This is a genomic window from Paraburkholderia fungorum, assembly GCF_046027605.1.
Lineage (GTDB): Bacteria > Pseudomonadota > Gammaproteobacteria > Burkholderiales > Burkholderiaceae > Paraburkholderia > Paraburkholderia fungorum_F.
The window spans coordinates 57,672-112,913 of sequence record NZ_JAQQEF010000010.1; the positions used below are offsets into that span (position 1 = coordinate 57,672).

53 protein-coding genes (2 of these 53 running past the window's edge) are annotated in these 55,242 nt (G+C 65.0%); 19 read left to right on the forward strand and 34 right to left on the reverse strand.

Annotated elements, in window-relative coordinates; all coding sequences use genetic code 11:
• Both PQR53_RS18105 and PQR53_RS18110 read right to left on the reverse strand, forming a co-directional pair.
• On the reverse strand, window positions 1–434 hold the 5' end (the start) of the coding sequence (locus tag PQR53_RS18105; protein WP_408456399.1) for an efflux RND transporter periplasmic adaptor subunit. It extends 844 nt beyond the left edge of the window; the window shows 434 of its 1,278 coding nt (coding positions 1–434); it begins with the start codon at window positions 432–434; its stop codon lies beyond the left edge, outside the window.
• A complete protein-coding gene (locus PQR53_RS18110) occupies window positions 431–3,601 on the reverse strand; it encodes an efflux RND transporter permease subunit (RefSeq protein ID WP_408456402.1) in 3,171 nt (1,056 codons plus the stop codon). Before PQR53_RS18110 ends, PQR53_RS18105 begins: the two co-directional genes overlap by 4 nt.
• Before the next feature lie 372 nt (window positions 3,602–3,973).
• Between PQR53_RS18110 and PQR53_RS18115 the strand changes: the two genes are divergently transcribed.
• Both PQR53_RS18115 and PQR53_RS18120 read left to right on the forward strand, forming a co-directional pair.
• A complete protein-coding gene (locus PQR53_RS18115; protein ID WP_408456405.1) occupies window positions 3,974–4,633 on the forward strand; it encodes a response regulator in 660 nt (219 codons plus the stop codon).
• 157 nt (window positions 4,634–4,790) lie between these two features.
• Window positions 4,791–5,837, forward strand: coding sequence for a LysR family transcriptional regulator (locus tag PQR53_RS18120; protein WP_408456408.1), 1,047 nt, complete (start codon window positions 4,791–4,793; stop codon window positions 5,835–5,837).
• Between the two features lie 69 nt (window positions 5,838–5,906).
• Here the strand turns inward: PQR53_RS18120 and PQR53_RS18125 are convergent, their stop codons facing one another.
• On the reverse strand, window positions 5,907–6,194 hold the full coding sequence (locus tag PQR53_RS18125; RefSeq protein WP_408456411.1) for a DUF4148 domain-containing protein: 288 nt from the start codon (window positions 6,192–6,194) through the stop codon (window positions 5,907–5,909).
• 601 nt (window positions 6,195–6,795) lie between these two features.
• Between PQR53_RS18125 and PQR53_RS18130 the strand changes: the two genes are divergently transcribed.
• From PQR53_RS18130 to PQR53_RS18140, 3 genes are read left to right on the forward strand one after another with little or no spacing between them, the layout of a single operon-like run.
• Window positions 6,796–8,529, forward strand: coding sequence for a pyrroloquinoline quinone-dependent dehydrogenase (locus PQR53_RS18130; protein ID WP_408456413.1), 1,734 nt, complete (start codon window positions 6,796–6,798; stop codon window positions 8,527–8,529).
• Window positions 8,526–9,146 (forward strand): c-type cytochrome, encoded by a 621-nt coding sequence (locus PQR53_RS18135; RefSeq protein WP_408456415.1) that lies wholly within the window; start codon window positions 8,526–8,528, stop codon window positions 9,144–9,146. Before PQR53_RS18130 ends, PQR53_RS18135 begins: the two co-directional genes overlap by 4 nt.
• Window positions 9,147–9,161: 15 nt before the next feature.
• The gene (locus PQR53_RS18140; protein ID WP_408456418.1) at window positions 9,162–9,824 is read left to right on the forward strand and encodes an ankyrin repeat domain-containing protein; all 663 of its coding nucleotides are present in this window, start codon (window positions 9,162–9,164) and stop codon (window positions 9,822–9,824) included.
• 47 nt (window positions 9,825–9,871) lie between these two features.
• On the opposite strand, the gene gph is transcribed toward PQR53_RS18140, so the two are convergent.
• The 4 genes from gph to PQR53_RS18160 form a co-directional block, all read right to left on the reverse strand.
• Window positions 9,872–10,567 carry a phosphoglycolate phosphatase gene (gene gph / locus PQR53_RS18145; protein ID WP_408456421.1) on the reverse strand — a complete coding sequence of 232 codons (696 nt, stop codon included), beginning with the start codon at window positions 10,565–10,567 and terminating at the stop codon, window positions 9,872–9,874.
• Between the two features lie 208 nt (window positions 10,568–10,775).
• The gene (locus PQR53_RS18150) at window positions 10,776–11,198 is read right to left on the reverse strand and encodes an ExbD/TolR family protein (protein WP_408456424.1); all 423 of its coding nucleotides are present in this window, start codon (window positions 11,196–11,198) and stop codon (window positions 10,776–10,778) included.
• The gene (locus PQR53_RS18155; protein WP_408456426.1) at window positions 11,189–11,950 is read right to left on the reverse strand and encodes a MotA/TolQ/ExbB proton channel family protein; all 762 of its coding nucleotides are present in this window, start codon (window positions 11,948–11,950) and stop codon (window positions 11,189–11,191) included. Before PQR53_RS18155 ends, PQR53_RS18150 begins: the two co-directional genes overlap by 10 nt.
• A gap of 35 nt (window positions 11,951–11,985) precedes the next feature.
• Complete coding sequence (locus PQR53_RS18160; protein ID WP_408456429.1) at window positions 11,986–12,732, reverse strand: energy transducer TonB; 747 nt, start codon at window positions 12,730–12,732, stop codon at window positions 11,986–11,988.
• Window positions 12,733–12,930: 198 nt separating this feature from the next.
• Between PQR53_RS18160 and PQR53_RS18165 the strand changes: the two genes are divergently transcribed.
• Window positions 12,931–14,031, forward strand: a complete 1,101-nt coding sequence (locus PQR53_RS18165; protein WP_408456432.1) for a YVTN family beta-propeller repeat protein — start codon at window positions 12,931–12,933, stop codon at window positions 14,029–14,031.
• Window positions 14,032–14,055: 24 nt separating this feature from the next.
• On the opposite strand, the gene PQR53_RS18170 is transcribed toward PQR53_RS18165, so the two are convergent.
• Complete coding sequence (locus PQR53_RS18170; protein ID WP_408456435.1) at window positions 14,056–16,410, reverse strand: TonB-dependent receptor; 2,355 nt, start codon at window positions 16,408–16,410, stop codon at window positions 14,056–14,058.
• 179 nt (window positions 16,411–16,589) lie between these two features.
• Between PQR53_RS18170 and PQR53_RS18175 the strand changes: the two genes are divergently transcribed.
• Window positions 16,590–17,603 (forward strand): histidine kinase, encoded by a 1,014-nt coding sequence (locus PQR53_RS18175; protein ID WP_408456438.1) that lies wholly within the window; start codon window positions 16,590–16,592, stop codon window positions 17,601–17,603.
• Here the strand turns inward: PQR53_RS18175 and PQR53_RS18180 are convergent.
• The 12 genes from PQR53_RS18180 to PQR53_RS18235 form a co-directional block, all read right to left on the reverse strand.
• Window positions 17,573–18,235, reverse strand: coding sequence for a response regulator (locus PQR53_RS18180; protein WP_408456441.1), 663 nt, complete (start codon window positions 18,233–18,235; stop codon window positions 17,573–17,575). The two genes, PQR53_RS18175 and PQR53_RS18180, sit on opposite strands and share 31 nt — an antisense overlap.
• A complete protein-coding gene (pqqE, locus tag PQR53_RS18185; RefSeq protein ID WP_408456444.1) occupies window positions 18,232–19,449 on the reverse strand; it encodes a pyrroloquinoline quinone biosynthesis protein PqqE in 1,218 nt (405 codons plus the stop codon). The genes PQR53_RS18180 and pqqE overlap by 4 nt, the downstream gene beginning before the upstream one ends.
• Before the next feature lie 4 nt (window positions 19,450–19,453).
• Window positions 19,454–19,744 carry a pyrroloquinoline quinone biosynthesis peptide chaperone PqqD gene (gene pqqD, locus PQR53_RS18190; RefSeq protein ID WP_179738845.1) on the reverse strand — a complete coding sequence of 97 codons (291 nt, stop codon included), beginning with the start codon at window positions 19,742–19,744 and terminating at the stop codon, window positions 19,454–19,456.
• Entirely contained in the window at window positions 19,741–20,511 is a 771-nt protein-coding gene (gene pqqC, locus PQR53_RS18195; RefSeq protein ID WP_408456448.1) for a pyrroloquinoline-quinone synthase PqqC, read from the reverse strand. Before pqqC ends, pqqD begins: the two co-directional genes overlap by 4 nt.
• Window positions 20,512–20,577: 66 nt before the next feature.
• Window positions 20,578–21,516: a pyrroloquinoline quinone biosynthesis protein PqqB gene (gene pqqB / locus PQR53_RS18200; protein ID WP_408456451.1), complete on the reverse strand. Its 939-nt coding sequence runs from the start codon at window positions 21,514–21,516 to the stop codon at window positions 20,578–20,580.
• Entirely contained in the window at window positions 21,513–22,529 is a 1,017-nt protein-coding gene (locus PQR53_RS18205) for an alpha/beta fold hydrolase (RefSeq protein ID WP_408456454.1), read from the reverse strand. Before PQR53_RS18205 ends, pqqB begins: the two co-directional genes overlap by 4 nt.
• A complete protein-coding gene (locus PQR53_RS18210; RefSeq protein ID WP_408456457.1) occupies window positions 22,526–23,092 on the reverse strand; it encodes a cytochrome b in 567 nt (188 codons plus the stop codon). Before PQR53_RS18210 ends, PQR53_RS18205 begins: the two co-directional genes overlap by 4 nt.
• A 74-nt stretch (window positions 23,093–23,166) precedes the next feature.
• On the reverse strand, window positions 23,167–24,012 hold the full coding sequence (locus tag PQR53_RS18215; protein ID WP_408456460.1) for a formylmethanofuran dehydrogenase subunit C: 846 nt from the start codon (window positions 24,010–24,012) through the stop codon (window positions 23,167–23,169).
• Complete coding sequence (gene fhcD, locus PQR53_RS18220) at window positions 24,009–24,968, reverse strand: formylmethanofuran--tetrahydromethanopterin N-formyltransferase (RefSeq protein ID WP_408456463.1); 960 nt, start codon at window positions 24,966–24,968, stop codon at window positions 24,009–24,011. The genes PQR53_RS18215 and fhcD overlap by 4 nt, the downstream gene beginning before the upstream one ends.
• A gap of 31 nt (window positions 24,969–24,999) precedes the next feature.
• The gene (locus PQR53_RS18225; RefSeq protein ID WP_408456466.1) at window positions 25,000–26,700 is read right to left on the reverse strand and encodes a formylmethanofuran dehydrogenase subunit A; all 1,701 of its coding nucleotides are present in this window, start codon (window positions 26,698–26,700) and stop codon (window positions 25,000–25,002) included.
• The gene (locus PQR53_RS18230; RefSeq protein ID WP_408456469.1) at window positions 26,697–28,103 is read right to left on the reverse strand and encodes a molybdopterin-binding domain-containing protein; all 1,407 of its coding nucleotides are present in this window, start codon (window positions 28,101–28,103) and stop codon (window positions 26,697–26,699) included. Before PQR53_RS18230 ends, PQR53_RS18225 begins: the two co-directional genes overlap by 4 nt.
• Before the next feature lie 288 nt (window positions 28,104–28,391).
• On the reverse strand, window positions 28,392–29,138 hold the full coding sequence (locus PQR53_RS18235; RefSeq protein ID WP_408456472.1) for a HisA/HisF-related TIM barrel protein: 747 nt from the start codon (window positions 29,136–29,138) through the stop codon (window positions 28,392–28,394).
• A 14-nt stretch (window positions 29,139–29,152) separates the two neighbouring features.
• On the opposite strand from PQR53_RS18235, the gene PQR53_RS18240 reads away from it, so the two are divergent.
• From PQR53_RS18240 to PQR53_RS18250, 3 genes are read left to right on the forward strand one after another with little or no spacing between them, the layout of a single operon-like run.
• A complete protein-coding gene (locus PQR53_RS18240; protein ID WP_408456474.1) occupies window positions 29,153–30,202 on the forward strand; it encodes an ATP-grasp domain-containing protein in 1,050 nt (349 codons plus the stop codon).
• Window positions 30,199–31,353: a hydantoinase/oxoprolinase family protein gene (locus PQR53_RS18245; protein WP_408456477.1), complete on the forward strand. Its 1,155-nt coding sequence runs from the start codon at window positions 30,199–30,201 to the stop codon at window positions 31,351–31,353. Before PQR53_RS18240 ends, PQR53_RS18245 begins: the two co-directional genes overlap by 4 nt.
• Complete coding sequence (locus tag PQR53_RS18250; protein ID WP_408456480.1) at window positions 31,323–31,913, forward strand: amino acid kinase family protein; 591 nt, start codon at window positions 31,323–31,325, stop codon at window positions 31,911–31,913. Before PQR53_RS18245 ends, PQR53_RS18250 begins: the two co-directional genes overlap by 31 nt.
• 11 nt (window positions 31,914–31,924) lie before the next feature.
• Here PQR53_RS18250 and PQR53_RS18255 read toward each other — a convergent pair whose 3' ends face one another.
• From PQR53_RS18255 to pqqA, 3 genes are all read right to left on the reverse strand, one after another.
• Entirely contained in the window at window positions 31,925–32,668 is a 744-nt protein-coding gene (locus PQR53_RS18255) for a (5-formylfuran-3-yl)methyl phosphate synthase (RefSeq protein ID WP_408456483.1), read from the reverse strand.
• 18 nt (window positions 32,669–32,686) lie between these two features.
• Window positions 32,687–33,286, reverse strand: a complete 600-nt coding sequence (locus PQR53_RS18260; protein ID WP_408456486.1) for a DUF447 domain-containing protein — start codon at window positions 33,284–33,286, stop codon at window positions 32,687–32,689.
• Window positions 33,287–33,386: 100 nt separating this feature from the next.
• Window positions 33,387–33,563 carry a pyrroloquinoline quinone precursor peptide PqqA gene (gene pqqA / locus PQR53_RS18265; RefSeq protein WP_218903663.1) on the reverse strand — a complete coding sequence of 59 codons (177 nt, stop codon included), beginning with the start codon at window positions 33,561–33,563 and terminating at the stop codon, window positions 33,387–33,389.
• Window positions 33,564–33,928: 365 nt separating this feature from the next.
• On the opposite strand from pqqA, the gene PQR53_RS18270 reads away from it, so the two are divergent.
• From PQR53_RS18270 to rpe, 8 genes are all read left to right on the forward strand, one after another.
• Window positions 33,929–35,410 carry a ribulose-bisphosphate carboxylase large subunit gene (locus tag PQR53_RS18270; protein WP_179738820.1) on the forward strand — a complete coding sequence of 494 codons (1,482 nt, stop codon included), beginning with the start codon at window positions 33,929–33,931 and terminating at the stop codon, window positions 35,408–35,410.
• A gap of 144 nt (window positions 35,411–35,554) precedes the next feature.
• Window positions 35,555–35,983 (forward strand): ribulose bisphosphate carboxylase small subunit, encoded by a 429-nt coding sequence (locus PQR53_RS18275; protein WP_408456489.1) that lies wholly within the window; start codon window positions 35,555–35,557, stop codon window positions 35,981–35,983.
• The gene (gene cbbX / locus PQR53_RS18280) at window positions 35,983–36,948 is read left to right on the forward strand and encodes a CbbX protein (RefSeq protein ID WP_408456492.1); all 966 of its coding nucleotides are present in this window, start codon (window positions 35,983–35,985) and stop codon (window positions 36,946–36,948) included. The genes PQR53_RS18275 and cbbX overlap by 1 nt, the downstream gene beginning before the upstream one ends.
• 27 nt (window positions 36,949–36,975) lie before the next feature.
• Window positions 36,976–38,079 carry a class 1 fructose-bisphosphatase gene (locus PQR53_RS18285; RefSeq protein WP_408456495.1) on the forward strand — a complete coding sequence of 368 codons (1,104 nt, stop codon included), beginning with the start codon at window positions 36,976–36,978 and terminating at the stop codon, window positions 38,077–38,079.
• A gap of 82 nt (window positions 38,080–38,161) precedes the next feature.
• Complete coding sequence (locus tag PQR53_RS18290) at window positions 38,162–39,034, forward strand: phosphoribulokinase (RefSeq protein ID WP_408456498.1); 873 nt, start codon at window positions 38,162–38,164, stop codon at window positions 39,032–39,034.
• 58 nt (window positions 39,035–39,092) lie between these two features.
• Complete coding sequence (tkt, locus tag PQR53_RS18295) at window positions 39,093–41,144, forward strand: transketolase (RefSeq protein WP_408456501.1); 2,052 nt, start codon at window positions 39,093–39,095, stop codon at window positions 41,142–41,144.
• A 52-nt stretch (window positions 41,145–41,196) separates the two neighbouring features.
• Window positions 41,197–42,234, forward strand: a complete 1,038-nt coding sequence (fba, locus tag PQR53_RS18300) for a class II fructose-bisphosphate aldolase (protein ID WP_408456504.1) — start codon at window positions 41,197–41,199, stop codon at window positions 42,232–42,234.
• 55 nt (window positions 42,235–42,289) lie between these two features.
• A complete protein-coding gene (gene rpe / locus PQR53_RS18305; protein WP_408456507.1) occupies window positions 42,290–43,000 on the forward strand; it encodes a ribulose-phosphate 3-epimerase in 711 nt (236 codons plus the stop codon).
• A 20-nt stretch (window positions 43,001–43,020) separates the two neighbouring features.
• Here the strand turns inward: rpe and PQR53_RS18310 are convergent, their stop codons facing one another.
• The 3 genes from PQR53_RS18310 to PQR53_RS18320 are packed head-to-tail and all read right to left on the reverse strand — an operon-like array spanning window position 43,021 to window position 47,020.
• Window positions 43,021–44,403, reverse strand: coding sequence for a DUF6513 domain-containing protein (locus tag PQR53_RS18310; protein WP_408456510.1), 1,383 nt, complete (start codon window positions 44,401–44,403; stop codon window positions 43,021–43,023).
• On the reverse strand, window positions 44,382–44,978 hold the full coding sequence (locus PQR53_RS18315) for a flavoprotein (protein WP_408456513.1): 597 nt from the start codon (window positions 44,976–44,978) through the stop codon (window positions 44,382–44,384). The genes PQR53_RS18310 and PQR53_RS18315 overlap by 22 nt, the downstream gene beginning before the upstream one ends.
• A complete protein-coding gene (locus PQR53_RS18320) occupies window positions 44,975–47,020 on the reverse strand; it encodes a sigma-54-dependent Fis family transcriptional regulator (RefSeq protein WP_408456515.1) in 2,046 nt (681 codons plus the stop codon). Before PQR53_RS18320 ends, PQR53_RS18315 begins: the two co-directional genes overlap by 4 nt.
• Before the next feature lie 363 nt (window positions 47,021–47,383).
• Here PQR53_RS18320 and PQR53_RS18325 point away from each other — a divergent pair, with 363 nt between their 5' ends.
• Complete coding sequence (locus tag PQR53_RS18325) at window positions 47,384–47,878, forward strand: dihydroneopterin aldolase (RefSeq protein ID WP_408456517.1); 495 nt, start codon at window positions 47,384–47,386, stop codon at window positions 47,876–47,878.
• A 99-nt stretch (window positions 47,879–47,977) separates the two neighbouring features.
• On the opposite strand, the gene PQR53_RS18330 is transcribed toward PQR53_RS18325, so the two are convergent.
• The 8 genes from PQR53_RS18330 to PQR53_RS18365 form a co-directional block, all read right to left on the reverse strand.
• Window positions 47,978–48,403, reverse strand: coding sequence for a hypothetical protein (locus tag PQR53_RS18330; protein ID WP_408456520.1), 426 nt, complete (start codon window positions 48,401–48,403; stop codon window positions 47,978–47,980).
• A 123-nt stretch (window positions 48,404–48,526) separates the two neighbouring features.
• Complete coding sequence (fae, locus tag PQR53_RS18335; RefSeq protein WP_408456523.1) at window positions 48,527–49,036, reverse strand: formaldehyde-activating enzyme; 510 nt, start codon at window positions 49,034–49,036, stop codon at window positions 48,527–48,529.
• A gap of 153 nt (window positions 49,037–49,189) precedes the next feature.
• Complete coding sequence (locus PQR53_RS18340) at window positions 49,190–50,062, reverse strand: triphosphoribosyl-dephospho-CoA synthase (RefSeq protein ID WP_408456525.1); 873 nt, start codon at window positions 50,060–50,062, stop codon at window positions 49,190–49,192.
• On the reverse strand, window positions 50,055–51,008 hold the full coding sequence (locus PQR53_RS18345) for an ATP-grasp domain-containing protein (protein ID WP_408456932.1): 954 nt from the start codon (window positions 51,006–51,008) through the stop codon (window positions 50,055–50,057). The genes PQR53_RS18340 and PQR53_RS18345 overlap by 8 nt, the downstream gene beginning before the upstream one ends.
• Window positions 51,009–51,091: 83 nt before the next feature.
• Complete coding sequence (mch, locus tag PQR53_RS18350) at window positions 51,092–52,132, reverse strand: methenyltetrahydromethanopterin cyclohydrolase (RefSeq protein ID WP_408456527.1); 1,041 nt, start codon at window positions 52,130–52,132, stop codon at window positions 51,092–51,094.
• Window positions 52,095–53,312 carry an ATP-grasp domain-containing protein gene (locus PQR53_RS18355; protein ID WP_408456530.1) on the reverse strand — a complete coding sequence of 406 codons (1,218 nt, stop codon included), beginning with the start codon at window positions 53,310–53,312 and terminating at the stop codon, window positions 52,095–52,097. The genes mch and PQR53_RS18355 overlap by 38 nt, the downstream gene beginning before the upstream one ends.
• Window positions 53,313–53,322: 10 nt before the next feature.
• On the reverse strand, window positions 53,323–54,249 hold the full coding sequence (locus PQR53_RS18360; protein ID WP_408456532.1) for an NAD(P)-dependent methylenetetrahydromethanopterin dehydrogenase: 927 nt from the start codon (window positions 54,247–54,249) through the stop codon (window positions 53,323–53,325).
• Between the two features lie 118 nt (window positions 54,250–54,367).
• On the reverse strand, window positions 54,368–55,242 hold the 3' portion of the coding sequence (locus tag PQR53_RS18365; RefSeq protein WP_408456534.1) for a beta-ribofuranosylaminobenzene 5'-phosphate synthase family protein. Its footprint extends 151 nt past the window's final position; 875 of the gene's 1,026 nt are visible here — the last part of the coding sequence; the start codon falls outside the window, past its right edge; the stop codon is at window positions 54,368–54,370.

Sequence of the window (55,242 nt, forward strand, 5' to 3'; positions counted from 1 at the left end):
CAGCGTTTCGCCGTCACATCGGCAAGCGTGCCGTTGGTTTTCGCCACGTCGAGATTCGCGACCGCCGTCTGGTACTGCTCGTCGACGGTAGGCGCGTCAATTGTGGCGAGTAACGTACCGGCCTTGACGGACGCGCCGTAATCCACGTACCACTTGTGCACGTAGCCGGAAACCTGCGCATAGATCGGGGCGGTGTACCAGGCCTTGATGTTGCCGGGCAGCGTGACCGTTCGCGTGGCGGGCCCTGACATAGGCGCCATCACCTGAACCTGCGGTACGGACTCCTCGTCGGCGACCGATTCAAGATCGGTGACATTGGCGTGGCGCTCGACGATGCCGTGGACAACAAGCCCGGCAAGCACAAGGGCGGCGATCGCGGCGGTCCATTTGGGTCGAATTCGGCTCGGGGCCGCAACTTCGCGATTTACGTTCATACATGAGACTCCGTGGCATTTTTGTCGTTGCGATGCATCATCGCGAACACGCAGGGAACAAAGAGCAAAGTGGCGAACGTCGCGACGAGCAGCCCGCCAATGACCGCGCGTCCGAGCGGTGCGTTTTGAGTATTGCTCATGGACATCGGGAGCATGCCGATGATCATGGCGAGGGCAGTCATCAGAACCGGCCGGATACGGGCGTAGCCGGCTTCGATAGCCGCGGCGATCGCATCACCGTGTTCCGCGAGGCGCTCACGGGCGTACGACACGACAAGGATCGAGTTGGCCGTCGCCGTGCCCATGCACATGATGGCGCCCGTCAACGCAGGCACTGAACCGGTCGTATGGGTGAGAAAGAGGCTCCAGACAATGCCGGCGAGCGCCCCTGGCAATGCCGTGATGATGATGAAAGGGTCGAGCCATGACTGGAAATTGACGACGATCACGAGATAAACCAGCAGCACGGAAAGCGCCAGGCCCCCCAGAAGTTGCACGTACGCGCTGTTCATCGTCGTAGCCTCGCCGCGCACGTGCACGCTCGCGCCATGCGGTACCTGCGAATTCATCTCCTTCACGACCTGTTCGACCTGATCGTAGACAGCGCCGAGGTCGCGCCCCTGGTTGCTGACGTAGATATCAATCGACGGGAGGATGCTGTAGTGAGAGACCAGCAGCGGCGTGCCCGTTTGCGTGACGGTGCCGAGTGCGCCCAGCAATTGCGGCTGCGGTCCACCTGCCTTGCCGCCGTTGCCTCCATCGATCGGAATCGTCTCAAGGTCGTTCATTGATGTGAGCTGGTCTTGCGGCGTCTCCATGTTGACGAGGTGCGAGACGCCGTTGGTCGTGTCGAGCCAGTACGTCGGCGCCGTCTGTCCGCTGCCGGACAGCGTCGCAAGCGCGTTGTTCGCGATGTTGGCTTCGGACAGGTTCATACCGGAGGCAAGCGAACGATCCGCGGTAACCTTGATCGTCGGTTCGTTGAACGCCTGTTGAATGTTGACGTCGGCGGCGCCTGGAATCTTGCGGATGCGTGCAGCAAGCGTCTGCGCGAAGGCCATGTTCTGCGTTTGTCCGCGGCCCGAGATCTGCACATCGATTGGCGCGGGCAGGCCGAAGTTCAGGATCTTGGCCGTGATGTCGCCGGGCAGGAAGCTAAACGTCGTGCCGGGAAACAGCTTTGGCAGTTCGCGGCGCAGCTTGAACCGATAGTCGTCCACAGGCGACTGTTCGTTCTTCAGCGTGATCGTTATGTCGCAATCCTGCGGACCGATCGTGCCGTCAGAGGTATAGGCCAGGTTGAGGCTGCTGGAGGGCAGGCCGCAGTTATCGACCAGATTGGAGACCTGGCCCGGCAGAATCTTCCGGATTTCGCCATTGGCGAGCACCGCGATCTTCGATGCATCTTCAAGCCGCGTACCGATCGGTGCACGCATGTGCATATCGATTTCGCCCGACTTGATGCTTGGGAAAAAGTCACGGCCGAGGAAAGCGAGCAGACTCATCGACGCGACCGCAAAGGTAACGAAGCATAGGATGAAGCGCTTGCGATGCAGCACGGCGGAGGTCAGCACATTCCGGTATTGCTCGCGAAAGTGCATGAAACCCTGCTCGAAGCGGCGCTGAAACCGGGTGAAGAAACCTGCATTGGCGCCGTGTTCATGCCCGTGCCCGTGAGATTTCACCTGGCCGCGCAGCAGCCATGCGGCCATCGTCGGCACCAGCGTGCGCGAGAGGATGAACGAAGCGATCATCGCGAAGATGATGGCTTCGGCAAGTGGACGGAACAGATACCCCGAGATGCCGTCCAACTGGAATAGCGGCAGCCAGACGATACAGATGCACAGCGTCGCGACGAACGTCGGCACAACGATCTGGTTGGCCGCCGTAATGATTCCCTGCTCCAGCTCGGCACCCCCTTCGAGGTGGGAATCGATGTTTTCGATCATCACGGTCGCGTCGTCGACCAGAATACCGACCGCGAGCGCCAATCCGCCAAGCGTCATGACATTGATCGTCTGCCCGGTGTAGTGCAGTACCAGGATCGAGGACAGGATCGCGAGCGGAATCGATGTCGCGACGATCAACGTCGAACGCCAACTGCCGAGAAAGAGCAGCACAGTCAGCCCTGTCAGGATCGCTGCCGTGATCATCTCCTGAACCACCTCTTGCACCGAATCGCGCACGAAGCCCGAGGCGTCGTTGAGCGGCGTGATCTTCACGCCCGCCGGCAGCGTCCGGATAATGCCCGGCAGCGCCTGCTTGATGCCTGCCACCACGGCGAGTGTCGAAGCGTTGCCGCTCTTGAAGATCTGGATCAGCACCGACTGTTTGCCTTTCACCAGCACCGCGTTCGTTTGCGGTGGCGCCCCGCGATGCACGTAGGCGACGTCGCGCAGATAGACCGTCGCGCCGTTGACCGTCTTGATCGGCATGTTGTTGAACGTCGGCACATTGAGAGGCGTCGAATTTGTTTCAACCATGAAGTCGAGTCCGCCGATCTTCTGATCGCCCGCAGGAAGGACCACGTTCTGCGCGCTGAGCGCCGCCGCTACGTCCGAAGCCGAGAGGCCGTGCGCCAGCAGCTTGGTCTGGTCCAGATCGATTTCGACGTTCAATGCCGCGCCGCCATACGGATTCGGAATCGAGACGCCCGGCACGCCTACCAGTTGTGGGCGCACCAGGTTGGACGCCATGTCGTACACCTGCGCGGCCGTCATGTTCGGTGCGGAGACCTGAAGGTCCAGCACCGGGACCGAGGACGCGTTGTAGACCAGTACTTGAGGCGGCGTGATGCCCGCCGGCATTTGCTTCAGCACGGTCTGCGAGATGGATGCGACCTGGGCCTGGGCGGCAGCGATGTCGGTGCCCGGCTGAAAGAAGATCTTCACGATGCCGGCACCGTACAGGGACTGGCTCTCGATATGCTCGACATTGGCCACCGTCGCGGTCAAGGCGCGCTCGTAGTAGTAGACCACGCGGCCGGACATATCCTGCGGGGACAGTCCGTTGTAGTTCCACACGACCGCGATCACCGGGATGCGGATGGCGGGAAAGATGTCCGTCGGCGTTTTCAATACGGCCATCGCGCCGAACAGGATGATGAGGATACTCATCACCACGAAGGTGAGGGGGCGGCGCAAGGCAACCAGGACAATGGCGTTCATGTAAAAGGCGTCTGTGTCGGATGAGCATTGCGTCGGCGCCCTGATCCTGCGAGAACCGACGAGGTGTGTAAGCAGAGGCCATGATCGCGGGCTCGGCATAATCGAACAACACCACTCAGATTAATTTTTATTTAGTTAGTGTTTTTGCGCAGTGTCGCTGGCCGGTCTGGTTTGTGAATCGCCCTATTGGCAACACCGTATTTGCAGTCGCGTAGATGACGAAAAAGTAATCTTGCCGTCAGCGTATGGCCACGCATTGCCTGCGCACAATCTTTACGTGACACAGGAAGCGGTTGAAGACCAGGAGCATCCAGCTCTTTCATTTCTACTCCCGCCGCTTTGTTCTTCCCTCGTTGATGCAGGTGGCCGGTCGTGCGGGTTCTTATTGTTGAGTCAGTCGAGCAGATTGCATGGCGGCTGGCGTCGGCTCTGCGTCATCAAGGTTATACCGTCGATCGGGTGAAGGACGATCGTGAGGCGCAGCTTGCGTTAGCGACTCCACGCTATGCACTTGTCGTGGCCGACGTTCTGCCGCCGCGCCGCTCTGGTTTCGATTTCCTCGTCCACTTGCGTCGCTTGAACCGCGACGTACCGGTCCTGACCTTCAACGAAGACGCCAGCTCCGCGGATTGCGTGCAAGCTCTCGAAGCCGGCGCGGACGATCATCTGAGTGCCCCTTTCGACACACGTGAACTGATTGCGCGATGTCGTGCGTTGATACGTCGCTCGCAGGGTCGAAGCACGAATCAGATCAAGCATCGGAAACTGTATATCGACACCGCGTCGCGAACTGTGATGCGCGCAGGCATTCCAGTCACGATATCGGCTCGCGAATGGGCCATCCTCCTTCGGCTCTTTGCATATCGGGGCATTCCTCAGTCGGTGGCAACGCTCGAAGATTGCATCTACGGGTGGAAGGAAGAAGTGGAAAGCAACACGATTCAGGTTCACATCTCGAAGCTTCGAAAGAAGCTCGGCGCCGATACGATCGAAACGGTTCGGCGGGTGGGCTATGTCATCCGCGACGCGTAGTTTGAAGACGGCACCGTTCAGAATCAGACCTTAAAAGAACCTCGGGTTGGTCTTCCGGCATACATAACGATTCCGTAATCTTTTAGACGGTTTCAGGTAACCACGCCGCCGCTATGCTGACACCTAACCCCTTACCCGGTGCGTGCCGGAGAATACGATGAACCTGGTGGCATCGATACGAATCTTCGTCAAAGTTGCGGAGTGTCTGAATTTCGCCGAAGCCGCGAAGCAACTGGGTATATCCAGCTCGGTTGTCACGCGTAGTCTCGCCGCGCTTGAAGAGCACCTGGGAGTACGGCTGGTCAACCGTACTACCAGGCGCGTCTCGCTGACCGAAACTGGGCGGAAATATCGGGAGCGCTGCATCGAGTTACTGAGGCAACTCGATGCCATGGATGAATGCATTGCGTTCGCAGTGGGACAGCCGATCGGTTCGCTGAGGGTTGCCGCGTCGTCGCTTTACGCGACCACGGATCTTCCCGAGGTCCTGGCCTCTTATCGCGCCCTGGAGCCTCGCATGCGTTTCGAGCTGACGGTGTTCGACAACATGAACGATGTCGCGGCTAACGAGTTCGATGTCTGCTTCAGTGCGGAACGTCGCTTACGAGACGCGTCACTGGTTTGCCGACCGCTCGCACAAACAGGCGATGTCATTGTTGCGAGCCCACGTTATTTAGCGCGGTGCCCGGCACCGTCCAGGCCTGGCGATCTTGCCTCCCACGACATTCTCCTCGCGTCGGATGCACCGAGCCGTTACTGGGAGTTTCGCGACGCTCATGGCACGCAGCGCGTCGTGGTCGAGCCGATCATGAACGTACAAAGCCCTCAGGTCGTCAAGCGGGCGGTACAGGCGGGACTCGGCATTGCGCGCTTATCACGTTCGTTCGTGCGGGACGAACTCGCCAACGGCAGCCTGCGGGAGTTGCTCCACGACTCGCCGCTATGTGGGGACGAACGCACGCTGTGGCTCCTTTATTCAGGGCAGCCGCACATGGCAGCCGCGCTGCGCAGTTTCGTCGATTTCGTGGTGGAGCATTATCGCCAGAGACCCATGGAAAGCAACGCGCAAGGCATCTACCAGCACGCCTCTGGCGGCGGTTCGGTTGCGGCGCCGCTCCATACCGCGTACCTCACTGGCGCTGATGCACCGTCGTCGAGCCCGAATCAGGTGCTGGCGCGTATTGGTATCCGGCATACGTTCTAGACGTTTCCCGTTTCCGGCCATCGGACGGCTTTCGTCCGATGGGCCCACGGCATTCGCATTGCTTCGCGGTCAGTTTGACGCCGATTCTGAATGGACGTCTACCGCGCTGGCAGTCTTCGTCAGACTTGTGCCGTCGGCGCCGTGCTGGATTGCGTAGATTTCACGATTCCGCGCGACGGCTTGCGCCGACGGCGGGTAATCAGTTTTCGGTGCATGCACGAGACCCTCACCCTCGGCCTCCACGAGTTGTGACCGCACCTCGGCACGCGTCAGCCCGGGCGGGGACGACTGGGCGAAGGCATTGGCGCCGAACGACAGGCTGAGTAAGGTGACGGCAAAAGCGGTAAGCAGTTTCATGATGAATCTCCCGTGAATGAGGAATGCGTGGCTTGCGCTCACGTTTCCTATTCTCGTCATGCCGGCTGTCCGCGCACTGACCCGCGGATTACGGCTTTGTTATCTGAACCCGTCACGATCGTCGACTATCGCCAAGTAAGGTAATCGAAATATTTTGTCCGTCTTCACGCCCGGCAAATAAAAGAGGACGTGAGCGGCATTAATTTTTGTCCACTGAAAGCGCGGAACCTCGCTGCGCGCAATCGTTCGGGTGCCTGAATGATGCTGCAACGATTGCCCCGCCCGGAATGCCACGACTCCGACGCGCCGAAATCATCATACGTATGAAATCGCGGATTCTAAAATGCGCGCCAGATGGCTAGAAAATGTGGAGCGCATCGCCTACGCTTAATCGAGCCGGCCTTTTGGGAACAGATGCCTCAACGCTTTCCCTTCTGCGGAGCCGACCCGTCCTGAGGAAGCGATCAATGGTTCGAAATCGTACGTTTTTGGGTGCTTGCGAGGGTTGCGCCATCCTGCCTTTCCGCGTCATCGATCGCGGATGAATGCCGCACTCCTGAGCTGAAATTCCTGATAGCAATAAAAAGCCAAGGAGACATTCATGCCATTTACCCGTATTCAAGGAGTCGTCGGCCTGCCCCTGCTTGCCATCGCATTCGGCCTGCCTGCGGTCTACGCCGCGGACGAAGTTCAGAACAGCTCGACGACCACGGCCTCGCCGGTGCCGTCGAGGCTCCAACCGGTCAGCCAGGAACAGCTCGACCGCGCCGCCGCTACGCCGGCCGACTGGCTGCATTCGAACGGCTCCTACGCGCAGACGCGCTATTACCCCGGCGCGCAAATCAACAAGACGAACGTGTCGAAGCTCAGACCGGCCTTCATATTCCAGACCGCTGTCAACGAGTCGATGGAAACGGCGCCGATCGTATCGAACGGCGTGATGTTCATCACCACGTCGTTCAACCACGTGTACGCACTCGACGCGGTAACGGGCAAGGAGTTCTGGCATTACAAGCACAAGATGGGGCCGGTCACGACGTTTTGTTGCGGGCCCAACAATCGCGGGGTGGCCATAGCGGGTGACCGGCTCTACATGGGCACCCTCGATGCGAAACTCGTCGCGCTTGACGCAAAAACCGGCAACGTACTCTGGCAAAGCCAGATCGCCGACCCTGACGAGGGCTACTCGGAAACGATGGCGCCGACGGTTGTCGACGGCAAGGTGCTGATCGGCACGAACGGCGGCGAATACGGCATTCGCGGGTTCGTCAAAGCATTCGATGCGAATTCCGGCCAGTTGCTGTGGACCTTCTACACGATTCCGGAAACCGGCCAGGAAGGCGTGTGGGCCACGAAAGACGCGACTGGGCGCGACGAAAAGCGCGACATCGATGCGGAGAAAAAGCAGCTTGCCGCGAAGGGTGGGGACTTCTACAAGACGCTCGGCGGTGGAGTCTGGATGACGCCCGCCATCGACCGGCAAACGCATACCGTGTACTTCGTCGTGGGCAATCCATCGCCGGATCTTTATGGCGCGATCCGGCCGGGAGACAATCTCTATACGGATTCGCTTGTCGCGATCGATCTGGACACCGGCAAATACAAATGGCACACCCAGTATGTGCCGCATGACGTATGGGACCTCGACGCCGTGAGCCCGCCGATTCTGATCGACGTGCGCGACAACGACGGCAAGATGATTCCCGGCATCGTGCATGGCGGCAAGACCGGTCACGTGTACGTTCACGATCGCGCCACCGGACGGCTGATCCGCTACTCGCAGGCAATGATTCCGCAAGAAAACATGTGGACGTTGCCGACGGCCGCCGGCGCGCGCATGCTGCCCGGCGCGAACGGCGGAGTCGAGTGGTCGCCCATGGCGTTCGATCCACGCACGCGCCTCGTCTACGCGGCCAATCTGCATCAGCCCATGACCTATCAAGTCGAGGATGCGGCCTACCCCGGCGGCAGCAAGCTGTGGCTAGGCGGTGCATTCAAGGTGATTGCGTCCGAGCAGCAATGGGGCAAGTTGTCGGCCGTGAACGTCGACACGGGTAAGGTTGCATGGGACTACAAGACCGAACAACCGCTCATCGGCGGCGTGCTTGCAACAGCGGGAGGTCTCGTCTTCAACGGCGAAGGCAATGGCCTGTTCCGCGCATTCGACTCCGCAACCGGCAAGAAGCTCTGGGAGTTCCAGTGCGGCGCGGGCGTCAATGCGCCCGCCGTGTCGTACACGGTGAACGGCAAGCAGTACATAGCCGTCGCTGCGGGCGGCAATACGCAGCTCGACTTCAAGCGCGGCAATAGCGTGCTCGTCTTCGCAGTGCCATGAGGATACCGACGCTACGGGGAGCGCGGGGTTCGACGCGTCGGGCAGCGGCGGCCATTCTATGCGGCTGGTTCGCAGCCGCATGGCTGCCATTGAACGCGCGTGCCGACGCCGACGCGGGCAAGGCGAAAGCGCAGGTATGCGTGGCCTGTCACGGGCCGATGGGCAATTCGACCAATCCGGACTATCCGATTCTGGCAGGGCAGACCGCGCGCTATCTCTACCTGGAACTGAAGGACTTCAAGGAAGGACGGCGCAGCGATCCGCGCATGTCGCCCATGGCGGCCAATCTGTCGCGCGAGGACATGCAGGACCTTGCCGACTACTTTGCCGCGCAAAAGCTCGTCCCTGTTCCCTTCAAATCGGATAGCGCCAGCATCGAAGCTGGAAGAAAGAAATCCGCCGAAGTGCTATGCACGATGTGCCACCTGGGAGGCTTTGCCGGCCAGAACGAGATTCCGCGGGTCTCCGGTCAGCTGTATCCGTACATCGTCAAGCAATTGCAGGACTTCCGCTCGCACACGCGGACCAACGATGCGGGCAATATGACCAGCGTAACGCGCAATCTGACCGACGACGACATCCGCAATCTTGCTGCGTACGTCAACAATCTCGAGTAGCCCGGAGCAGACATCATGAAAAAAACGCTCGCCCGCCGTATCGTGGCGGCTGTTCTACTCGCAAGCGCATACGGCGTGTGTCTGCCCGTGCTGGCGCAGGCAGACGGGGAAACCAACCGGCAACTGCTTGCCGCCGCAAAAGACGGCGACCAGCAGTCGCTTCTCTCGGCACTTCAACGGGGGGCGGCCATCGACTCGATGAACCGCATCGGCGACACGGCGTTGATCACCGCGTGCAAAAAAGGCGATGCGGCGATGGCGCGCACGCTAATCGAGCGCGGCGCAAACGTTCAGCACGCCAGTGCGCCGGGCGTCACGCCCTTGATGGCCGCGGCGTATGGCGGCTTTGATGAGATCGTGGCGCTCCTGCTGGCGCATGGCGCGGATCCTCTCGCAACGGATCGGGTCGGCAAGACCGCCATGGAGTACGCGGCCGGCGAGGGACAAACGAAGGTCGTCAGCCGGTTGCTCGACGCCGGCATCGACGTGAACCGGACTTACAAGAACGATCTCACCGCCCTGATGTGGGCCGCCGGATACGATCGCGCGGACACCGTCCAACTGCTGCTCGCACGCGGCGCGAATCGGTCGTTGAAAGACAATCGGGGAATGACGGCGAAAGACATCGCGGTGCAAACGAAATCGGATCGGGTGACGGGCCTTCTGTCCACGGGCTAATCATGAGATTTCCACACGCCCGGAACACGGCGTCTAAACGTCGCACGTTAATTCGCGCGCGTGAGGTGTCCCCATCGCGCGAGCGTCGCCGGTAACGCTTCGAATGAGTCGATCAGCGCATCGCAGCGCAATCCGTCGGCGCCGCCCTGGCCGGCATAGCCATAACGGACAATGATGACAGGCAGACCGGCTGCGCGTGCCGCTGCGACGTCGACAGGCGAATCGCCGACCAGCGCGCAATGTCCGGGGTCGACATCGAGCAGGTGGCACGCGTGCCAAATGGGTTCGGGCGAGGGCTTCATGCTGGCTAACGTGTCGCCCGCGACCAGCACGTCCAGATAGTCGCCGAGGCCAGTCCTCGTTAGTAGCGAAGCAGCCAGCGCCTCGGGTTTGTTGGTTACGCAGGCACAACGGTAACCTCTTTCCCGCAAGTCGCGCAGCCCGGCCGTCACGCCGGGAAATACCCGGCCCACCTGTCCGTTCGTATCGGCATAGTGCTGTTCAAACACGGGCTGGGCCTGCTCGATGGCGAACCGCTTGTCGATCCCCGCCGCTTCCAGCGAGCGTCGCACGAGATTCGGCACGCCGTTGCCGATAAACCCGGCCACCGTGTCGAACGGCAGCATTGGTGCGCCGAAGTGCTCGAGCATGCGGCTGACGGCGGCGACAATGTCCGGTGCGGTGTCGACCATCGTGCCGTCCAGATCGATCAACACGGCGTCGCAGCGGCTGCCCCCTACCATGGCGAGCCTGCCGTCGCTTGATTTGCGTTCCGCACCACGCTGGCTTGCATCGAGCGATCCTCGCAAAGATGATGTGCCGTTCAGACACGCATCACGATAGCCGAATCACGGGTCGATTCAAATTCAGAGATTCTTTCGGCGCCGATAAGCCACTCTTTGGGTATTCGCACCCGGTATTCGCGCCAGCCTGGGCGTGCGGGCCACCGCGTTATTTTCGGGGCTGAGGGTTGGTCACGAAGCCGATCTTCGTCAGGCCGCCGGTCTGAGCCGCCGACATCACCTCGGCGATTCGTTCATAAGGCACTTTGCGGTCGGCACGCAAATGCAGCTCCGGTTGAGGCGTGGCCTGCGCCGCCTGCGCGATCCGTGCGCGCAATCCGTCGTCGGTCACCGCATGGCCGTCCCACAGGATCGACCCGTCCGCGTCCACTGCGAGGTCCACGTGGGCGGGTTTGACTGCTTCCGGCTGGCTGCTCGCCCGTGGCAGATCGATCCTGACCGCATGTTGCATGGCGGGAATGGTGACGAGAAAAATGATCAGCAGGACCAGCATGACGTCGACCAGCGGCGTCATGTTGATCTCGTTCATCAGCCCCTGTTCGTCGTCGTCGGAAAACGGGCTCATTGCCATTTGAGGTCTCCGTCACGGGTTGCGCTACCGCTGCGCGGCACGACACGCATCTCCGGGCCGGCGCTCGACGGCAATTGCGAGCCGGTCACGAAGTACGCGTGCAAGCCATGCGCGAAGCGCCTCAAGCGGACGACGATCGACCGGTTCGCGCGAGTCAGCCCGTTGTAGCCGAGCACAGCGGGGATCGCCACGAAGAGCCCGAACGCCGTCATGATCAGCGACTCGCCGACCGGTCCCGCCACGTGGTCGATGGATGTCTGGCCGGTCTCGCCGATCACGATCAGTGCGTGGTAGATGCCCCAGACGGTGCCGAAGAGCCCGACAAAGGGCGCCGTGCTGCCGATCGACGCGAGGATCGCCAGGCCGCTTTGCAGGCGCGCGATCGTCTCGTCCATCGTGTCCTGCAAGCGCCGCGTGATCCAGTCGGATACGTCGATACGGTCGTGCAGATGCTGCTGCGTCTGCCGATGATGCGTTGCGGCTTCGTGGCCCGCGAGCGCGAGTGCGATGAGCGGATTGTCGTGCGCTGTCGACTCGGGGTGGCCGAGGCCGCGCAGCCCGTCCTCGAAGCGGTCAGCGCTCCAGAAGCGCGCATCGCTCTGCCGGGTCACGCGCCTGAGCCGCATGACCTGCAATAGCTTGATGATGATGACCGTCCACGACATGACCGACATGATCAGCAGCACGCTCAGAATGCCGCGCGTGACGAGGTCTCCTGCTTCCCAGACATTCGCGAGTCCGTAATGTTGCATGGTCGTTTCCTTTGTCCTTTGATGCGGTGGCGGAGTCAGTCGGTCAGTCCGAAGACGAACGACTGCGAGTACGCGGCGCGAACCGCGGCGCCGTTCTCGCTATAAGGTCGGCAGACGCTCGCGTGGACAGCGGCGAGCGCGGCTTCGTCGAGCCGCGCATAGCCGCTGCTCTGTTGCAGTTGCACCGTCTCGATACCGCCGGCCAGACCCACGACAAATCGCACGATCGCGGTGCCGCTCTCGCTGCGCCGCTTCGAGATGTCGGGATAGTCCGGCTTCGGGATCGTGCAGTCGATATGCGAGACGTTCTTCGGCGCGCTCGAGGCGGGCATCGTACGTTCGGCAGCGGGCGCGGACGCCGCTATGGGCGCTGCGGGCGAAGGTATCGCGGCCACCGGGGCCGCTGGCGTGGCGGCAGGCGGCGCGGTGTTCTGCGGGAGTGCCACCGGTGCGGGCGTTTCGACACTGCGCGGCACGCGTGGGCGCGGCTGCTGCGATGGTTTGACGCGAACGGCGGGACGGGCGGGCGGGGCCGGGGTCGGCGCGACGACAGCGGCAGGCGTGGCGGGCGTGACGGGCCTCGTGGGCGTCGTGGGTTCGGGCTCGGGACTCAACAACAGAGCAGTGATCGTTCGCGGTTCAATGGGCCGCTCGACCGTGATGTCGCGCGCCGTCAACGCGAGCGCCAGCAAAGCCAGATGCGCACTGATCACGGCGCCGAGCACGATCGCGGCGCGACGGTGGCGCGTCGCGACGATCGCAGGGTGTTCAGGCTTAGCCATGGCAACTTGCAGCATCACTGCCACCTCCGCATTCATTGTCCTCCCGAGCCCACGGTTTTAGAGCGCGCGCCTGCCGGCGTGAATCAATTCGGGAAATTCTCCCGCCCGATGTCCGTTGTCAAACAATCGCCCGGTGGGATACTTTGAATGGATGACGCGAGCTATCGCGGCGCAGCGATTTCACCACGGAGTACAACAATGCTGGAGACACGGATTCCCATCAGAGGTCCACGCCGTTCCATCGCGCTGGCTGCCGCGCTCGTGCTGGCCGCGAGTGCCGCCCACGCCGCCGCGCCGCTTGCCTACGTGACGAGCGAGAAGGCCGGCGTCGGCGTGATCGATCTCGATCAGATGACGCTCACAAAGACGTATCCGGTAGGCGCGGACGGTCCGCGCGGCCTGAGTCTGAATGCGGACGGCACCCGTCTTCTGGTCGCCAACAAAAATACGGACGATCTGTCGGTGATCGATACGGCGTCGGGCAAGGTCGTCCAGCGCGTGAAGATCGGCAAGAATCCCGAGTATGTGCGGGTGCACAACGGCTACGCCTATGTGACGTATGAGCCCGGCGAAGATGGCGGGCCGCCGGGCGCCAAAGCGGACGGCAAACCAGGCGGGAAGCCGGACGGAAAACCCGGCGCGGACGACGACGACGCGAACAAGCCGCCGGCGGAAATCGCGATTGTCGATATGAAAACGTGGCGCGTGATCCGCTCGGTGACGAGCGGTCACGAAACCGAAGGCATCGAATTCTCGCGCGACGGCCAGACGATGCTGGTCACCAACGAAGGCGACGATACGGTTTCGGTCTATCACGCGCGCACCGGTGCGCCGATCAAAACGGTGAAGCTTGCGCCCGGCGGCCGTCCGCGCGGCATCCGCCTGTCGCCCGACGGCAAGCACTATGTGGTCACGCTGGAATCGCTCAGCAAGTTCGTCGTGATCGACGCGCATAGTTTTCAGGTGCTTAAGACCGTCGATACCAAACTCGGGCCGTACGGCGTGGCGTTCGGCCCGAACGGCCAGCGCCTTTTTGTTGCCGCGGCGCGCGACAAGGCGGTCCAGGTGTTCGACGGCCACACTTACGAACACATCGCCGACGTGCAGGTCGGGCAGCGTTGCTGGCACTTCAGCTTCACGCCGGATGGCACAAAGCTGCTGGTGGCGTGCGGCCGGTCGGATTCGGTCTATGTCCTCGACGCGAAGAGCTATCAGCCGATCAAGCAGATCGGCGAGTTGCCGCTCGCGTGGGGCATCGTCACGTATCCGCACAGCGACGGCTCGATCGAATCGCATTGACCGTCGTAGTCCTGTGCGGCGGGGCTATTTCCACGCATAGCGCAACCCCACCCACACGCCCCTTGGCGCACCCGGACCGACGAATTGCTCGTTGACCGGGTTCGCGCCGTCGAAGGTATGGTTCGGCCCGTTGAAGAAGTTCTGACCGAGTGCGCCGAAACTGGCGTAGCGCTTGTCGAGCAGGTTCGTCACGGAGGCGAAGACCTGCAATTGCTTCGTCACCTGGTAGGACGAGTCCATATCGATCAGCAGGTAGCCGGAGATCCTGCCGTTCGCATCCTGGTTGTTTTCGTCGCCCTGCGCGTAGACACTGCCTCGCCATGTGAGGTTCGTGCCGATCTTCCATTTCGCGGTGGCCGAGTAGTCGAGCCGCAACTTGACGGTGGTCGCGGGAATGCCCGGAATATGGTTGCCCGGTTTGACGGTGATATTGCCGTTTGCGTCGGCGCTGGAGTTGCTCGCGCTGCTTTCGGTCCAGGTCGACTGGTAGGTCGCGTCGACATAGCTGTAGCTCGCGGCCACGGCCAGCGGACCGAACTTCGTCTGGCCAGCCAGTTCGACGCCTTGCCGGCGCGTGCGGCCGACGTTCTGGAAAAACCCTAGCGAGCTCCCCGCGCCATTGCTGCTGATGAACTGGATATCGTTGTCGAGCGTCGTGCTGTACGCGGCGGCACTCCACGAGGTGGCCGCGCCGATGCGGCCGCGCGCGCCGATTTCGTAGGTCTTCGAGATCACCGGCTTGAGGTCCGGGTCGGAGATGAAGTCGTTCGGCAGCGAACACGGCGCGGCCGGATCGGCGCAGGCGAGCTCGATCGCGGTCGGCGAACGCATGCCTTCGTTATAGGTGGCGTAGGCCGTCAAAGCCGGCGTCGGATTCCAGTTGATGCCGATGGCCGGGTTGAAACGCGAAAACGTATGGTGGCCGTCCAGCCCGGGCTGCAAGCCGCTTGAATCGCCGATCGTGGCTTCGGCCCAGTTGTAGCGTCCCGCGAGCGTCACTGACCATTGCGGCGTCAGCGACAGCGTGTCCGACAGATAGACGCCGTAGTTGGTGTTGTGCGTGTTCGCGTCGGTCTGCTGCACGAAATCGCCGATGCCGACAGTGGCGCGCGAATCGGTGAAAGCCGCATCCTGCGACGACTGCGTGAAGTGCGAATTGGCGATGTCGACGGCCATGCCCGCGATCAGCTGGTTTTCCATGCCGCCGAGTTTGCCGAGCAGCGTGAGTTGCACACTTGCGCCATAGCCGTCGGTGGACACGGTCGACTTTTCATTGGTCGCCTGCAACGTGTTGACGTTGCCGTCGTCATCCACCGTGCCGAAATCATCGTTGACGTTGCTGCTGGTATTGGTGTTGCGGAAGTGCCGGTAGTAGGCGTTGCCGCTCAGTTCGACGTGGTCGTTGAAGTAATGGTCGCCCGCCAGCGTCACGTAGCCGACGCTGTTCTGATTCTGATCGGGATACGTGTAGGGCTGCTTGAAGTTGTTGAGGAACGAGCGCGGAATGGTTTGCGTGCCGTGCAGATCGTTATCCGCGCCACCGGCGGACAGCGATAGCGTCGTATCGGCGTCGGTATAGCGCAGTTTGCCGAATGCCTGCCGCACGCGGCTCGAGTTCTGCTCGGCCCAGCCGTTGTCGTTCGCGGCGTCGGCGGTGAAGTAGTAGTCGAGGTTGTGGCCGGCGGTGCCCCCCTGTTCGATCTGCGCGGTCTTGCGGCCCCACGACCCGGCGGTCACTTCGGCCTCGCCGCCGGGGTTGTCCTTGCCGTTCTTGGTGGTGATCGAGAGCGCGCCACCGAGCGTGTTGAATCCATAGGTCGGATTCGAGCCGGGAATCAGCTGGATCGTGTCGATTGCCTGCTGCGGAAGCAGGTCCCAGTTCACCACATCGCCGAACGGCTCGTTCACCCGCACGCCGTCGACGAACACGGACAAACCCTGCGGCGTGCCCAGCAGCGGCGACGCGGTGAAGCCGCGATAGGTGAGGTTCATCTGATACGGATTGCCCTGCGCGTCGGCGATATCGACGCTCGGCAGATTCTTCGCCAGGTAATCGGTGAGCGTGCTGCGATGCTGCCGTTCGATGTCCTCTGCGTGAACCGTCTGCACGTTGGCCGGCACCTGCGTAAGCGGCGTGCCGATGCCCAGTAGCGGCGTGGTGCCCACCACGACAATCGGCGCGAGCGTCGTGACCGTGGCAGGGTTGGCGGGGGCAGTCTCCGAGGCCGCGGATGCCGCGGGAGCCGATGCCGCCACGGGTGGCTCGGCTTGCGCCCATGCGGCCGCAGACAGGCTCGCGAGGGCGCTCCCAACACAGAGCGTGATGCCGGTGCGCCGCTGAAGGCGGCGTTTGCGGCGTGCTTGTGATCGCATGCTCATCTTGTGTCTCCTGCCGGCTCGATACACGCGCGCATAGCGCGTTCTTTGATGTCTGTGTAAAGCTTCGCATAGGTGGCTGTAAGCCGCGCGGGAGCTTTTCCCGATCTGGCAGGGAAGCGTTCCCAAAAGCCGCGCAAAAATCCGCTGCGCGCGAGCGTGCTGGGTAGAATGCAAACGTCATGTCAAGCGATCCGATCCACTCATCTTCCGCCGGCCGCCTGCCGCCACATTCGACGATATGGCGCGATCTCGCATGGGTCTGCGCCGCAACCGCGCTGGCGGCGGTGCTCGGCGCCGCGTTCGATATCAGCGAACGGGCCTATCGGCTCACGCGCGGCCTGGAACGCTTCCAGCTCGACGAATTGCCGGGCACGCTATGCGTGCTGTCGATCGGCCTTGCGTGGTTTGCGTGGCGCCGCTACCGCGACGCGCGCCGCGAGCTGGCTCATCGCCGCATGCTGGAAGGGCAGGCCGAACGGCTGTTGGCCGACAACCGGCGCCTCGCCAATCAGGCGTTGCAGGCGCAGGAACTCGAACGCCGTCATATGGCGCGCGAACTCCACGATGAACTCGGCCAGTATCTGAACGCGATTGCGCTCGACGCGGCGCGCATCCGCGATCTGTCCAGCGAACGCGAGCCGGAGATCCACCATGTCGCTCTCGGTCTGATTCAGAGTGCGAGCCACGTGTACCGGGAGATCGGCGACATGATCCGCCGCTTGCGGCCCATCGGTCTCGACGAGTTCGGCTTGCCGAGCGCGCTCGAACATTGCGTCGACGGCTGGCGCGAGCGGCTGCCCGAAGCTTCGTTCTCTTTGGCGATCGAAGGGGATTTCAGCGGTCTGAGCGAGGCGCTCACCATTACGCTCTACCGGCTCGTGCAGGAAGGGCTGACCAATGTGTCGAAGTTCGCGCGCGGCTCACGCGTGGAAGTGTTCATGGTGCGCGGGCCGCGAGAAACGCAAAGCGCGGACGCGGATCAAGGGCTGATCGACGAAATCGTCGTGACGATGGCGGACGACGGCCCCGGCACGGATCTCACGAAGCCGCGCACGGGACTCGGTCTGATCGGCATGCGCGAGCGCGTCGAAGCGCTCGGCGGCGAATTCCACATGGCGAGCGAGCCGCAAGGCGGTTTTCTGTTCTGCGCGCGGCTGCCCGCTCACGCCGGGCTTGCCGAACCCGTGAACTGAAGTCCGAGCCGGTTGGCCATCTGCGCGAGCTGCACGCCGTTGTCGGCGCCAAACTTCTGGCGGATCACGGATTGATGGTTGGCCACCGTCTTCTGACTCAGTCCCAGCTTCTCCGCGATGCTAGGCAGCGTATAGCCCTGTACAAGCAGACGCAGCACCTCGAACTCGCGGGCCGACAGCTGCCGCCCGGGCGGCCCTTCGTTAAAGGCCGTGCGCATGGCGAGCGCCCGCGAGACATCCTGGCTCAGATAGCCCGCGCGCCGCGCGATGGAGCGCACCGCTTCCACCAGCACGTCGGGCGCGCTGGCCTTGGTCACGTAACCGAGCGCGCCGGCATCGAGCGCACGGCGCACGAAGATCGATTCTTCGTGCACGCTGAAGATCAGCACGCGCGCGTCCGGCTCGCGCGCGAGCATGCGCCGCATGGCTTCGATGCCGCTTGCACCCGGCAGCGCAACATCCATCACGACCACGTCGGGCCGTAATGCGCAAAAGCGCTGATAGGCCTGTGTGGCATCGGCCGCCTCGCCGCACACTTGCACGTCGGCGTTCAGTTCGAGCAGACGCCGATATCCTTCGCGCACGACCGCATGGTCGTCGACGAGCAGGACTGAGATGGTTCCCGCAGTCATGGTTTTGCTCCGCTGCCGCCGGTGAGGTCGGGCTCGCGGGCGGCGGTCGCGAGCTTGCGCGAGTTGGCATCGTTACGAAACAGGATGGGCTGCTCACGCGCCACGGTGGGCGCTGCCGGGGCCGAGGCAGCGCGTTGCACGATCTTCACCACGGTCTCGTGAAACGGCGACTTGTCGCAAACGGGATCGGCATTGGCCGGGTCGCCCGTGAGCAGGTAGGCCTGGCAGCGGCAGCCACCCAGGTCACGTTCCTTTTCGTCGCAACTCCGGCAGGGTTCCTTGAGCCAGTGCAAACCGCGAAAGCGGTTGAACGCATCGCTCTCGTACCAGATCTCGCGCAACGGCGTCTCTTTGACGTTCGGCAGCGTCAGGCCCGGCAGGCCGCGCGCGGCGTGACAGGGTAGCGCGGCGCCGTCGGGCGCGACGCCGAGAAAGACCGCGCCCCAGCCGTTCATGCAACGTTTGGGGCGGCGCTCGAAGTAGTCCGGCACGACGAAGAAAATCTTGCAACGCTCGCCGTGCTCGCGGCGATAGCGCGCGACCACCGCTTCGGCCTCTTCGAGCTGCTCGCGCGTCGGCATCAGCTGCGCCTCGTTCTCGTGCGCCCAGCCGTAGTACTGCGTGTTGGCAAGTTCCAGGTATTCGGCACCCATCGCGAGCGCCATCTCGATGATCTTGTCGACGTGCGGCAGGTTATAGCGATGCAGCACGCAGTTGAGCACCATCGGAAAGCCGTGCCGTTTGATCGAAGCGGCGACGCGCTGTTTCAGATCGAAGGTGCGCGTGCTGCTCAGGAAATCGTTCAGCTCCTGGGTCGAATCCTGAAACGACAACTGGATGTGGTCGAGACCGGCAGCCTTCAGATCGCCGAGACGCTTGTCGGTGAGGCCGACGCCGGAGGTGATGAGATTCGTGTAGAAGCCGAGTTTGTGCGCCTCTTCCACCAGCACTTCGACGTCGTCGCGCACGAGCGGCTCGCCGCCCGAAAAGCCGAGTTGCACCGAGCCGAGCGCGCGCGCCTGGCGTAGCACGTCGATCCATTGCGCGGTGCTGAGCTCGCGGCTGTGGTCCGTATAGTTGAGCGGGTTATAGCAGAACGCGCAGTGCAGCGGACAGCGATAGGTCAGCTCCGCCAGCAGCCACAGCGGTGGCGGCACGCCGGCGGTGGTGTCGTCGGGCTGGGCGCCCGCAACGGCTTGCGAGAGATCGGTCATCGCGCTACTCCAGCCAGCCGCGCCCGTGCGCGTCGGCAATGAAAGCCCGCACCTCGGCGCCGAGCCCGGTGGCGTTGAACGCCTGCTCCAGTTCGGCGATTAGCGTGTCCATGTCGCGCGTGCCGTCGCAGCGTTTAAGAATTTCACCCGCGCTTTGATTGAGCTTCACCATGCCCTCCGGGTAGAGCAGCACGTGCGCGTTCTGTGCGGGTTCCCATTGCAGGCGAAAGGGCTTCGCGATCGTCAGCGGAGTGGCGGGTTGCATGGCGCCGCCGGCGCGTGTCACGTCATTCATTGCGGGAACGCCTTTTCGATCGAGTCGAGCATGGTCCACAGAATGTCGAGCTTGAATTGCAGGATCTCGAGCGCGCGTTCCTGCTGGTCGCGCCGCGTGAAATGCGCGAGCGTGACTTCGAGCCCGTGCTGCACATCGCGCTGTGCGAGAGAAATGCGCGAGCGGAAATACGCGAGGCCCGCAGCTTCGATCCACGGATAATGTTCCGGCCAGCTCGCGAGCCGGTCGCGGTGAACCTGCGGCGCGAACATCTCAGTGAGCGACGAGCAGACCGATTCCTGCCATGGCGCGCGGCGCGCGAAGTTCACATACGCATCGACCGCGAAGCGCACGCCGGGCGTCACGTGTTCGAGCGACCCCAGTTCGTCGCGCGACAGGCCGACTGCGTCCGCGAGACGCGCCCATGTTTCGATGCCGCCTTCCTCGCTCTCGTAGCCGTCGTGGTCGAGAATGCGCAGCACCCAGCGGCGGCGCGTCTCGCGGTCCGGACAGTTCGACAGGATCGCCGCGTCCTTCAACGGAATGTTGATCTGGTAATAGAAGCGGTTCGCAACCCAACCGCGGATCTGCTCGCGCGAGCAGCCGCCGCTATTCATCTTCACGTTGAATGGATGGTGGATGTGATAGGCGGTGCCTTTCGCGCGCAACTGCGCTTCAAATTCGTCGCGGCTCCAGGCGGGTGCGTCGGCGCCCGAGGTTCGCTTCGTACTCGCGTTTGTACTCGCGTCGCGCATCGGCGTCGTCTCATGGGTATCTTTCGCGTTCATGCCGTCTCCGTTTTTTTGTCGTTCACAGTCGCGCCTCGTCACTGATCTTCTTTCACGCGTTCACATTCAAAGTTCGAAGGTCATTCCGTCGTGGGCCACCTCGATTCCGTGCTCGGCGAGCACGCGCCGCTCGGGGCCGTCTTCGACCAGGATCGGGTTGGTATTGTTGATATGGATGAGCACCTTGCGAATCGCGCGCGCGTCGCCGGTGCGATCCACGCCTAGCGAATCCAGCGTTTCGATCATCCCGCCCGCACCTGTCTGCGGCAGATGTCCCATGTCCGCGGCCGTCTTCTTCGACAGGCCGAGGCGGATCATTTCATCTCCGGTCCACAGCGTGCCGTCCACCAGCAACAGGTCGGCCTCTCGCATGGCAGCCAGCACATGGGCTTCGATCGCGCCGAGTCCCGGTGCGTAGAACACGCGCTTGCCCGATTGCAGGTTGGTCAGGACGAGTCCGATGTTGTCGCCCCGCTCGGGCGCATTGCGATGCGGCGAGTAGGGCGGGGCCTTGCTCGACAGCGGCAGCGCGTCGATCCGCACGCCGTTCAACGCGTCGACGGCGAGCGGCGCGCCATCGAGCGCAATGCGGCGATGTTCGATGCCGCAGTAGTGCGCAAGGATCGGCGCGACCGGAAAGCCGGAGCCGAGGTCTTGCCACACCGCGTCGGTGGCGTAGAGCGGCAACGGCGTGTCGCGCTCGCGCAGCATCAATAGTCCGGTGACGTGGTCGATCTGCGCGTCGATCACGAGCACGGCGGCGATGCCGCTATCGCGCGCACGGCGCGCGGGCTGAAGCTCGGGATTCGCCGCGATCTGCGCGAGCAGGTCGGGTGACGCATTGACGAGCAGCCAGTCCTCGCCGTTCGCACTCACCGCGATCGACGACTGCGTGCGTCGGGTGGCCTTCAGCGTGCCACGGCGGACGCCGTCGCAATTGCGGCAGTTGCAGTTCCACTGCGGAAAGCCGCCCCCCGCCGATGAGCCGAGTACCTTGATCTTCATGCCGCGCGACGCATGGTGCGCCCCTCCTGAATGGTCGGGATGAACATCGCGGCGAGCGCGTGCGCGACGCGTTCATGGAGCGCCGGGTCGCTCGCCAGATGCCCCGCGTTCACTCGCTCGATCTGCGCGGCGGGCACCGCGCGGGCGAAGCGCCGCAGATTGTCGGGCGGACAGACCGGATCGCGCGCGCCGTGCACCGCGGCAAGCGGAACCCCCGCCGCCGCCGCGCGGCGCGCCAGCGACAGCAGACGGGTTTCGCCAAGCCAGCAGCGATGCGCGAGGTAGTGGGCCTGAATCCGGTACTTGTCGATCAGCTGGCGGGCATGCCGCGGCGCGTTTCTCGTGCAGGGCTGCACCGCGCGACGGCTGGCGGCGCTCGCGAGCACCGCGTCTTCGTAGCCGCGCCACGCCAGCGCGAGCGCGCGTTGCCGCGCTTCATTCGCGCCGCGTTGCAGGCTCTCCGCACAGCGGTCCGCGAGACCCTCGGGCTGCTCGCACCCGGCCGCCGCGCGCAGCCTCGCCCATGCGCGCGGCGCGCGGCGGCGGGACGTGACGAACAGGCCGCGCATCTCCCGCGCCGACGTGAGGAACAGGCCGCGCATCACGACGCCCGAGACCGATTGCGGACATTGCCCGGCATACGCGAGCGCGAGAGCCGCGCCCCACGATCCGCCGAGCACGCCCCAGCGAGCGAAACCGAGCCGCGCGCGAATCAACTCGAGATCGGCGATCAGATAGTCGGTGCGGTTGTGGCGCACGCTGCCGTGCGGCGTCGATGCGCCGGTGCCGCGCTGATCGATCAACACGACCCGGAAGCGGCTCAGATCGAAGAGTCGCAGCACGCCTGGCTGGCTGCCACTGCCGGGCCCGCCGTGCAGGACGGCTACCGGTACGCCGTCGGGGGCGCCGGCCACCGCGTACGACACGCGATGACCGTCGCGCGTGCACAGCGTGCCGGTTTCGAGCGGCGGCAACGCCTCGCGCGAATCGCGCTTCTGGCGGCGCATCGTCATGGCAGCATCCTCGCGAGCAGGTTGTCGCGATCGATCCATTGATGCTTGAGCGCACCGGCCACATGCAGCACGACCAGCGCGATCAGCAGGTACGCGATGGCCTCGTGAATGCCGAAGAACAGCTCGCGCAAATGCGCATCGTCCCAGCCCCACTTCGGCAGCAGGATGCCCCAGAAGCGCGTGCCATAGCGGTTGAACGACGAGCCGAGGTAACCGGCCAGCGGCATCGCGACCATGCCGACGTATAAAAGACCCTGCGTAGTGCGCGCGGCGGCGCGTTGCCACGGTGGCATCGCCGGCAAGGGGGGCCGATGAAGGACCGCCCGCGCCCCGATGCGCAGAAGCACCAGCAGGAAAATCGTCAGTCCGAGCGACTTGTGCAGGTTGATCAGCGTCGCTTTGACCGGCAAACCCTTCGGCAAACCGACCATATAGAAGCCGACCGCCAACATGCCGATGATGCCGAGCGCGATCAGCCAATGCAGCGCGATCAGCAAGCCGGCATAGCGCGGCGTGCCGGCGCCTGTTGCGGAGTTCGCGTTCGGAGAATGCGCTGTCGTCATGCCCGTCTCCTTTCGTTATTAGCTGGCGTCTCTTGTCGAACACCCTTTCCATCTGCTCCACGGGCCGCGCTGCTTTACCCGGCAATCAGTATTTCGCCTCTACCGTCCACCGCGAGATCGCCCGCATAGCGGACTGGCAAGCGCTCCGCGCGCCACTGCGAAAAGGGCGCGATTTCATCCGCGAGACTGCGCACGAGCAAAGACCAGAATACGTTGAAACCGTGGCCGCCGCCTGTGAATGTCGCGGGCAGTTGCGCGGGCCGCCGCGCGAGCAGCAGCGTGCCGCGCCTCATCCCATACGCATAATGCGGGCCCAGCTCGCCGGCTATGCCCACGGTTCCGGCCACTAGCCGCGAAGCCGCGAAAGCGCCCGCTTTTCCGCCGACCAGCACCAGTCCGCGGCGCATCCGGTCGGCCAGCCGCGCGCCCGTGTCGCCATGGATCGTCAGCGTGCCGCCGGTCATGCCCTCCATGTCGCCGGTCAATGCGCCGGCGGCGAAATCGCCGCTGTCGCCGGTTACCGTCAGCCGGCCGCCGCGCATTTCGCAACCGGTGAAATGCCCCGCGTTGCCGTCGATATGCAGCACGCCGCCCGTCATCCTGAAGCCACAGTGATCACCGGCCGAACCGCGCACGGCGAGGTGCCCGCCGTCCATCTCCGCGCCGAGCCGGTCGAGCCACGGCGCGGCGCCGTCGATGATCAGCGTGGCCGCGTTCTGAGCGGCGGACAGCGGCGCTGCGGTGGCTTCGTCGCGCAACACCTGGAACACGTCGCCGAGCGCGCAGTGATCGTTACCGGCGGGCAGAACGATGCGCTCGATCTCAGCCACGCTCATGCTCGCCAGCGATGCCGGCCGCAGCACGGCGGCATCGACGCGAAAACCGGGCGACGTCTTGACGCGCAAGGTCGTCGTGCTCATGCGTGGCTCCCGCCCAGACCCGCCGCAAGCGCATGCAGGTGGAAGTGGTACGGCCCGAGTTTGCCGCCGTAGTTGCCCGCGGAAATCCGCAGCACGCCGGCCGCGCGGCCAAGCCCGGCGGCCGCGCCGATACCGGCCGTCATCGCGGCGCCGACGTCGGCATCGGTCAGGCCGTCGATCACGATCTCCAGCACGCAGCCGATTTCCGCGCTGAGTTCGCTACGGGCGGCGAGGCCAATCAGGGTGGGACAGAATGCGTCATTGGTGGAAGCGCTCGCGCCTTTGTATCTGGAGCCGATTTTCGACCCCGAGCGGACGATGCCGCCGGGAAACGGCATGATGACGTTCGGCAGCCGGCGCATCGCCGCGACGGCGGCTTCGGCGGCGGCGAGCGCGGCGTCGAGGTCGCGCGCGAGCAACAGCAGGTTGCCGCCGCCGACGGCTTTGACGGTCACCGCCGTGTCTTCGCAGACGAACTCGCCGTCCATCACCGGCACGCGCCAGTAGCGGGTGTTGCCGATCATCTTCGAGATCTGCCAGCCGTCGCCGAAAAAACGCAGCCCGCTGCCGAGCGCTGCGTTATCCGATAGCGGCGCGCGGCTCGTTGCGGGATCGATACCGCTAAACACGGCGGTGCTCGGACAGGTGAGGACGCTTTGCCCGACGCGCCGTCCGATCTGCTTCGCCAGTTCTTTCGACGATACCGCGAACAGCAGCACCGCGACGCCGGGACGGCCATCCGGCGTTTCTCCGGGCGCAAGCGTGCGCTCGACGCCCGCCTCACAGCCGCAGCCGATCACCGAAGTGGCAAACCCCGTCAGCGAGTTAGCCGCGTTCATCGCCCAGACTGGCGTATGCGCCGTGATGATCAGCCGGGTCGCTTTCATCGGAAAGGCTTCCGCGAAGGTGGCGTCGATCGCCGTGCCGTTGATCTCGAGCGGGGCCGGAGCGGTCATTGTGTGCGTTTCGCCTGGCATCGGTCAGCCGTTACCCGTTAGCCAGACATTCGACGGGCAACAGGCGCCCGCCGCGGCAGCAGTCGCAGACTTCGTCGTCGCTGATCGCGGCGTGCGCGAAGTTGCTCGCGAGATTGGCGTCGCTGTAGGCGCGCAGCGTCTTCTCGATGCCGCGGTCGAATTCCGGCGACACGAAATGGATGCCGCCCGTCGGCGTGGCGACGAGGGTGCCGTCGCGCGCGACCAGTTCGCCGTCCTTGAATACATAGGCGGGCGACGTGAACATCCGCTCGCGGTCCGGCGCGTCGCGATAGACGGCGATGTCCGCCGCCGCGCCTGCGCCGAGATGGCCCCGGTCGCGCAGGCCGAGCAGCCGCGCGGGACCGGCGCGCGTGATGATCGCGATCTCGTACAGCGAGAACTCGCGCGTCAGGCCCGGCAATGCGCTGGCGACCTGAGCGTCGGGATTGAGCTTCGCGAGCTGCTCGTCGCGGAACGGCTTGTCCATCAGCAGACGGATCAGATGCGGATAGCTGGTGAACGGGCCGCCGTTGGGATGATCCGTGGTCATCGCGACGCGCCACGGATCGTCGACCAGCAGGAAAATTTCCAGACCGATGATCCATTGCAACGCGTTCACATAGCTTTGCTCGCGATAGCGGAACGGCACGACGCCGCAGCCCGCATCGCACTCGATGTCGCCCACCGCCCACTTGTGCGGCCTCGCGAGCGGGGTGTTGCGGAACTGCATCATCGTGTCGCCCGAGGCCGTGACGGTCTGTCCAAAGATGATCTGGCCGACGTCGATCGAGACATTCGGCCGCGCGTTCACCGCCTCGGCGATCTGCCGCGCGCCCGACGAAAATTTTTGCGGCCCTTCGGCCCCATAGCTGTGAAACTGAATATGCGTCAGATGGATCGGCAGGCCGTCGGCCGCGTCCATGGTCGCGATCGTGGAATCGATGTTGCCCGGCACGCCGAGATTGCTGGCGTGCACATGCAGAGGATGCGGCACGCGCAGTTCGGTCAACGCGCGCGATAACGTGTGCAGCACTTCGCGTGGTGTCACACCGTAGTGCACGTGCGCTTCGTCGACGTCGAGCGAACGCTGGTTGAACTTGAATGCGGAGATGCCGCCCGGGTTGACCACTTTCACGCCGAGCGCCTTGCTCGCGTGAATCGTCCAGCCGATGTAATCGCGCAGCCGCGCGAAGTCGTCGCGTGCCGCCAGCATCTGCAGGAATAGTTCGTCGTTGCCGAGCATCACGTACGCGCCGTGGTCGATGATCGGCGTGTCGCCCATTTCGAGGTGCGTATGGCGCGCATTGGAGGGCATCATCGCCGGTTCGAAAACAGCGGTGTAGCCCATCTCGGCGTAGCGGTAGCCGGTCGCGAGCGTCCCTGGCGTGCAGACGCCGCAGGACGGCAGACGCAGATAGCGGCCCTCGGCGTCCTGTGCCGATTCGTAGGCACGGTCGCGCAGTGGATCGGCGCGATGGTCTTCGGGGAGCAGGAGGCGCGACAGGTTGGTCTTGCCGCCGCCGATATGCGAATGCATGTCGATGCCACCCGCCATCACGATCATGCCGGTGGCGTCGTATTCGCGATCGACCGGCGTATTGGGCGCAAGGTCGACGATCCGGCCGTCGCGGAAGCTCAGATCGCGGCGCTCGCCGTTCACGCCGTGGGCTGGGTCGAAGATCGTGCCGCCTTTCAATCGAACGAGGCTCATCGCTGCTCCTCGCCGCTGCGTTGCTCATGCAGGCGCGCGCTCAGTCGCGTCGTCAACTGCGCGGCAAGCGACGCGACCGAAGCAAGCGCGGCGCCGCGCGCGGGGGCCAGGGGCATCACGACTGAGCCGTCGACGCGAAACAGATGGCCGCCGCTGTCGATGCCGGGTGTCGCGACGGGGATGAACACGGTGTTCGCGCCGCGTGCCCTGGCCGCGTCCGCGAGCGCCGGATGGCCGAGCACGATCAACGGGACGGCGGGATCGAGCGGCATTGGCCATGCGTGCGGAGTGAAGCTCGCGACCCACAGCAGCGCGTCCACCTCGTCGCCGGCGAGCAGCCGGCTGGTGCGATAGCGGTACGGATCGTAGTCGAGCGGCGCCGTGCCGGCGCTGCGTGCTGGTGTCGATACGCGCGTGCGCAGCGGCATCCCGGAGAGCCAGGTCACCGTCTGGTTGACTGTCAACGCGCCGTCGTCGCCGCCAAGCGGGAGACACGCGGCTCGCGTGGCGCGGTTCGCGGCTTTGACGATCCGGTTCAGGACTTCGATCAGCAGCGCCGCATGCGGGCTGGGCAGGGCGGCCGGCTCGTAGACGAGCACCGCGTAGCGCGCGGCGGCGAGGCGCGCCTGCAGTGACGAGAGCGTGGCCGCCGCGTCGGCGTCAGCGCCGTTGGCGTCGCGGTGCAGTGCGCCGGGCGCGCGTCCTTCGGCAAGCGCGGACCACAGTGCGAGCGTCTCGTAGGGCTCGGCGTGCGGCAGCAGCGTTTCCGTTCGCGTATGCGCGAGGCCTGCCGCCGCCGGGTCCACTGCGCAGCCGACGAATATCAATTCGCGCGCGATATCGGTGCCTTCCAGCGTTCGCGAGAAAAAACGCGGATAACGCCGCGACGGCTGACAACCGAAAAACACCAGCAGGTCGGCACGCGTCCGCACTTCGGAGAGCGTCGTGAAGAACGAGCCGCGGTCCTGGAACGCGAGGGTCGCCGGTGTCAGCGTGTCGCCGTGCAGATGATCGAGAATCGCGCCGCAAGCGGCCGCGAGGTTATAGAGCGCACGAGCGCCGGCGACGTCGGTGGCAAGGCCGCCGAACAACGAACGGCGTGAGGCCGTGAGGATTTGCGCGGCGCGCGCCAATGCCGCATCGAGTTCCACCTCGTTTCCGTCCACCATGCTGCGGCATTGCACGTCCGCCGCGCCGTACTGCGCAAGTGCCGCGCTCAGCCGCGAACAGTCGGTGTCCGCCACGCTGAGCGTTCCGTCGCTGTGCGAGTCGACCCTGAGGTCGTCGCACAGCAATGAGCAGAACGGGCAGATCCAGTCGCGGGTGATCACCGGCACGCGCGCGCCGGCTGCGCCCGGTGCGTTTGTGCTGGGGGTCGATGGATCGGTGGGCGAAAGGTGCATGGCGCACTTTTAGCAAGCTCCATGCCGATTGATGTAATGACGTGATGGCGCTACCCCGGCGCGCATCACGTGCACGGTCGTGCTGCTTTGCGTTCAGAGGAATTGCAGGCGTGAATGCGCGTTCAGCTGCGCCTCTCGTTCGTAGCGCGGCACACGGCCCCGGACGCGATTGTGCCGTACAGGTTGTGTGCCGCGCTGGAGCAGAGTGTCACGCGCAGTCCGCGTGGCTTGCCGTTCGGTTGCATTCGCAGGTTGCTTATGCCGTGGCATGGAAATTGTGTAGCAAGCCTACAAGGATTCGGAAGCTGCGAGGCCGATCTGTCCATCGTGCAGCGCGGAGGCCACCAGCCATGCGGTCGCACCGGTGCTGGCCGCAGCCGTCAGATCGTCGCGATTGCGGATGCCGCCTGCGCCGATCACCGTGGTGTGCGCCGCGGCACTGGCGCGGATGCGCTCGAAGGTGCCCAGGTCAGGGCCCGCGTAACTGCCGACCTGATCGAGTGTCATCGCGATCACGCGCGACGGCCACCAGGCCGACGAACGCTCGAGTTCGGCGGCCGTCAGCAGCTGGCCCGCGCGGTGGTCGAGCGAGAGGATCGGCGAGAGGCCGGCAGTCTGTGCCGATTGCAGTGCGTGGATATCGCGCAGCGACTCCGTGCCGAACACCGGGACGAGGGGCGCGAGTTTGAGGTGCGCAGCACGGCCATCGCGTTGGCCGATGGCGTCGATGTGGTCGAACAGCGTGCGCATCGATGCATAGTCTGCGAAGCCCGCATCGAGCCAGAGCTCGATCCCGGGCAACGCGGCGCGCAAGGCGGCGAGCTGCGAGGCATGCGTGCCGCGCTGCAGGATGGCGCCGAGATCGGCGACATAGAGCGTGTGTGCGCCGCTTGCGGCGAGCAGCGCGCGGGCGATGGGAAGCGGCTCGCTGACGGCGGTGAGGCGGGACTGGATGGGCCGGTAGGCTGCCCGCTCGCCGCGTAGCGCGCGCACGACATGGCCGTCGAGAAGATCGAGAACCGGTATCACCTGCATAGGGGCGCGTTCCTTTGACCAAGATCTTTGTCTACGAGTATCTCACCGGCGGCGGCATCGATCCCACGCTGGCCGGCGCAGGCAGTCTCGCCGACCTGAGCGCGCTGATCGTCGAAGGGCGCGTGATGCGCGACGCGCTGGTCGCCGATCTGCGTGAACTCGATGGTGTGCACGTCACCTTCGCGACCTCGCGCTTCGAAACGGTCGACCCGGCGCATACGCATTGTATGGCCAGGCCCGGCGAATCGATGACGGCCTTCGTCGCCCGCGCGGCGCGCGAACACGATTACGCGTGGGTCATCGCGCCGGAATGCGACGGCCTGCTGCTGCACCTCTACGATGCTGTCGGCGCCGCCCGCTGGCTAGGCTGCGGCAAGGAAGCGATCCGCGTGGCGTCGAGCAAGAGCGCGACCGCAGCTTGCCTTGTCGCGCACCGGATCGCCGCGACGCCCGCCGTCGAACCAGGGCAAGCGGGCCAATTCGGGGACGGCCGTTGGGTCGTGAAACCAGACGACGGCGCGGGTGGCCTCGATACCTTCGTGTTCGACGGCTTTGCCGATGCCTGCGCCGAATACGAGGCGCGCGCGGCCGCGGCGCGCAATCCGGTGCTGCAGGCATGGGTTGACGGCGAACCGTTGAGCCTGTCGCTGATCTGTCGTGACAACGGCGCCGAGCTGATCTCCATCAACCGTCAGCAGATCGGCTTGAGCGGCGGCGACACGCCGGGCCGGCATCCACGGATCGTCGAATTCGACGGCGTGCTGGTCAATCAGATCGATCGTCGTAGCGACGTGGGCCGCACGCTCGACACGCTCGCGCAACGCGTGGCGACGGCGCTCCCAGGCTTGCGAGGCTTTGTCGGAATCGACGTGGTGTGGCATCCGCAGCGTGGACCGGTCGTGATCGAGGTCAATCCGCGTCTCACGGTGGCTTATGCGGGGCTGTCCGCCGCCTTCGGCGGCAATTTCGCGCCCGCCTTGCTGGCGGCGCATGAGGTGCGCGTCGAGCGAGCCGGGGCGGCGCGCAGGAACCCCTCTCCGTCGACGCTCGGGGTGCGGCCTTGAGCACGGCGCATACAAACGCTGCGGCAGCGGCCGCGACGGTATTCGGCTGGGACGTCGGCGGCGCGCATGTGAAGGTGTCGATGGCCGATGACAGCGGCACCGTGCTCGACGTGGCGCAATGGCCCTGCCCGCTGTGGCAGGGGCTCGGCCATCTGGAGCGCACCATCGACCTCGTTTTCGCCCGCTGGCCGCAGGCACGCAAGGCCGGCGCGCAGCATGCAGTGACGATGACCGGCGAGATGGTCGATCTGTTCGCGGATCGCGCCGAAGGCGTGCGGGCGATCGTGGCCACACTCGCAGAGCGGCTCGGCGCGCGGCTGCGCTTTTACGCAGGCGACGCCGGTTGGCTCGCCACCGACGCGTGCGCGGCCGGCTGGCGTCACATCGCGTCAGCAAACTGGCTCGCCACCGCGCAGTGGGTCTCCACCCGAGTGGCTGACGCCGTGCTCATCGATATCGGCAGCACGACCACCGACATCATCCCGATCGTCGGCGGCCACGTCGTCGCGCGCGCCTCGACCGATGCCGGCCGGCTCGCCACCGGTGAGCTCGTGTATCAGGGTGTCGTGCGCACGCCGTTGTGCGGGGTCGCGCACCGCATCGAATTCGCCGGCGTCACGGTCAACGTGATGAACGAATGGTTTGCGACCAGCGCCGACATCTATCGTCTGACTGGCGAACTGGACCCGCTGCACGACGTGCATCCGAGTGCCGACCAGGGGCCGAAGACCGAAGCCGCGAGCCGTGCACGCCTCGCACGCATGATTGGGCGGGATGCGCACGAGGCGGGGGGGCTCGAATGGCGCCGCTTTGCGCAACGCTGGCGCGCGCTCCAGTTACGCGAGATCGGTGCGAATCTGGCGCGGGTGGTCGCGGCCCATCCGGAACTGGCCGCCGCACCGCTGCTTGGCGCGGGGTGCGGCCGGTTCCTTGCCGCCGCATTGGCGCGAGAAGAAGCGCGCGGCTATATCGACTTCGGCAGGCTGGCGGGCGTGCCCGACAGTTGCTGCGCGTGGGCGGCAACTTGTGCGCCGAGCGTGGCGGTCGCGCTGCTCGCGGTTCGCGATCCGCACGGACCGGAACCCCGACAGGCACACAACTGGAAGCGAGGACAACAGTCATGTGGGTGGTCAAGATCGGAGGCAGTCTGAGTCACGACCCGACGCTGCGCCACTGGCTCACCGAGCTATGTGAAGTGGGTGGCGGACGCGTCGTCATCGTGCCCGGTGGCGGCGATTTCGCGGACAAGGTGCGCCAATACCAGAGCGAGTGGCGTTTCGACGATCTCGCCGCGCACAATATGTGTCTGCTCGCCATGACGCAATACGCGTTACTGATGCAAGGCGTGTTGCCCGAACTCGTGCTCGCGTCGAGCGAGGCCAAGATTCGCCGCACCTTGCGCGACGGTCATGTCGCGGTGTGGGTGCCGACCGCGCTGATGCGCGACACGCCCGATGCGATGAGCAACTGGGACACGACCTCGGACAGCCTCGCCGCGTGGCTGTCGACGATGCTCAACGCGGAGCGGCTGGTCATGGTGAAATCCTGTCCGATCGCCGCCGGCGAGCCGCTCGAAACGCTGGCCGCAGCGGGTGTGGTCGACCGCCGTTTCGTCGACTATGTGACTGACGCGAACTATGTGGTCGAACTGCTCGACAAGAACAGCGTTGCGTTGATGCGTGACCGGCTGCTCAATATCCCGGTCACTTGATTCACGCCCTCCTACAGCCGCGCCGCGTTCGCGACGCCCGGTGCCGACTCGGCGCCGCTCGCGCCCACGTCGCCCGCTGGCCGGTGCAAAGCGCTGGCCCATTGCGCGACGCGTTGCGGATCGAGCCTCGAACGGCGCCCGTCGGTGCACAACGCGGTGCGAAAGCCCGCGACGTCGGGCGCGAGCCTGCGGATCTGCTCCAGCTGCGCCCAACCCAGTGCACCGGCGATCCCGCCCATCGCGCCGCGCTCGCGCGTGAGCCGCAGCCAGCGGGCAAGCGTATCGACATCCACGTGATCGAATAGCGTGCTGCCGTCCTTGCCGGCCGTATCGAACATCACGCCGGCAAATCCGAGCGCGGCGGCGTGGGTGACCAGTTCGTCGTCCATGCCGCCGTCGCATAGGAGCACGGGTACCACCGTGGCCGGCAGATCGGCCAGTTGTTCGAGACAGCGTCGTGCGTTCGGTCCGCGCGCCACGCCGACCTTCACGTAATCGATGCCCGCGTCGCTGACCTCAATGACGCGCGCGGCGATCTGGTCGAACGCGTCGGCCGGTATGTCGCCGATGGCTGCACTGATCGGCTTGACCGGGTAGCGCGCGCGCAGCTGGCGCGCGATGTTCGTAATCTCGCCAATCGACAGGCCGCCAAGCGCGCCGGCGTTCGGTTCCTTCAGGTCGATCAGTTCGGCGCCGGCGCGAGCGGCGTCGAATGCTTCCTCATCCGAGCGGACGCTCGCGAGCAATGCGGTCATCGGTGTTCTCCGGGAAGACTACGGGTGTACGGCCGCGGCGGCCTGGCCGCCGGATGATTCGAGGCTCGCCCGGTGCCTGGCGACTGCGGCGACGAGCCAGCCCCATGCGGTGAGCTCGTTCTCACCGGCGGTCTTGTCGATTGCGATCTGCAGGTAGGCCATCTCGCGATCGATCTTGTCGGCCGGCAGCATGAAGAGCCGGCTCACGAGAATCGCGCCTTCGACCACGGCTGCCTGCGCGCGGTTGAAGCCCGCAAACGGTGCATGGTTTTCGCGGTGCACGCATTTCATCAGCAGCACAGGCCGCTCTGCGTCATCGCGCAATTCGTCCAGTTCGAGTTCGGCGTGCGCCAGAGATTCGGCGAGGCGCACGCCGGCGACGCGGCTTGCGCCAACGGTCGGCCAATCGGTTGCGCAGCGCGTGACGCAGCCTGCGAACACGCGCACGTCAGTGGTGAAGTTGAGAACCGCCGCACGCGACGCCACGATGTTGTCGAGCGTCGTGGACGGACGAAAAGGGGAAAGGATAATGCGGTCAGCCTCATACCGCGCGCCCATCGGAGCGACGTGAGGGCGGCCGTCGCACGCTGCCGTGGTGACGATCGTTTCGTGGATCATGGATGAGAACGCGTGTCCTGACAGCGCCGAAAGGCCGGCCGGTTAGCTGATGACAAACACGATTCGCAAAGGGGCCGCGACGTGCGGCCCGATTACGGGCTTAACGCGTATCGACGTACATCACGATTTCGAAACCGAGACGCACATCGGTATAGCTCGGAGTGGTCCACTGCATACGTGCTTCCTCCACGGGTTGATACGGCGTTGCCGTCGGCCCGGCGCGATGCCGGACTTCATGGGCATCCGGCATCACGCAAGCTTTATGCCCAGGCGTCATGCCGAATTGCTGCGCTGGCGTGCGTCAGACCGGTTATACAGCGTCTGCCGAATTACGCCAGTCCAACCGCCACGCGCCCTTGCGTGCAAGGGAAGCGCGCGGTGTGGCGAAAACGAAGCAAAGTGTTCCATCGCACCCGAATGGATTGCAGTGCGCTGTCACGCCATTCCCTGTTTCGTCACGAGACATTCTGCGCCGATTTTTCGCGCGGGTCGCGAATAACCCCACCGCACTATGCGTTCGATAATGGATCGGTTAAGTCTGCCAAATAAAATCGTGAATTCCCCTTGGGGTCGTCCGTGCCTACAGTGCAAACAAGCGCTTCGTTCTTCCGGCAGCGCGCTTGCCACTTCCAAGGACACGTCATGAACGATTTCAGCCAACCGGTCATCGAGCCGGAACGCAATGCGCGCCAGCGGTACGCAGCAGGCGTGATGAAATATCGCGAAATGGGTTACTGGCAACCGGACTACGAGCCGAAAGAGACCGACGTCATCGCGCTGTTTCGTATCACGCCGCAACCCGGTGTCGATCCGGAAGAGGCGGCGGCCGCCGTGGCCGGCGAATCGTCGACGGCGACCTGGACGGTCGTGTGGACCGACCGGCTGACTGCCTGCGACACGTATCGCGCCAAGGCGTATCGCGTCGAGCCGGTGCCGGCTTCGCGCGCCGACGAGCCGCAGTACTTCGCGTACATCGCTTATGAACTCGATCTGTTCGAGGAAGGGTCGGTAGCGAACCTGACCGCCTCGATCATCGGCAACGTGTTCGGCTTCAAGCCGCTCAAGGCGCTGCGTCTCGAAGACATGCGCATTCCCGTTGCCTATCTGAAGACGTTCCAGGGTCCGCCGACCGGTATTGTCGTCGAGCGCGAGCGGCTCGACAAATACGGACGGCCGCTACTCGGCGCGACGGTCAAGCCGAAGCTGGGGTTATCGGGCAAGAACTATGGGCGGGTGGTCTATGAAGGCCTGCGCGGCGGCCTGGATTTTCTGAAGGACGACGAGAACATCAACTCGCAGGCGTTCATGCATTGGCGCGACCGGTTTCTGTTTTCAATGGACGCGGTGAACCGGGCGCAGGCGGAAACCGGCGAGGTCAAGGGTCACTATCTGAACGTCACGGCCGGCACGATGGAGCACATGTACGAGCGCGCCGAATTCGCGAAGGAGCTCGGCTCGTGCATCGTGATGATCGACCTCGTGATCGGCTGGACCGCAATTCAATCCATGTCGCACTGGGCCCGCAAGAACGACATGATTTTGCATCTGCATCGCGCCGGGCATAGCACCTACACTCGCCAGCGCAACCACGGCATCTCGTTTCGCGTAATCGCGAAATGGCTGCGCATGGCGGGCGTCGATCATGCGCATGCGGGGACGGCGGTCGGCAAACTCGAAGGCGATCCGCTGTCGGTGCAGGGCTACTACAACGTCTGCCGCGACGCCCACAATGCCGTCGATCTGTCGCGCGGCATCTTCTTCGATCAACCGTGGGCCGGTTTGCGCAAGGTCATGCCGGTGGCCTCGGGCGGGATTCACGCGGGGCAGATGCATCAACTGCTCGACCTGTTCGGCGACGACGCGATTCTGCAGTTCGGCGGCGGCACGATCGGCCATCCGGCCGGCATTCAGGCCGGTGCGGTGGCGAACCGCGTGGCGCTCGAAGCGATGGTGAAGGCGCGCAACGAGGGCCGCGACATTCTCAACGAGGGCCCGGACGTGCTCGAAGCCGCCGCTCGCTGGTGCACGCCGCTCAAGCAGGCGCTCGACACGTGGCGCGACGTGACCTTCAACTACGCATCGACCGATACGCCGGATTTCGCCGCCACGCCGACGGCTGCGTAAAGGACGTAAAGGACGTAAAGGGCGTCGAGCGCTGGCTCAGCGCCGGTTTCCGATTGACAGGCTGGTCCGCACGGCGGTGCCGCGTCACCGCACGAGAGACTGCTGACGCCGTTCTGAACGTGACATCAATCAACGAGGTTCGTCATGCGCATTACACAGGGAACGTTCTCCTTTCTGCCTGAGCTGACCGACGAGGAAATCAGTTTGCAGATCGACTACGCGCTACGCCAGGGCTGGGCATGTTCGGTCGAATTCACCGATGACCCGCACCCGCGCAACACCTATTGGGAAATGTGGGGCTTGCCGATGTTCGACCTGCACGATGCGGCCGGCGTATTGCAGGAAGTGAAGGCATGCCGCGCGGCGCGGCCGCAACACTACATCAAGGTCAATGCGTTCGATTCGGTGCGCAGCTTCGAGACCATGCGGCTGTCGTTCATCGTCAACCGGCCGGACGAGGAGCCGGGCTTCCGTCTGCTGCGTCAGGATGCGCAAGGGCGGGTGCAGCGTTACAGCATGTTGAGCTACGCGGGCGACCGGCCGTCGGGCGAGCGCTACGGGCCGGCACGCTGATGGCCGCGCTGCCCGACCCGCAACCCGACTCGCGCCGCGAGCCGCCACAAGTCGATCTCGCGGCGCTATATCGCGACTCGGGCATCGGCGACGTACTCGGCGAACTCGATCGCGATCTGGTCGGACTCGTGCCGGTGAAGACCCGCATCCGCGAGGTGGCCGCTCATCTGCTGGTCGAGCGGGCGCGCGATGCGCTTGGCCTCGCCGGCGGCGCGCCGACCTTGCACATGTGCTTCTCCGGCAATCCCGGCACCGGCAAGACGACCGTCGCGCTGCGCATGGCCGAGGTGCTGCACCGGCTCGGCTACATTCGCCGCAATCATCTGGTCTCGGTGACACGCGACGATCTGGTCGGACAGTACATCGGCCATACCGCGCCGAAAACGCGCGACGTGCTGAAGCGCGCGATGGGTGGCGTGCTGTTCATCGACGAAGCGTACTACCTGTATCGCCCGGAAAACGAGCGCGATTATGGCCAGGAAGCAATCGAAATCCTGTTGCAGACCATGGAGAATCAGCGCGGCGATCTGGTGGTGATCCTGGCTGGCTACGCGTCGCGGATGGACGTTTTCTTCGAGAGCAATCCGGGTTTCCGTTCGCGCATCGCGCATCACATCACGTTTCCCGATTACGCCGAAACGGAACTGATCGAGATCGCCGAGCGCATGCTCGGGACGATGCATTACCGCTTCGACGCCGCCTCGCGCCACGCGTTTGCCGACTATCTTGCGCGGCGCATCCGTCAGCCGAATTTCGCCAATGCCCGCTCGGTGCGCAATGCGCTCGACCGCGCGCGGCTGCGCCAGGCCAACCGGCTGTTCGCGAGCGCGCTGCAAGGCGGCGCGCCGCTCGACGCCGCCGCCCTCACGCTGATCGAGGCCGCCGACGTGCGCGCGAGCCGCGTGTTCGACGAGCCGCCGCCGGCCCCATCGATATCGCGCGCCATTACGGCGCCGCCAGGTTGAGTCACGACACCCTCCAGGGAGAACGCCATGCAAGACGGACGTACGACACTTTCGAAGTTCCTGATCGACACACTCGACCGCCAGCCGTCTTCCGTAAGCACGGTGGAGACGGCGGGACTCTCGGCGCTGCTGATCGACGTGGCGGCCGCGATCAAATCGATCTCGGCGATGCTCACGAAGGGCTCGCTCGGCGGCAACTACGGGTCTGCGCAGACCGTCAACGTGCATGGCGAGGAGCAGAAGAAGCTCGACGTCGCGACCAACGAGATCTTCGTGCAGCAATGCGAGTGGGACGGTTTGCTCGCTGCGATGGTGTCCGAGGAAATGGAGGACATGTACGCAATTCCGCCGGGCTATCCGCGTGGCGACTATCTGCTTGCGTTCGATCCGCTCGACGGTTCGTCGAATATCGATATCAATGGCGTGGTCGGCTCGATTTTCTCGGTGCTGCGCACGCGCGGCGACCAGCGTGACGCGGTGAACGAGGCCGCGTTCCTGCGGCCGGGCTGCGAGCAGGTTGCGGCGGGCTACGCCGTCTACGGGCCCTCGACGATGCTCGTGCTGTCGGTCGGCAATGGCACGCATGGGTTCACGCTGGAGCGGGACATCGGCAATTTCGTGCTCACGCATTCGAATATCCGGATTCCCGAAGACACTGTCGAATTCGCGATCAATGCGTCCAACGAGCGCTTCTGGGAGCCGCCCGTACGGCGCTACGTGCAGGAGTGCAAGGACGGACGCAGCGGCTGCAGGGCGCACGACTTCAATATGCGCTGGATCGCCGCGATGGTGGCGGAAGTGCACCGCATCCTGATGCGCGGGGGCGTATTTCTGTATCCGCGCGACTCTAAAACGTCGGCGATGGAAGGGCGGCTGCGCCTGCTGTACGAGGCGAATCCAATGAGCTTTCTGGTCGAGCAGGCGGGTGGCCTGTCGATCACCGGACGCGAGCGCATTCTCGACGTTCGTCCGCATGCGCTGCATGGACGGGTGCCGGTGATTCTCGGTTCGAAGAACGAAGTCGAACGCATCGCACGCTATCACGGTGAATACGATCGCGGCGAGGACAAGCCCTTCTCGTCGCCGCTGTTCAGCCCACGCTCGCTCTTCCTGCCGGACTTCGCGGCTTGACGCGCGGCAGCCGGGCCGGCCAGGGCCACGCGGATCGCCCGTTGAGAAGGCGGCCAGAACATTGCCATCCGGAGACAAATGCATGTCAGTCAAACATCCCATCATCGCGGTGACCGGCTCGAGCGGCGCCGGCACCACCACCGTCATGAAGAGCTTCACCCATATCTTCCGACGCGAGCACATCAACGCGCAGATCGTCGAAGGCGATGCGTTCCATCGCTACGACCGCAACGGCATGCGGGCGGCCATGAAGGAACATGAACATGACGGTGCGCCCAACTTCAGTCATTTCGGTCCGGAGGCGAACCTGCTCGAAGAACTAGAAGCGCTCTTCACGCGCTACGGCGAAAGCGGCACGGGGCAGTTGCGCCACTACGTGCACGATGCGACCGAATCGCAGCGCTTCAACCAGGATGGCGGGACCTTCACGCCGTGGGAGGACGTCGCACCCGGCACCGATCTGATGTTCTACGAGGGGCTGCATGGCGCGGCCGTCACCGACAAGGTCGACATCGCGCGGCATGCGGATCTGCTGATCGGCGTGGTGCCGATCATCAACCTCGAATGGATTCAGAAGCTGCACCGCGATCAGACGATGCGCGGCTACTCGCATGAAGCGGTGGTCGACACGATCTTGCGGCGCATGCCCGACTACGTGAACTACATCTGCCCGCAGTTTTCGCGCACGCATGTGAATTTTCAGCGCGTGCCGACGGTGGACACCTCGAATCCGTTCACCGCGCGCGAGATTCCACAGCCGGACGAGAGCTTCGTGGTGATCCGCTTCGCGCGGCCGAAGGGGATCGACTTCCAGTATCTGTTGACGATGCTGCACGACTCGTTCATGTCGCGCCCGAACGTGATCGTCGTGCCGGGCGGCAAGATGGGACTCGCGATGCAGCTGATCTTCACGCCGATGATTCTTCAACTGATCGACCGGCGCGCGCGCGCCTGACGCGCGCGTCGGACCTATGCCGCCGGAAATCGTGCTCAATGTTGCAAGGAGAGATTCGATGAGTGCTGTCGCAGAAACGGTGGCCATTCCCGCCACCCAGTTGATGGCCGACGCGCTGCGCATGCTCGCGATCGATGCGGTGGAAGCAGCGAAGTCCGGGCATCCCGGCATGCCGCTCGGGATGGCCGAGATTGCCGTCGCGTTGTGGGACCGTCATCTGAAGCACAATCCGCGCAACCCGGCATGGCCCGATCGCGATCGCTTCGTCCTGTCCAACGGCCACGGCTCGATGTTGCTTTATGGACTGCTGCATCTGAGCGGCTACGACCTGCCGATCGATGAACTCAAGCGCTTTCGCCAGTTGCATAGCAGGACGCCGGGGCATCCTGAAGTGGGGGTCACGCCGGGCGTCGAAACGACCACCGGGCCGCTCGGCCAGGGGCTCGCGAACGGTGTCGGCATGGCGCTCGCCGAGGCGCTGCTCGCACGGGAATTCAACCGGCCCGGCCATCGGATCGTGGATCATCGTACGTACGTGTTCGCCGGCGACGGCTGCATGATGGAAGGCATTTCGCATGAGGCGGCTTCGCTCGCGGGCACGCTGAAGCTCGACAAGCTGACGGTGCTCTACGACGACAACGGCATTTCGATCGACGGTCATGTCCAGCAATGGTTCGCCGACGATACGCCGGCGCGCTTCGCGGCGTATGGCTGGCACGTGGTGCGCGAGGTGGACGGGCACGACGTCGACGCGGTCGATCGCGCGTTGCAAAGCGCGCGCAGCGCAGCCCGGCCGACGCTGATCTGCTGCCGGACGGTGATCGGCCAGGGCGCGCCGTCGAAAGCCGGGACGCACGACGTGCACGGTGCGCCGCTCGGCGCGGACGAGGTCGCACGGACTCGCCGGGCGCTCGGCTGGCCGCATCCACCGTTCGAGATTCCGGACGACATCCGCGCACGCTGGGACGCGCGCGCCCGTGGCGTGGCCGCCGAAGCCGACTGGAGCGAGCATTTCGAAGCGTATCGCAAGCACTATCCGAACGAGGCAGCCGAGTTCGAACGGCGCGTGCAAGGCGCGCTGCCCGCCCATTGGCGCGACTCGGTGCGTGCGCTGTTGCGCGACGCCGATTGCGCGGCCGAGTCGATTGCGACGCGCAAAGCCTCCCAACAGGCGATCGCCGCGCTCGCGCGCAGCTTGCCGGAGCTGCTCGGCGGCTCGGCCGACCTGACCGGCTCGAATCTGACGGACTGGCCGGGCGCGCTCGACGTCCACACTGACGACGGCGGCCTGCAGCGGGGCAACTATCTGCACTACGGCGTGCGTGAATTCGGCATGAGCGCGCTGATGAACGGCATCGCGCTGCATCGCGGCTACCTGCCGTTCGGCGGCACCTTCCTCACGTTCTCCGACTATTCGCGCAACGCGCTGCGTATGGCCGCGCTGATGAGAACACGCTCGATCTTCGTGTTCACGCACGATTCGATAGGGCTTGGCGAAGACGGCCCGACCCATCAGGCGGTGGAACATGCGGCGAGCCTCAGGCTGATTCCGCGCCTGGAGGTGTGGCGTCCGTGCGATACGGTCGAGACCGCTCAGGCGTGGGTCTGTGCGGTCGAACGGGAAGGGCCTTCCTGTTTGCTGCTGAGCCGCCAGAACCTGCCGTTCGTCACGCGCTCGGCCGAGCAGATTGCCGCGATCGCGCGGGGCGCCTATGTGCTGCGCGACTGGCCGGCCGCAGCGGCGCATCCGCAAGCGTCACGCGTCGTGCTCATCGCCACCGGCTCCGAAGTCGCGCTCGCGTTCGAAGCGGTTGCGCCGCTCGAAGCCGACGGCATCGCTGTGCGCGTCGTTTCGATGCCGTCCACCACTGCGTTCGACCGCCAATCGCGCGCGTGGCGCGAAGCGGTGCTTCCGCCGGGTGTGCCGCGCGTCGCGATCGAGGCGGGCGTCAGCGCGTTCTGGCGGCAATACGTCGGGCTCGAGGGCGGCGTGGTCGGCATCGATTCGTTCGGTGAATCTGCCCCTGCCGCAGCGCTGTTCAGGCATTTCAACCTGAGCGCGCAGGCCGTGGTGGACGAAGCACGCCGCGTCGCGCACGACACGCGCTGAGTCGTTTCGATCCGCTTCGATCCTGTTTCGATTCCATCTCGAGGAGTAGGCAATGGCGTTCATCACACTGCGGCAACTGCTGGATCACGCGGCCGAACACAGCTACGGCGTGCCCGCGTTCAACGTCAACAACATGGAGCAGATCCACGCGATCATGCAGGCCGCCGAGGCCACCGGCAGCCCGGTGATCCTGCAGGCGTCGGCGGGTGCGCGCAAGTATGCGGGCGAGCCCTATCTGCGCCATCTCGTGCTGGCCGCCTTGGAGGCCCACCCGGATATTCCGCTGGTGCTGCATCAGGATCACGGCGCAAGTCCCGCGGTGTGTCAGCAGGCGATCCGCTCGGGCTTCACGTCGGTGATGATGGACGGCTCGCTGCTGCCGGACCAGAAGACGCCCGCGGCCTACGACTACAACGTTGATGTGAGCCGCCGCGTGGTGGACGCCGCGCATGCGGTCGGCGTGTCGGTCGAAGGCGAACTGGGCTGCCTCGGCTCGCTCGAAACCGGCACTGCGGGCGAGGAGGACGGCGTCGGCGCGCAAGGCCAGCTGGCGCGCAAAGACCTGCTCACTGACCCGGACGAAGCGCGGCGTTTCGTCGAAGCAACCGGCGTCGACGCGCTCGCGATTGCGATCGGCACCTCGCATGGCGCGTACAAGTTCAGCCGCGAGCCTACCGGCGAGATTCTCGCGATCGACCGGATCGCCGACATTCACGAACGGATTCCGAACGCGCATCTCGTGATGCATGGCTCGTCGTCGGTGCCGCAGGAATGGCTGGCGGTGATCCGCGAATACGGCGGCGAGATTCCGACGACATACGGCGTGCCGGTCGAAGAGATCCGGCGCGGCATCGCGCATGGCGTGCGCAAGGTCAATATCGACACCGACATCCGGCTCGCGATGAGCGGCGCGATGCGCAAATCGCTGGCGAATGCGCGTTCCGAGTTCGATCCGCGCGCCGCGCTGAAGGCCGCGACGGCGGCCGCGAGCGCGATCTGCGTCGAGCGCTTCGAGGCGTTCGGCTGCGCGGGCCAGGCGGCCCGTATCAAACCGCTCCCGCTCGATGCGATGGCGCACCGCTATCACTGAGCGACGAGCAATGAGCATTGAGCATTCAGCACTGAGCACTTGCAAGGAGAAGGTGATGCGCGAATTCCTGATTGCCCCGTCGCTGCTGTCGGCGGATTTCGCCCGTCTCGCCGACGAGATTCGCGACGTGACCTCGGCCGGCGCGGACTGGATCCATCTGGATGTGATGGACCACCACTACGTGCCGAACCTCACCGTCGGCCCGCTGGTGTGCTCGGCGATCCGGCCGTACACAAAGCTGCCGTTCGACGTGCATCTGATGACCATGCCGGTCGACCCACTCGTCGGCGCGTTTGCCGAGGCGGGCGCGAATCTGATCAGCTTTCATCCCGAGGCGTCGCTGCATGTGCACCGGACCCTCGAACTGATCCGCTCCCACGGCGCACGCGCGGGCCTCGCGCTCAACCCCGGCACGCCGCTCGCGGTGCTCGATCACGTGATGGAAATGCTCGACGTCGTGCTCGTGATGTCGGTCAATCCGGGCTTCGGCGGCCAGGCGTTCATTCCGGAAACGCTGGACAAGCTGCGGCTGCTGCGCGAGCGGGTCGATACGACGATGCAGCGTACCGGGCGGCAGTTGCTGATCGAAGTCGACGGTGGCGTGAAGGCGTCGAACATCGCGCGGATCGCCGCGGCGGGCGCGGACGTGCTGGTCGCCGGCTCGGCCGTTTTCGGCGCCGCCGATCGCGCTCAGGCGATCGCGCGGCTGCGCGACGAGCTGGGTACCGTGAAGGAAAACACCGGCATGGCGGAAATGGCCGGGTGACTGGGCGGCCGTCGAGCCCGTCAGCCTTTCTTCATCGTTTCGCCGGGCGCCTGCCAGACGAGAAGGTCTTCTTCGGGCCGGTCGAGCGCGCAGCCCCAGTCGAGCGGCTGGTCCTGATCGAAACGCTTGCCGAGCCGCCAGGCGATCTCCGCGCGCGCGAGTTGCACGCCCATATAGAACGCGTGGCCGCCGTCGTTCTCGAGATTCAGCTGCGGATAGAGGGCGAACGGATCGTCGCCGCGCCGGTGGCCGTCGCGATTGTAGACATGAATGCCTTCGGCGCTGACCTGCACGCGAAAATTCGGATCGCGCACGCCATGGGCAAGCTCATCGATTTCGTCGGCGCTATACGGAAAGGGACGTTTTGCGTGGACGGTCGCGAGATCGCTGCTGATCCCTTTCGGCAGCACCTGCGCGTCGCGCGCGGCATGCATCACGCGGCGCGCGACATCGGCTTCGCGCACCGCGCGACGCGCATGCAGGCTCACCGAGGTGGTGAGCACCGCGGCGATCCGCAGTTCGGCGGCCATGCCAAGCAGCACCGCGTTGATTCCGCTCGTATCGGCTTCGGTCAGTTCCGTCACGTTGCCGACGCCCATCATGATCGCGATCTCGGGATAACGTTCGCGCAGCCGGACGTAGCGCGCAACCGACGCGGCGAGCCCAAACGGAATCGGGTCGAGAATCGGATCGGCAAGGAATGCGCGGCCGCGCGCGGATAGCTGGTCGATCGCGGCATCGAGCGAGGCCGGGTCGCCGGGTTCGCGCGCGACGAGGATCGGTGTCGACGGCACCTCGTCGGCGATCCACAGCGTGTCGAGGTTCAGGCTCATCAGATAGTCGGCGCCCGCGCGGCCGCCGCGCAGCAGTTCGTCGGTGTGCATCGAATCGACGCTCACCCGATAGCCTTCGGCCTTGAGCCGCCGGACCGCGTCTTCGAGATGGGGAAACGGCGTTTCGGGCAGGCAGCCAATGTCGATGACGTCGGCGCCCTGGGCGGCATACTCGCGCGCCCGCGAAGCGATGCCGGCGAGGTCGAGGCGCGGCGCATCGACGATCTCCGCGAAGATTTCCGTTTCGTAACGGCTCAAATCGAACGGCTGCGCCTTGCGGCCAAAAAACTGCGGCAAATCCTTGACCTCTTCCGGGCCGCGTTCGAACGGCACGCCATAGTGATTGGCCAGCATGTCGAGATCGCCCCGGCAGCGCCCCGGCACGATCACCCGCTGTGCATCGAGCGGCACGGGCACGCGGCGCACGATCAGGTCGGCCGTCATCAACGCGGCGACCTGCAGGCCGATTTCGCGGACCTCCCAGCTGAACGGCGTCGGCGCCATGCTGTCGAGCACGCGCAACAGGCTCGGTTGCGCAAGCCGGCCGGTCAGGAAGAGGATGTGGTCCATGCGAGATCGAGGGTCGACAGGCGTTGATCGAGCGCCGCTTTGAGTTCGTCGAGCGAGCGGACGAGCGTCGTATATTCGAAGCGCGACAGGCGCTCAACGTTGTCGAGTTCGATCGTCCGCGGACGCAGTTCGACCCATTCATCCGGGCTGTGCGTCACCACGGTCGGTTCGGTGTCGCATGCAAAGACGATGCCCGGGATGCACTGCTTGCCGGCCTGCGCGTACATGTTGGTCGGCAACGTATCCGAGATGCCGTACGCGCATTTGGCGACCGTGTTGCTGGTGGCGGGCGCGATCACGACCGTGTGATAGACACCGTGATAAAGCATCCCGACCGGCACGCCGCTCGCGCTGTTGTCGCGTAGCACGCGAAAGTTTTCGCGCAATTTTTCGAGCGGCCAGCCGTAAAGCGGCAGCACTTCCTCGGCGGCCGCGGACAGGAAGAGATCCACGCGCGGCAATTGCAGCGCGAGCGCGATGGATTCTTCGAGCAGATGGCCGGAGCCGGTCACGCACCACGCGAAGCGCGCGTCCGGCTTGAAGTCGGCGAGATCGCGTGCGGGCGTGTGGGTCATGCGTCGAGGTCGAGCGGCATTCCGTCGGACGGCGAGCCTTCATGCGAGAGCCGGATGTGCAGCCGGCGCATCTTCCGGTACAACGTGTTGCGGCTGATGCCGAGCGCCTTGGCGACGTTGCTGACGTTCCAGCGGTGCTCGTCGAGCAGCGACAGCACGGTTTCGCGCTCGTTCAACTGGATCGCGTTGAGCGCGGAGATGTCGGCGTCGTCGGCGGCATGTGCGTCCATGTCCGCGGTGGCGAGGCGCAGGGCGGTCGGCAGGTCCATGGCCGCTGCGCGTTGCGTGATTTCGGGCGGCAAGTCCTCGCAACGGATCGGCTGCCCATCGGAGAGCGCGACGCCCATTTGCAACACGTGCCGCAGTTGCCGGATGTTGCCGGGCCAGTCGTAAGTCAGCAATGCGTGTTCCGCTTCCGGGGTCAGTTCGGGCGGATCGTCCGTTTCATTGGCGAGCAGGTGGTGGATCAGCGGCAGCTTGTCCAGCCGGTCGCGAAGCGCCGGCAGATTCAGCTCGACACCCTTGAGCCGGTAATACAGATCCTCGCGGAATTGCCCGCCATGCACGAGTTCGAGCAGATTGCGGTGGCTCGCGCTGATCAGCTGGAAATTGACCTTGACGGTGGTTTCAGTGCCGAGCGGCGTGACCTCGTGTTCCTCGATGACCCTTAGCAAGCGCGCCTGCAACGCGAGCGGCATGTCGCCGATTTCATCGAGAAAGAGCGTGCCGCCGTTGGCCTGCACGATCTTGCCGCGCCGTCCTTCGCGCTGTGCGCCGGTGAAGGCGCCGGCGCGATAGCCGAACAGCTCGCTTTCGATCAGGTTCTCGGGCAGCGACGCACAGTTGACGGGTACAAAGGGGCCGTCGGCGTGTGGGCTGATGCTATGCAGCGCTTGCGCGAAGACTTCCTTGCCGGTGCCGGTTTGCCCTCTCAGCACGATCGGAATCTTGCGTTGGATCACGCGCGCGGCCAACTGGATCTGCGAAGCCATGCGCGGGTCACCGAACTCCAGGTGCGCGATCTCGTCGAGCTTGGGCGACACCGCGCGTTTGTCGGGCGCCTTGCTGCGCGCTGACGAATCGGTCACGAGCACCCGCGTGGCTCGCCCGGCGCTGTTCTGCGGGGTCTGCGCGACGAGGAAGAAGCGATTCGTCGCATTCGCGCTATAGACGGTGACTGGATGGAACGAGCCGCGGATGCTGCGCGCGATCATGTCTTCCAGCGAAGCATTGAAGGCCTCGTCGATGCGCCGGCCCCGCAGTTCGCTGAGCGAGCGGAAGCCGAGCTGGAACAGCGCACTGCGATTCGCGGCGAGCACCGTGCTGTCGTCCGCCACCGCGAGCTTGCCGCCGTGGAGGGTGCCGACGAATTCCGGGCGGCTGTGAAAATGAATCATGTTCGCGTGGCGGTAACGCGCATCCAGCAAACGGTTTTCGATCATCTGCCTGGACATGCCCACGAGTACCAGCGAGTGCTGCTGCAGCAGCTTCGAGCGGCTCGTGACGTCGAGCACGCCGGCAATCTCGCCGCTGTCGTCGAAGATCGGCGCGGCGGAGCAGGTGAGCGACGTATAGCGCGGATAAAAATGCTCGTGCTGACAGACGGCGATGCAGTCGCGCTCGGCAAGACAGGTACCCATGCCGTTGGTGCCGGCTTCGCGCTCGCTCCACAGCGCGCCGATCCGGAAGCCGTCGTCGGCGACCGCCTCGGCAAACGGCACGGACGACACCTGATGAATGATCACGCCGCCTGAATCGACCAGCACGACCGCAAGTTCGGGGTCGGCCAGTTGCTGATAGAGCGTCGTCATCTCGAGTTTCGAACAGGCGATCAGATCGCCGAGCGCTTCGCGGCGTGCGCTTAGTTCGTACTGCGTGAGGACGGGCGGGGTGACGAAACGGGAAGGATCAAGCTGAAATTCGTTGATGCAGCGCGCCCACGATTGGGCGACGGATTCGCTCGTCGGGCGGGTCGTCAATTGATGATTGACGACGTTCAATACCTCTCGGACGTGCGTATTGCTGTCAGCGAGCAACGACATGGGGTTTGTCTCCGTTGCGTCATTTCGGACACACTATTAAGCATGCCACGAATGCCGCTTTTTTGATCCTGTATTCCCCTGACGCTGCGACATCTTGCGTTCGCATACGCCTGATCGACCGGCCGTGCTATTTGGCGGCGCCTTAAAACTGTACGCCCGATGGCGGTTTGGTTCAACAAGAAGTCGCATTATCTCTATGCACTGCGCCCGATACTTGCTTTTACCGATTGCTTGCCTCAATGACGGACGTAACGCCGCAGGCGTGTTGCAGCTTCGGCACACAGTGTGCCGCCTGCCGTTCCAGCCGTCTTTGATCGGCTTTTTTAACGCTCTAACCAGAGCCGCCTCGCGGCGGAGTACACCATGGATCGTATCGATACCGTTCGCCTTGCCGCTTTCCCCAGCATCGGCTCCGACGCCAGCGCGTTGTCCGAGCGCTTGGATATCGTGTTCATCGAAAACTTCACAGGCGAGACGGTCATTGGTATCGACAGCAGCGAGCTGCACGTGCCACAACCCGTGCGCGTGAACCTCGCAATCGGCGTACCTGCGATTCGCGCGTGCACGACGGACCGGATCGAAGATACGGTCAACTATGCAGCGGTACGCGAAGCGCTGCTTGCGCTGTTCGCGTCGCATCGGGTCCGCCTGCTCGAAGCGCTAGCGGAGACCATTGCGCAATTGCTGATTGCCGATTTCGGCGCTCACTGGGTGCGCGTGTCCCTTGCCAAGCCGGCGAAATTCGACGACGTGGCGGCCGTCGGCGTGCAGATCGAACGACGCCGCAGCGACTTGCCGGCGGAAGGTGCCGGCCTTGTCAGCTACGCATCGCTTGGGAAAGGGCTGGTGCCGAATTGAACTGAACTGAACTGAATTGAATTGAACAGCACGGAGGGATAGACGGCGCGGCGGCGCCGTCAGCGTTACATCATCCGCACGGCATCTGTGTGCACTGCATCATTTCGCGACTGTGGGCGTTTTCTGCGGACCCAGTCCGCACGCCTGATACGCATCCGTCTGCAGCGTGCGGAATTTCTTCGTTTGCGCCTTCGCATGGTCGACGCGGAATTCCGAGCCGCCTTCGCCGCCGAGCGTCGCGTACTTCGAGAAGGTCGACTGGCCGACAAACTCGTCGTACGGCAGTGCTGCGGCCATCTTGTCGATCACGCACGAGCATTTATAGACGTTCGCGAAATCGTGACCATTGTCGTCCATGCAAGTCAGCACGTATTCCACCCGGCCCTCGGTCGGATAGTTGTAGCCGCCCGCCGCAGCGGACGGCCTGGGCGCCGCGCTGCCCGCCCAGGCGAGCGGCCCCGCTAGCGCCAGGCAGGTGAAGGCGAGCAGCGCGCGGCATCTTACGGCCCGGCATTTTATGGTCATTGCGTGCCTCTGTCAGAGCATTGGGACTGCTTCACGAACTGGTTGGCTGTCAGTAGCGTGAATGGGTGCGTGAGGAGGCGGTCCCGGCGACCCCGCCGCGTCGCCTCCCCTCATCGCCCCTCGTCAGTTTGGCGCGAACGGATGCGAGACGTTGCCTTTTTGCGCCACCACTTCCGCCGCGCTCGGTTCGCCGTTGACCGCGCGCTTGATTGCCTCGCGCGTGGCCTGATAGTTGAACTGCTGGATCTTCTTGTCGTCGTCCGCCTGCCAGTGAATGAAGACACCGACGCACAGGAACAGGTCGTCGGCCTCGTCCTGGGGAATGGTGCCGTCTTCGACACTGTCGGCGACCGCAAGGGCAACCGCATGCTGCGCAGGGCCGAACATCTGGACAGCCTGCTTCGCGCCCTTGATCGTGACCTTGTTGAACAGGATCGTATTCGGCTTGGTGAGCAGGTTCGGCGCGACGACAGCGAGCAAAGAAGTGAAGCCATCCTTATTGTTGGTGAGTGCATTGCAGAATGCGGTTTCCGCAGCCGAACCTCGCGGTCCGATCAGCAAGTCGATATGCGCGACCTCGTTGCCGTCGCCGACGAGCGACTCTCCGATCATGACGCGGTTGATCTTGGCCATTCTGTTCCTCCGGTGTGTGAGTACGGACCTGCTGACTGGCCGCTGCCTGCTGTCATTCCGAGTCTGCATCGCACGGCAGCGTGGTGATGCACGGTGGTACTAACTAACATTTTTCGTGCCAACGCGCGGCGCGGGCAGTGTGGCGGGAGTCCACTAGCGCGCTTTCAGGCAGCCGGCGACGAACAGCGTGGCCACCGCCAGATCCGCGCTGGTGCCGGGGTTGATTGCGCGAGCCTTCAGCTCGGCATCCCATGCATCGAGTTGCGCGGAGGCGGGCGCGCGTTGCGATTGGAGCGGCGTTTTCCGCCACTGCGCGCGCTGTTCGCGCGCCGCAAGCGTGACACTCTGCGCCAGCGCCATGCCGTGTTTGCGCACAATGTGAGAGTCGGGCCAGCCGCTGAGGAAGGCGAGGAACACGTTGAGCATCGCTACTTCGGGCGCATGGGGTGGCGCTTCGCCATAGGCGGCGAGGCCGGTTTCGAAGATGTCACGAAAGCCGTTTGCGTATTGCCGCGCGATGCTGTCGCGTTCGCTGGCGAGGCACATCGCGTCGCGCAGGCCGATGGTCGGTGGCGCGTGGACCGACTGTTCGGGGGCCTCGCCAAGGCCGCCCGGATTGGCGAGGGCGATTGCACGGTAGGCGAGGCGCGCGTCGTCGACATCGAGAGCCGCCAGTACGTTTGCCGTGGCTTCACGCCAGCTTTGCGCGGACGGGGCTCGCCCGGCGTGATCGAGGGCTGCGGCGAGCGGTGCGACCAGCAGCACGATGCCGAGGTTCGTGTTGCAGCCGACCGCCTCGCGCGTGCGCGTGACCGCATCGAGAATGCGCAGGCCGACCGGTGCGCCGCGTGCGAGAAGCGCGTCGGCCGCGGCGTCCGCGCTGGCGAGGAACTGCGCCGCGCTCATGCCGTGCCCGGGGCTATGCACGCTGACGTTGCCGGGTTTGGGTGTGGCTACGTCAAGTGCGCAGGCTGCGAGGAACGCCGCACGAACCGGTTCGGGCGGGATCGCGCGGGCCTCAGGCATGACGGCCGGGCCACGCGACGCAGGCTGGCTCCCCGGCCTGCTCGACGAGGCGTCGCGGCACTGCCAGCTTGCGATCGAGCAGGTCGTCGGCAAGTGCCGCAGCGAGGTCGACCGGCGTGACCGATTGCAACCCACGCCATGCCGCTACGCCGTTGACTTCGAGTACGAGCGGGCGCGCGGCATGGTCGGGATCGGGGATCAGGTCCACGCCGGCGTAGTCGAGCCCGAGCGCGGCGGCGGCCTGCACGGCGGTTTGCGCGAGCGGCAGGTCGAGTTCGGCCGGCTCGCAGGCAGCGCCTTGTGCGAAGTTGTGAATCCAGCCTTTGCCGCCGATCCGCCGCATCGCCGCAACGGCCTGGCCGCCGATGACCAGCACGCGCCAGTCGAAGCCGGGCCGTCGGCCGGGCACATAGCGCTGCAGGTAAGCGACCTGCTGGTAACGCGCCAGCGAGGGCAATGGCGCGAGCAAACCGCGGCGCGCGCCGAGCCGTTTGAGCCCGTGGCCCTGTGAGCCGAATAGGGGCTTGAGCACGACCTGGCGCCCGGCCGCCGCTTCGCGCATCAGTACGCGCTGGGCGAACGCCGCGGATTCGCAGGCCCAGGTGGCCGGTGTCGGCACGCCGGCGCGGTGCAGCAGGAAGCTGGTCATCGATTTGTCGACGCTGCGCTCGATCGCGCGGGCATCGTTGTACACCGGCACGCCTGATTCGCGCAGCGCATGCAGAATGCCGAGCCGCAACGTCACCTGCTCGAACGTGCCGCCGGCGATGCCGCGCACGAACACCGCGTCAGGCAGCGTGTGGCCAAAACCGGGTAGCACCAGCCCGTGGGGTTGCCACGTGGTGTCGATCCGGCAATCCGCGAGATCGACACAGCGCGCTTCGGCGCCGCGCGCGCGGAACGCTTTCTTCAGGCGTCCGGTGTGCCAGCCGGTTTCATCGGTCATGATCGCGATGCGCACGGCCGTGGGAGTGGCGCCGGGATTCGCGTCCGGCTCCGCGTTCGGATTCGCGCCGTTTTGCATGGGCGTCATGGCGCGACGGACTTGCCGCCCCACTGATCCTGTAGCAAGCCGCTCTCGATCCGCCCGCCATGGTAGGTCGCGCCGCTTTCGAGGCTGCTCACCCAGACCTCGGCGGGCGCGAACAGCGCCGGATCGATCTGATAGAAGTCGAAGTTGAACGACGTGAAGATGTCGGCAAAGGGCCGGCCGTAATCGCGCGAATTGGCGGCAGGCAAGGCGTCGGCCAGGCGTCGCGCGACTTCATCGTGTTTCACGCTCAGATGCACGCGGCCGCCATAGAGGATTGCGTCGTTGGTGCGGCCCATCGCCTGAATCCCGTCCGGCGCGGGCGGCGGCAACGGCGCAGAGCCCGCCGCTTCCACCACTTCGTCGAGCGGGACGCCGAGCACGTGCACTTTGTGCAATGCAACTTCGACGACGCGCGCCACGACCTGTACCGTTCCCGCGACAGACTGTGTCGGCGTGACGATCAGCGTGAGCCGTTCGGGCGCGAGGTGGCAATCATGCAACACCTTGTCGATGACGATCTGCGGCGGCAGGCGGTCGACTTCGAGCACCAGCACGCCGCGATCGTGGTGTTCGCGATAGCCCAGTTCGGCGAACAAGGGCTCCTTGACCGCCAGCGCGCGCGCGGGACCGGAACCCAGCGAAAAGAACTTCTTGCCGCCGGTCTGCTCCTTGGTCGCCGCCAGGCTCCACCCCGCGTATTGGCTGCCGAGGCAGGCCAGCACGGGCGACGACGTGCGCACGTCGATCATGGTGGGCCACAGCGGCGCCGCGTCGAAGTTCGAGCGCACGGCGACGTGGCCGAGGCCGCCCATGCAGATGCGCGCGATCAGCACCCCGGCGTCGATGCTGCCGCGTGCGTGGACGCCGGCATCCGCGATCACCGTTCCGCCGGCCGTACGGATGATCGCGACATTCAGACGCGCCGCATCGTCGACCAGCCGGGCGACGAGCCGCTCGCTCAACGCGTTGACGCCGGGCGCGGCGGACTGCTCGGAAGCCTCAGGAGGGGTATGGGATGCAGGCATGGTCGGGTTCATCGCAGGTTTCGATTCGTTGTACGACGCAGGCACGCTGCGCGTCGAGCGCGCGCCGCACCGCGTCTTCCGACGCCGCGCGCACGAGCAGCGTGCAGACGGGTTGCCCCGCGTCGACGCGCGTGCCGGGCATCGGCACGTCGCGGCACTGGGGATCGCGCAGGCACGCCTCGGAGAAGCCGGTCGACACGGTGAACGGCCTGGGCGCGAATAGCACCTGCTGCCCGGCGCACCAGCGCGGCTGACGGGCCAACGCTGTGCTCGCGCCCGGCGGCGGCCGGCCGCAGCGGCATGCATCGAGGTGCCATGCGAGTAGTCCGCGTGGCCACGCATCGGGCGACGCGGTTTCGTAAAGCGCCATCGTGGACGAAGGCCGCGCGTTGATTTCGAGCACGTCGAACGCGTCGCCTTCGAGCAGGAAGTCGCAACTGTTGATGCCGACGAGGCCGGTGTGCGCACAGAGGGCGTCGAGCGCTTCCTGCACGCGCGCCGCGAGCTGCGGCGGCAGATCGATCGGGCCGATCGATCCGGCATGCACGAACGCCAGATCGCCCAGCGTGCAGGTCAGTTGCCTCGCGAAACCGATCAGGTGCGCGCGGCCGCGCGCGCCGATGAATAGCGCCGACAGCGGCAGGCCGTTGCCGATTCGCTGGAAATAGCCCTGCGTGGGCACGGCGTCTGCGTCGAGCGTCGCGGCCGGCTTGATGTGCGTACCGCCGCAGCCATACGCATCTTTGAACAGCCAGCCCGCGGGCGATACGGGCCGCTCGAACGAGACGGCGGGATGCGCAATTCGCAGCGCGTCGAGCAGCGCGAAAAAGCGCCGTGGCTCGCGTACCGCGGCGCTTGCCTCGGCATCGTTGCCGATGAATCTGGGCAAACCGGGCTCGCGGCCCAGTTGCGCCATCAAGGGCTCGAGCCCGCCGCCGCCGATCCAGCCCAGCAAATGCGGCAGGCGCGCGACGCGCGTGAGCGCGTCGGTGATCCGGGTCCGGTCGATCGCCAGTGCGCCGCCGCCGATATCGAACCAGAGTTCCGACGCGTCTCGCGTCTCGCGGTCGCCAAAGATATCCAGCGCGGCGACGCGCATTCCCGCGCGCGCCGCGGACTGGGCGAGCAGGCGCGCGGACAGGCCGGCTACCGCGACGAACGGCGCGTGCGACAGCGGCTGGCGCGACTTCATGATGGCCGGCTCAGCCGAGCCCGGCCGCGACGGCGCGGGCCTCGTCGAACGCTTGCGGGAAGCCGAGGTAGACCGGCTTGCCGCCTGTGCGCATTTGCATGAACAGCCGGTGTTCGACCTGATACTTGACGTTGCCGATCGCCAGCGCGCCGATGCCGACCGCGCCCGCATTTGGGATGCCGTCGATCGGTTTGCCGTCGTTCATCACGTTGACGCCGGCAATGCCTTCGGGCGGCACGGCGTTGACGTCGGCGGCGATCAATAGACGCCTGGCATGCGCCAGATCCGCGCTGCTGACCACCTGGACGCCCGCGAGCGCGGTGGCGAGCACGATCTCCGCATCGGCCAGCGCGCCATGCAATTCGTCTGGTGTCGCCGTGCTGATGCCGTTGGTCACGATCCCGAAACGCTGGTTGATTTCGGCCGCGACGCCAAGCGCGCGAGTGTGGCTGTGGTGGCTCGCGATCGTCACGTCGGCGCCGCGCGAGGCGGCCATCGCCGCCGCCACGCGCCCGACTGCGCCGGTGCCGCCGAGAATCAGCACCCGCTTGCCGCCGAGTTCCATGCCGTGTTGCTTGCCCAGATGACGTTCGACCAGCGCGACGAGCGCGGCCGCCGTCGTGTACGAGCCGCTCGGATCGGCGAACACCGAGACTTCGAACGGCGGGACCATGGCCTTGCGCGCGGTGTCGAGCATGTCGGCGGCCTGCATCACGTCGCGTCCGCCGATGAAGATGCCGGTGCGCGACACGCCTTTAGGGCCGCGGGAAAAAATCGCGTCCTGTGTGAGGTTCGCCACCATGCCGGTGTCGACGCAGCAATACGGCACGATGACCTGGTAGCCGGCGTCGGCCGCCATGTTGACGTCGAACGGACTCATCTGCGGCGTGGCCGTGAACATGTGCAGGATATAAGGCCTTTCGATGGTTTCGGACATGGCAGGAGGCTCGTTTCAGTGGCGTTCTCGTGGACGGCGAAGCGCCGGGCTCATGGGGGCGCGTCGGCAGCGCTGCCGTGGCGGGTGTCGGCCGGGAGGGGATAGATGGGAGATGGCGTCATGCGGCGTCGATCCGCTGGGCGCGCGCCTCGGCGCTGCGGATGGTCGCGCCGTTATTTCGTCCCGCGACGATCGCGCATTCGATGTGGGGCATGGCGCGTGCCGCTTCTTGCGCGGTGGCGAGCGCGCTGTCGGCCGCGCGCGCACTCGCGACGATCGCAAAACCCGTCGGTCCCCACGAAGTCTGGCCGATGCCTGCGGCTCGTTGCGCGGCGACCGCGCGCAACACGCGCTCGACGTCGGGACTCGCGAATACCCCGCCTTGCGCACTGGCGAAGTATTCGCCAATGGTCTGCTGCATTTCGGTGAGGCCGTCCGCGAACGGCGCGAAATTGCATTCCGCGGCGCCCGGCAGGATCCGCATCAGCACCAGATGACACAGGTGCGCGGCGAGCCGCTGGGGGAACGGTGCAAGCGAGGCGAGGGCGCGGCGCTCCTCCGCGCCGTGCAAACCTTCGCGGCTGTGATCGCTCACGAGCAGCACGCGCCATTCGTCCGGAAACGGCTGGCGCGCGAGCAGCGGCGGTGCGCTCTGGCGCAGATCGCCGGCCGGGCCGCCGTCCAGCAGCAGGCCGCCGGCTTCGAAACCGAGGATGCCGATGCCGGATCGGGCGCCGCGCCCAAGCAGGCTGGCCAGCTCGGCGCTGCTCGCTGGGTGGCCGACGAGGCGCACGAACGCAGTGCCGACGGCCAGCGCCAGCTGCGTGCCGGAGCCGAGGCCGGTATGCGCACGCGGCGCACGAATGACGTTGATCGCGACCGGCGTCGGTCCGTAAGCGGCCTGCAGCCGCGCCAGGCAAAGCGTGATGCGCTCGCGGTCCGCTTCGGTCACGGCGCCGTCGATCTGTTCGCGCTCCGCGACGCGCGCTTCGA

What these genes read in the sequence shown, in the direction of transcription:
- PQR53_RS18110 (WP_408456402.1), bottom strand. Translation starts at nt 3,601, where the DNA reads ATGAACGCCATTGTCCTGGTTGCCTTGCGCCGCCCCCTCACCTTCGTG.
- PQR53_RS18120 (WP_408456408.1), top strand. Translation starts at nt 4,791, where the DNA reads ATGAACCTGGTGGCATCGATACGAATCTTCGTCAAAGTTGCGGAGTGT.
- PQR53_RS18125 (WP_408456411.1), bottom strand. Translation starts at nt 6,194, where the DNA reads ATGAAACTGCTTACCGCTTTTGCCGTCACCTTACTCAGCCTGTCGTTC.
- PQR53_RS18130 (WP_408456413.1), top strand. Translation starts at nt 6,796, where the DNA reads ATGCCATTTACCCGTATTCAAGGAGTCGTCGGCCTGCCCCTGCTTGCC.
- PQR53_RS18135 (WP_408456415.1), top strand. Translation starts at nt 8,526, where the DNA reads ATGAGGATACCGACGCTACGGGGAGCGCGGGGTTCGACGCGTCGGGCA.
- PQR53_RS18140 (WP_408456418.1), top strand. Translation starts at nt 9,162, where the DNA reads ATGAAAAAAACGCTCGCCCGCCGTATCGTGGCGGCTGTTCTACTCGCA.
- gph (WP_408456421.1), bottom strand. Translation starts at nt 10,567, where the DNA reads ATGGTAGGGGGCAGCCGCTGCGACGCCGTGTTGATCGATCTGGACGGC.
- PQR53_RS18150 (WP_408456424.1), bottom strand. Translation starts at nt 11,198, where the DNA reads ATGGCAATGAGCCCGTTTTCCGACGACGACGAACAGGGGCTGATGAAC.
- PQR53_RS18155 (WP_408456426.1), bottom strand. Translation starts at nt 11,950, where the DNA reads ATGCAACATTACGGACTCGCGAATGTCTGGGAAGCAGGAGACCTCGTC.
- PQR53_RS18160 (WP_408456429.1), bottom strand. Translation starts at nt 12,732, where the DNA reads ATGGCTAAGCCTGAACACCCTGCGATCGTCGCGACGCGCCACCGTCGC.
- PQR53_RS18165 (WP_408456432.1), top strand. Translation starts at nt 12,931, where the DNA reads ATGCTGGAGACACGGATTCCCATCAGAGGTCCACGCCGTTCCATCGCG.
- PQR53_RS18170 (WP_408456435.1), bottom strand. Translation starts at nt 16,410, where the DNA reads ATGAGCATGCGATCACAAGCACGCCGCAAACGCCGCCTTCAGCGGCGC.
- PQR53_RS18175 (WP_408456438.1), top strand. Translation starts at nt 16,590, where the DNA reads ATGTCAAGCGATCCGATCCACTCATCTTCCGCCGGCCGCCTGCCGCCA.
- PQR53_RS18180 (WP_408456441.1), bottom strand. Translation starts at nt 18,235, where the DNA reads ATGACTGCGGGAACCATCTCAGTCCTGCTCGTCGACGACCATGCGGTC.
- pqqE (WP_408456444.1), bottom strand. Translation starts at nt 19,449, where the DNA reads ATGACCGATCTCTCGCAAGCCGTTGCGGGCGCCCAGCCCGACGACACC.
- pqqD (WP_179738845.1), bottom strand. Translation starts at nt 19,744, where the DNA reads ATGAATGACGTGACACGCGCCGGCGGCGCCATGCAACCCGCCACTCCG.
- pqqC (WP_408456448.1), bottom strand. Translation starts at nt 20,511, where the DNA reads ATGAACGCGAAAGATACCCATGAGACGACGCCGATGCGCGACGCGAGT.
- pqqB (WP_408456451.1), bottom strand. Translation starts at nt 21,516, where the DNA reads ATGAAGATCAAGGTACTCGGCTCATCGGCGGGGGGCGGCTTTCCGCAG.
- PQR53_RS18205 (WP_408456454.1), bottom strand. Translation starts at nt 22,529, where the DNA reads ATGACGATGCGCCGCCAGAAGCGCGATTCGCGCGAGGCGTTGCCGCCG.
- PQR53_RS18210 (WP_408456457.1), bottom strand. Translation starts at nt 23,092, where the DNA reads ATGACGACAGCGCATTCTCCGAACGCGAACTCCGCAACAGGCGCCGGC.
- PQR53_RS18215 (WP_408456460.1), bottom strand. Translation starts at nt 24,012, where the DNA reads ATGAGCACGACGACCTTGCGCGTCAAGACGTCGCCCGGTTTTCGCGTC.
- fhcD (WP_408456463.1), bottom strand. Translation starts at nt 24,968, where the DNA reads ATGACCGCTCCGGCCCCGCTCGAGATCAACGGCACGGCGATCGACGCC.
- PQR53_RS18225 (WP_408456466.1), bottom strand. Translation starts at nt 26,700, where the DNA reads ATGAGCCTCGTTCGATTGAAAGGCGGCACGATCTTCGACCCAGCCCAC.
- PQR53_RS18230 (WP_408456469.1), bottom strand. Translation starts at nt 28,103, where the DNA reads ATGCACCTTTCGCCCACCGATCCATCGACCCCCAGCACAAACGCACCG.
- PQR53_RS18235 (WP_408456472.1), bottom strand. Translation starts at nt 29,138, where the DNA reads ATGCAGGTGATACCGGTTCTCGATCTTCTCGACGGCCATGTCGTGCGC.
- PQR53_RS18250 (WP_408456480.1), top strand. Translation starts at nt 31,323, where the DNA reads ATGTGGGTGGTCAAGATCGGAGGCAGTCTGAGTCACGACCCGACGCTG.
- PQR53_RS18255 (WP_408456483.1), bottom strand. Translation starts at nt 32,668, where the DNA reads ATGACCGCATTGCTCGCGAGCGTCCGCTCGGATGAGGAAGCATTCGAC.
- PQR53_RS18260 (WP_408456486.1), bottom strand. Translation starts at nt 33,286, where the DNA reads ATGATCCACGAAACGATCGTCACCACGGCAGCGTGCGACGGCCGCCCT.
- pqqA (WP_218903663.1), bottom strand. Translation starts at nt 33,563, where the DNA reads ATGACGCCTGGGCATAAAGCTTGCGTGATGCCGGATGCCCATGAAGTC.
- PQR53_RS18270 (WP_179738820.1), top strand. Translation starts at nt 33,929, where the DNA reads ATGAACGATTTCAGCCAACCGGTCATCGAGCCGGAACGCAATGCGCGC.
- PQR53_RS18275 (WP_408456489.1), top strand. Translation starts at nt 35,555, where the DNA reads ATGCGCATTACACAGGGAACGTTCTCCTTTCTGCCTGAGCTGACCGAC.
- cbbX (WP_408456492.1), top strand. Translation starts at nt 35,983, where the DNA reads ATGGCCGCGCTGCCCGACCCGCAACCCGACTCGCGCCGCGAGCCGCCA.
- PQR53_RS18285 (WP_408456495.1), top strand. Translation starts at nt 36,976, where the DNA reads ATGCAAGACGGACGTACGACACTTTCGAAGTTCCTGATCGACACACTC.
- PQR53_RS18290 (WP_408456498.1), top strand. Translation starts at nt 38,162, where the DNA reads ATGTCAGTCAAACATCCCATCATCGCGGTGACCGGCTCGAGCGGCGCC.
- tkt (WP_408456501.1), top strand. Translation starts at nt 39,093, where the DNA reads ATGAGTGCTGTCGCAGAAACGGTGGCCATTCCCGCCACCCAGTTGATG.
- fba (WP_408456504.1), top strand. Translation starts at nt 41,197, where the DNA reads ATGGCGTTCATCACACTGCGGCAACTGCTGGATCACGCGGCCGAACAC.
- rpe (WP_408456507.1), top strand. Translation starts at nt 42,290, where the DNA reads ATGCGCGAATTCCTGATTGCCCCGTCGCTGCTGTCGGCGGATTTCGCC.
- PQR53_RS18310 (WP_408456510.1), bottom strand. Translation starts at nt 44,403, where the DNA reads ATGGACCACATCCTCTTCCTGACCGGCCGGCTTGCGCAACCGAGCCTG.
- PQR53_RS18315 (WP_408456513.1), bottom strand. Translation starts at nt 44,978, where the DNA reads ATGACCCACACGCCCGCACGCGATCTCGCCGACTTCAAGCCGGACGCG.
- PQR53_RS18320 (WP_408456515.1), bottom strand. Translation starts at nt 47,020, where the DNA reads ATGTCGTTGCTCGCTGACAGCAATACGCACGTCCGAGAGGTATTGAAC.
- PQR53_RS18325 (WP_408456517.1), top strand. Translation starts at nt 47,384, where the DNA reads ATGGATCGTATCGATACCGTTCGCCTTGCCGCTTTCCCCAGCATCGGC.
- PQR53_RS18330 (WP_408456520.1), bottom strand. Translation starts at nt 48,403, where the DNA reads ATGACCATAAAATGCCGGGCCGTAAGATGCCGCGCGCTGCTCGCCTTC.
- fae (WP_408456523.1), bottom strand. Translation starts at nt 49,036, where the DNA reads ATGGCCAAGATCAACCGCGTCATGATCGGAGAGTCGCTCGTCGGCGAC.
- PQR53_RS18340 (WP_408456525.1), bottom strand. Translation starts at nt 50,062, where the DNA reads ATGCCTGAGGCCCGCGCGATCCCGCCCGAACCGGTTCGTGCGGCGTTC.
- PQR53_RS18345 (WP_408456932.1), bottom strand. Translation starts at nt 51,008, where the DNA reads ATGACCGATGAAACCGGCTGGCACACCGGACGCCTGAAGAAAGCGTTC.
- mch (WP_408456527.1), bottom strand. Translation starts at nt 52,132, where the DNA reads ATGAACCCGACCATGCCTGCATCCCATACCCCTCCTGAGGCTTCCGAG.
- PQR53_RS18355 (WP_408456530.1), bottom strand. Translation starts at nt 53,312, where the DNA reads ATGAAGTCGCGCCAGCCGCTGTCGCACGCGCCGTTCGTCGCGGTAGCC.
- PQR53_RS18360 (WP_408456532.1), bottom strand. Translation starts at nt 54,249, where the DNA reads ATGTCCGAAACCATCGAAAGGCCTTATATCCTGCACATGTTCACGGCC.